This is a genomic window from Acetobacter sp. UBA5411 (assembly GCF_002409645.1).
Lineage (GTDB): Bacteria > Pseudomonadota > Alphaproteobacteria > Acetobacterales > Acetobacteraceae > Acetobacter.
The window spans coordinates 149,569-196,335 of sequence record NZ_DHNR01000019.1; the positions used below are offsets into that span (position 1 = coordinate 149,569).

Genomic DNA, 46,767 nt, shown 5'->3' on the forward strand with positions numbered 1-46,767 from the left:
GCATCTGCCGGATCAAGCCAGGCAACATGCTTGGGTGAGGCTGCACGCAGGGCTTCATACAGAAATGTGTAATGTGTGCAGCCCAATGCGACGGCATCAATGCGGTCTCCATCCGGTTGCCCGAACAAGCCGGCGACTTCTCGCTCGATCAAATGCGGGGCGGGAGGTTTTCCTCTGAAGGCTTCCTCGGCGTAATCAGCCAGGTGACGCGCACCGTGAGCAATGAGTGTGCAATCGGGAGCAAATTGCTGACGAAGTGCATCTACATACGGACGGCGCACGGTTGCCCGGGTAGCGAGTAACCCGATGACGCGGCTTCGGCTGATGCGGGCAGCCCAGCGAATGGCTGGAACACACCCGACAAACGGAGTCTCTGGGCAAGCTTCTCGTAGCGCACCGAGCGCCAGCGTGCTGGCTGTATTGCAGGCAACGACAACGACATCGGGTTTGCAGATGTCGATCGCGTCTTTCAGGAGAGCCACGATATGCGCGCAGAGCGCTGCATCTTCCTGCTCTCCATAAGGAAACAGGGCGGTGTCTGCGATGTAGCTTATGTGGACGTCAGGTAGACGGCGACGTAACGCCGCGACAATGCCAAGTCCGCCAATACCGGAATCAAACGCCAGAATACGGCCTCTGGCCGGAGAGGGGGTAAAACCCTCTCCGGTTACTGGCTGATCTGACGTGGAAACCGGCACGTTCATTACATTCGCGCGTTACTGTCAGGAATCGCGGGCCGTTTTCAGGGCCAGAGCTTCCTCAAGACTGCCGACGCCGCCATGTTTGGCGGACCATGCGCAGGGGTCTTCAAGGAAACGACGCACCTCAGCAGCAGCGCCTTCCGAGAAATATGGACGCTCGGCGCAGGCTTCCAGCACATCCCACCATGTGCAGAGGGAGTGCAGGGTGATGCCCATTTCCGAGAGCGTCTTATGCGCGCCGGGGAACACGCCGTAGAAGAACACCACGAACGTATGATCGACAATCGCGCCCGCATTGCGCAGAGCCTTGGCGAAACCGATTTTTGACGCGCCGTCGGTCGTCAGGTCTTCAACAAGAAGAGTACGCATGCCTTCCGGCACATCGCCTTCGATCTGGGCGTTGCGGCCAAATCCTTTGGGCTTTTTGCGGATATAGGCCATCGGCGTCATCATGCGGTCGGCGAACCATGCCGCGAAAGGAATGCCTGCCGTTTCACCGCCGACTACGGCGTCGATGCTTTCATATCCCACGTGACGGCCGATTTTCTCGACACCGAGCTCCATGATTTTCGCCCGGGCACGGGGAAAGAAGATGATGCGGCGGCAGTCGATATAGACGGGCGACTTCCAGCCGGATGTCAGTGTATAGGGATCTTCAGGGCGAAAGTTGACCGCCTTGATCTCCAGAAGAAGCCGGGCGGTTGTAAGGGCTGCATCCCGGTCCCACGCAGAGGCATCATTGCCGAGAACCGATTCCTGTCCGATCATGTGCTTCATGTCCCTTTCCCATCGCGCGCATTCGCCTGCGTCGACGTGGCATAGCTGCACACAGGCGGAAAATCCATCACTCACGGTTGAAAACCCACTGACTGGCACGGTGGACTGGTCTCGGCTGGTTCCATGACGGACGTTCTGGAGCCGTCGCCCGTGCCTGTATGGGTGATTGAATCGGCTCAGCCGGGAGGGTGTGGACCGGCGCATGCTCTTGCCGGTCGCCTTGGATGCTCTTTCAGACGTCTGAGAGATGCGTCTTTTGTAGAGAATGATTCCGCTCCGCCGGGCCTTATCCTGACAGCAGGGTTTTCTGCCGGGATGGCAGGTCTTTCCTTACGCAAGAAACTGAAGGTGCCTGTTGTCCATTGTTGTAGCAGCCGATCGATGGCTCTGGCAGGAAGTCGCGTTTTTGATGAGGTGATTCTCTCGTCCTGGCATGTGCCGGAAGGGAAGAACGGCCGCGTCTTTCCTGTTCTGGGACCGTTGAGCGTTGTGTCTCCGGCTCTTTATGAGCGCGCCGAACGGCTCTGGCGGGAAAGACTGGAGCATTTGCCGCGACCAAGAGTTGCTGTGCGACTTGAGGCCGGATGGAGTGATTCTGTTTCCGACGCCATGCTGGCAGCTCGGCAGATCGAGCTGAGTATGAGGCTGTTCGGAGGCTCCGTAATGGTCACAATCGGCGAAGGGGTTTCTCCAGCCTTTGCGAATGCTTTTGCGGAAGGGCTAGGCTCATGCATCAAGCTGATCTGGCGTCATGGTGAACCTGACGATAATCCCGGATTGGGATTTACCGCCTGTGCGGATGCCGTGCTCATCTACGGAACCCGTGTATCCGCGCTGATTGAGGCTACTGCGAGCGTTCTTCCAGTGTTTCTGGGGCACATTCCCGGTCGCTTTGGCGCATACAACAGTCTGGCTCGTGCGCTTCTGGAACGAGAGAATGTCCGGATATTTGACAGCGACTTTTCTCCGTGGCCCCGGGAGCCGCTTGATGAGTCCGGGCGTGCTGCAAAATATATCAGAGACAAATTTGAAATATAATTATTGAAGGTATTTCTTTTTTGAGTGTGCCGGAAAGTATTGATGTAATTAGCAGCGCTTGGTGAGGGGATTTTAGTAGTCTGTTCGCAGCTGTATTCGACACTCCTCACCCAGATGTCGGTCCATAAACTTGCCGGTCTGGGGGAACGGCCGATGCGGTCAGCGCAGTGATTAGTGGCGCAGGAGAGCGCACACCTCATTATGCGGATAATGCGACTGCTGGATGTTATGGGATCAGCAGATGGACGGGGCAGGCCACTGGCTTGTCCCGTTTTTTGTGTCCCGAGTTTTGTTAAATTTTGATGTATTTGCGCCTGACAATTGCCAATTGGCGGGTTTGGCTCTGGTCTAAAATTGCAAAATGGATATCAACGGCAAATATGGCGAAACCATTAAGGGATAAGGCGGCTGCTGCAATCTGTTTGATATCGAGTGACCCTCTGAATGAAGCGGTATTCAGAGGTGGCATGCCTTGCGTGCATTCAGTGCTGTATGCCGGATGTTTTCATATTTCTTTGATATGAAAGGGATTTTCTGTTTGGGAATGTTGGGCTGCATATGCTGTTCCGAACGTAGGTCTGTCCCGATATTATCAAGGATTTTCTCAGGAAGCAGAAAGAAAAGTGTCCCGATCTTTATTTCTGTTCCTTCGTGAAATGGAGTTTGCCTTTTTTATGGTTTCTGATTTTGTGCGTTATGATCAGGTGATTTTTGAAATGGCGAGAGTGACGCCTTTTTTGTCTAAACCCGCGACAAAAGACCGGATGACAACTGCGGAAATTTCCCTGAATTGGCCACGCATCTCCAGAAAGAACGGTGTCCTTCATTGAATGTCTTGAGAAACAGGGAGTGCAGGTCAGGGCACATGGGATATCTGTATTTTTTCAATCGCTGTCTGGTTCAGACGACCCGGGAATATTCATGAAAAATCAGCAGGGCTTGTCACTGGCAGTTGGAATGCTTTCGTTGCTGTCGCTGGCAGGGTGTCAGGAAAATGAGCCGGTCGTTACGCCTTTGCCGGGCGCTGTCGTATCGATGAATGCGCCGGAACGGACAAACGGTCAGATCAGCGTCGCGACAGGCTCAAAAGCGCTGGCATCTTATGGCCGTCATTCTTCGAGCGGGCTGGTGTCAACCGGGCAGGGTGAGGGGGGTGACATTACCCTTAACTTCGCGGGAACGGATGTCAGGGCTGCGGTTGATCAGATCCTTGGTGACCTGATGGGTGTCAATTATACGATTGATCCCGGTGTGCAGGGCACCGTCACATTACGGGTGACGCATCCGATCAGACGCGATCAACTGCTTCCTGTGCTGAAAGATATCCTTGCCGGTTCTGGCGCGACAGTCGTGCAGGATAATGGTCTGTATCGTGTCGTTCCTCTTGCTGGAGGCCGGTCTGGCGGCGGGCCGGGCGGAGGCGCTGAACAGGGGCAGATCGCGATTGCGCTGAAATACACATCTGCGGAAAATCTGGCCAAGGTACTGAAACCATTCGAACAGAATGGAGGGCATATTGCCGCCTCCACCGGTTCGAACGTGATCATCGTCAGCGGCGATCCAGCCAGTCGTCAGGCCCTTGCTGATCTCGTCAGAAGTTTTGATACAGACATTCTGTCTGGCATGTCCTATGCGCTTCTCCCATCAATATCGGGAAACGCACAGGAACTGTCACACGCTTTGCAGACAGCGCTCGACGCCGGAAAGAATGGCGCACTGTCAGGGCAGCTCCAGATCGTGCCAATGTCGCGTATCGACAGTGTCCTCGTCGTAGCACACACAGAGCGACAGATTGCTGACATACAGAGACTCTATCGTCTGGTTGAGGCGCGACGGTACAAAACGGCACGCGTCTGGAATGTTTATTATCTCCAGAATGAGCGTGCGAATGACGTGGCCTACGTCCTGCAGCAGGCATTTACTCCAAGCCATGTGACGGCTCGACCGACAACGCAGAATGCGTCGGTTGGTCAGATGGGCAACGCGATGAGCCAGAATGGCATGTCTGGTGGTAGTAGCTCGGGCGTCGGCTCTTCCATGGGGGATAGTAGTCAGCAGCAGGGACTGGGAGGACTGTCATCCGGGAGCAGCAATGGCTCCAGCGGGCAGGGTGACGGCATGTCAGGAAGCGGCGGTAGCCAGTCCTCCCAGCAGCAGGATGACGGCATTTCCAACAATCCTCTGCTTGGCGGTCTTGGTAATCAGGGGAGTGGCGAAAGCTCCCGTGAGACTGTGAAAATCATTCCTGATTTGCAGAATAATTCGATACTTGTTTACGGCACACCGGAAGAAACCGGCGATGTGATCGCCATGCTGCACAAGATCGACATCATTCCTTTGCAGGTCCGGATCGACGCCACGGTGGCGGAAGTCACGCTGAATGATAATTTGAAATACGGAACGCAGTTCTTTTTCAAATCCGGCGGTGTGAACGGTATTCTGAGTAGCGCCACCCAGAGTCTTGGCACGTCAACACTGACCTCCTCCCAGTTGAGCAGTTCATTCCCCGGCTTTGTGTTGGGTGGTAGCAGTCAGGGAGGTGCGCCTTTCGTCATCAATCTTCTTCAGGGAATCACCAAGGTTCAGGTTCTGTCCTCACCGGAGCTGATGGTTATGGACAACCAGTCCGCTTCATTGATGGTGGGTGATCTGGTGCCGTATCTGACCGGCTCCACCACAGGCGTGCTGACCTCCAATTCAACAATCACGAACTCCATCAATTATCAGCCGACCGGCGTTATTCTCCAGATCACACCTCACGTCAGTAATGGTGATCTGGTGACATTGGATGTGTCGCAGCAGGTCAGTCAGGTCTCGTCTTCGACGACAACCACCGGTAGCGGCTCCATCAACAGTCCGACCTTTTCGGAACGTCAGGTGAAATCCCGCGTCGAGATCGCTGACGGACAGACGGTTGGTCTTGCCGGCATGATCACGGATAACCGTCAGACAGGAAATCAGGGTATGCCGTGGGTCAAGGACATCCCACTTCTGGGCGCTCTGGCGGGAGACCAGACCAATTCACGTTCCCGGACGGAGCTGCTGGTGCTGATTACGCCGCATGTTATTCACAGTCAGACTGACGCCGCAAAGCTGACAGAAGATATGCGCGAACTGCTGCCTCACGCGGCAATGCTGCAACCTGAACTGGCCAAGCTGCCCATGTCGGGATCGTCGAATCCCAACCATCGTGTTCTCAAGGCTCTTGGATTGAATGACTGACGACGTAGAATAAAGACTTCATCCGGCGCTTACACCTGTCCTGATGAAGTCTTTATTCTTATTTATTGCATTGGAATGATAAATAAAAAGAATGAAAGAGAGTAAGGCGATATTGTTTATTATGGATAGGTATCTGTAGGCTTCACGTCTTTGTTCCTTGCATAAAAGATTGAGGAATCTGGTCCGGCTTGTGCAAGGATAATGAACACCTCTTTTACGTGTGCGGGTTTTAGGCAAAGAGCATCAGCGCCTGCGATATCGGTAAGGAAATCCATATTGATTTTATTTTCGTCATTTGAAATCGGAAACAGGTCTGGTCTTTCTTTTTGTAATTTCCTTATTTTTCGTCTGTTTGCGTGCTTTAAGACATTAACAATATTATTCACCAGAGAGACTTTTTCATCAATCGGTCTGTATTTTTCTATGCGCTTCTTAATTCCTTTGAATGTTTCGAAATCCTTATAGTTGAAGTCCTTTATCTCTTTATCAGTGGCATCGTGCTTTAGTTCGGCACCTTTAATCACATTGAACCAATGTTTCTCCCAGAAATGGAAGAAATTAATTACGGTTGTATTGTTGGTGGTGGTTCTCGTATCAATGCACAGATTAATGTTTTCTGTGTATTCCGCTTCTTGCGAACTAAGTCTTCCGTAGGCTTCGTATTCATCTCCCGCTAATTCAATCCTTTGGGATATATCCTTTAATGCTTCTTCTAATTCCCTTTCTTCTTTTTCCAAGGCCGTATTCATCTTCTCATAAATCATAAATAGCCATTCTATTTTCCATGAATACTCATGATCAGGCAGGTCTGGATGGTCAAAAGGTTCTAAAAGTTTCATAATCGAGTTCTTAATCACCAATAAGCAGGCATCATATTACGTTTTCTATGATAGCGAAAACATCGCACGCCACCACTCTACCAGAAAATCAGAAATATTACTCAGCATGGTCGTATCCCATCACACAGCCGTTTCCATAATTCTTGAACGAAAACCAATGACTAAAATCAGGGAGATGATAGTAAATAATTATCAAACAGGAAATATGTTCTGCCTTAAATCAGGTCATTGCACATTGGTCTGAGAGGTCAGGGCAGGAGCGGGTATCTTTGAATCCGCACATTTAGGTGTAAGATACTGCCAAGACGATAGTCGTACACTGGCGCTACGCTGTCAGTAACAGAATGAGAGTATGGAGAGTTTTAGATGGCCATGACCCCTGAGCGTATTCGCAAGCGGCTCGTTCGCGTGTTCAATACCATTCTGCCGGGAAAAAGTGCTGAAGAAATCCCCGAAGCAACAATGGACAATACGGAAGCCTGGGACTCTCTGGCGACACTGTCACTCTTCACGCTCGCGGAAGAAGAATTCGGCATCAAGCTTGGGCTGGACCTCATCGGTCAGACCAAAAGTTTTGCAGCACTTGAAAAGCTGGTGACCGAAAAAGTCGGCTGATCAGCATCTGAGCCTGTCCAGCATTAGGAGTTGTTTGTGTCTGATTTGCCTCTTTCTGCAAAAATCATCCCCGGTCTCGGTGACATTCTGTCCACCGGCACGCGCATTGTCGCAGGGGCATGGCCGTTTGGGGAGGCAGACAGCTTCCGTGAGCTCAAGGTCCATATCATGGGCACGACAACCACGGACATGCTGGCGCGGGCCATCGCCATCGGCTGTGTTCAGGAGAACATCCGCCCGCATATCAGTCAGTCACTGTATGGCTCGTTCATGCAGGATGTGTTGAATCCGGCCTCCGAATTCTACAGCATCAAGCCGGATATTGCGGTCATTGTCTCGGACTGGCGCAGTCTGGTGGCGGATATTCCGGCCAGCACCAGCGAGGAAGACGTCTCTGCAATCATCGACAAGAAGGCGAATGAAATCCTGTCGATGTGGCGGCGTATCAGCCAGAATTGTGGCGCGAAGATCATCCACCACTTTCCGCCACCGCCGCAGTTCCGTCTGACCGGTGTTGCCGAACAGTATCTGCCGGCATCCTATACCAATCAGCTTCAGCTCCTTCTCAGAAGACTATGGTCTGCCGAGACTTTCGGTGTGCAGATCATCGATTTCGGTCAGTTTGCGCTGGAATATGGAAATGCTGCCGCGTTTGCGCCCAGAAGCTGGTACAGCGCCAAGCTTCCGATCGAAAACAGCGCTCTGCCTGCCTATGTGCCGTTATTCCGCTCGGCGCTGCGTGGAGCCCTGAACACAGCGAAAAAGGCTCTTGTCCTCGATCTCGACAACACCCTCTGGGGTGGTGTGATCGGTGATGACGGCGTGGACGGCATCAAGATCGGCAGCGGCGACGCTGTATCCGAGGCTTACGCAGCCTTCCAGAGCTATGTGAAACTGCTGGCCGATCGAGGCATCATTCTGGCCGTGTGCAGCAAGAACAATCCTGACATTGCCAAGACCGGTTTTGACAAGCCGGGAAGTATTCTCAAGGTCAGTGATTTCGCCGCTTTTGAAGCCTCATGGGGCGATAAGGCTAGCGGTTTGCGCAAGATCGCCAAGCAACTGAATATCGGTCTTGATGCACTTGTGTTCGTCGATGACAATCCGGCGGAATGCACACTTGTCCAGCAGGAACTGCCTCAGATCGGAACCGTGCATCTCGATGGTGATCCAGCCGATTTCATCGCGCAGGTCGAACAGGGCTACTGGTTCCAGTTCCAGAAATACAGCCGTGATGATTTCGCCCGGACGCAGGCCTATGCCATGCGGGCAGCGGCGCTTGCCGAGCAGGGTGATGCGTCTGATCTGCCGTCCTATCTCCGTAGCCTGGAGATGCTCGGACAGGCCGTTCGTCCTTCGGAAGGACAGATTGAGCGTGTGGTCCAGCTGGGGCAGAAAACCAATCAGTTCAATCTGCTGACACAGCGGTTCGATGAGCAGACAGTCCGTGGTTTCATGGCGGATGACGGCAATGTTGTTCTGGCCTGCTCCCTGAAGGACAAGTTCGGCGATCATGGTCTGGTGTCCGTTCTGATTGCCCAGAAGCAGAATGATGATCTCGATATCGTCGAATGGACGATGAGCTGCCGCGTGTTCTCTCGTACCTTCGAGCAGTTCATCATGAATGAACTGATCCGGATTGCTCAGGAGAGAAACATCCGGCGGATCGTGGGGCGCTTCAAGGCGACGGCCAAAAACAGCGTTGTGGCTGATCTCTATGAGCGTCTCGGCTTCGTGCGTGAGGGTGATGATGTGTGGGTGCTGAATCTCGCAGACGTCACAGCGCCGCTGGAAACCTATGTGACAGCAGTTTCCGAATAAAGGTTTTTGAAACGAACAGGGGCTTCAGAGTGAACTGCTCTGAAGCCTTTTTTTATGCTGTTGGTCAGAGAGTAGTTTCTGCGCTTTCAAGGCAATAGGACCTGATAATCCGGCTATGATGTCAGATTAGGATGCCTTGTTCTCTGTCCATCCTGTCGATTTCATTTTTGATGGCCGCGGTTATGCGGGTGTCGAAGGCAAGTCCGATATCTTTTGTAAAATTGTTGATCTCGTTCCAGCTGTAATCGAATGGAAACGGGATATGGAAATAGGTGACGTGGTCGGATTCAGGACATTCCTGAACGGGACGATTGCAGTTCAGAATAAGGAGCCGTGAGGCGTTCTGTGCAAGGATCTGTTCCATGCTGGGGACAAATTCAGCAAGATCACACTCGCCCGTTATGGCATAGACAAGCAGGCTGTGGCCTTTGCTCCACATACTTTGAAAAGCATCGATTTTCTTGTTGATCAGAGAAAAGAATGCCTTGTGGTCAGCGCCAATGAGCGTGCGACCGCGTTCGTGACCAAAATGAACACCGCTTGGTCTGTGCATCATCCGGGGAGCACCTGCAGGGTCCTGACTTTCATAATAGTTGTCCAGATTTCGAAAACTCTCAAAGTCACTGAGCAGAGCTTCTGCGGCTGAGTTTTTTCCGAAAGCACCCAGATCAAAAATCGTTATAGCGTCGGGATTGCCGATATATTTGAGGAGCCCCCACCGATTTGCCATCGAATAGGGAAGGCAGTTCTGACCGAAAGACAGGATCTGCGTCTTGCTCCCCGGACGGGAAACTATTTTTCGGTTCCAGAGAGCTGACTCAACGATGACACGAAGATTGGCGTAATTGATGCCATCAAGAACCGGATCGTTCGGATCGCAGCGTTCAAGAAAGATATCACACAGCTCAAGTTGACGTTCAAAATCGCCAATTGTCTCAAGCGCGAAATAGAGTGCTGCGCCACATTGGTTAAATCGTGTCAGCACATCCCAGTATCTGGCGAGGAACGCCCTGATGGCGCCGAAATCCTTCTTCTCAACGAGAGGAAGGAAAATTTCAATTATAACGGGGAGATAGCATAGATCTCCCCGTGGATCATGCTGCTTTAATACGACGTTTCGTCGTCGGATACATTCATCCCAGTCAGCACGAGCGTCGAAGGTGCGCGTCCAGGACAGTGTAAAGCCCAAATCATCCGGGAATGTTTTGTAACACCACTCTATACATTCATCAGCTTTTTCCGTCTGACGGGCATGCTGTAACGCGGAAAGATATTGCCACCAGATCCCGCGATCATCAGGAAAGCTTTTCGCCAGATTTTCAAATATATCACATGCTTCTTCGTAATCGCCGTCTTCCATAAGTTCCTGCGCTGCATGAAATCTTGACGATTTTTCCTCTTCAGAAACAGGAATATAGTCTGACACTGCTTTTTCTCCGGCGTGACCTGCGCGTTGCATAATATAGCGGCAAAGAGAAACAAGGCGAGACGGGGCAGACGGCTGGAATTCAAACACCGTCACCTTCAGATCTGGGATTTTTATTGTCAGAATTTATTTTGACTCAGTCATCAAAGTGAATGACGAGGGAGAGTGGGGTCGCGGCTCTGAAGCGACTGATACATAACGTGAGTTAAACGTGATGCCGGAAGAGAAGCCATTTCCTTGCGGAGGCAAGGTGCATAAGATATAATCACGTAGTTGCAAATGATTATCAATTCTAAGGATAAACAAAGTGGTCGATAGCAGTCGGATAGCGAGAAACTGCGAAAGGGCTGTGATCACGGCTTATCAGGAACTGAAACAGGTGGGGACAAACGATGTCTCTGCGTTTAATGCCTGCACGACTCTCTATCGCATCCATCATCCGGAATCTTCCCTGAATGAGGCGAGGCGTCTGGTGTCTGAGTGGATTGATCATCACGTCGTCAAGAAGAGCAATGAGCCGACCAAAGGCTGTGACTGCGCCGTAAAGTAAGCGCTTTTTTTTGAGCGCTCTATGATTGCAACCCGGCATTTTTGACGGGCCAGAGTGGCGATATTCCATTCTGGCTGGCGCGTAAGTTTTATCACGCCACTATGATTCAGGGGCTGTGTCCTGAATCCTGCAAAGGGCAAAACCCCTTTGATTCCATCCTGTTGAAATCAATGTGAAAAAGGGACTGACCATCTCAAGGCAGAGGAGGGGCGTTTTTCACTTCTGACGTCGTCGTTCATAAAAGAAGGGAGAACCACCTTTTACGGTTGTCTCCCTTCTTTGACAGGCGGAAATTTAGCCGCGCTTATCGCTTATCAAGATCGACGAAATTACGTTCTGCATAACCCGTATAGAGCTGACGCGGACGGCTGATACGCTGTCCCGGCTCTTCGATCATTTCTTTCCACTGACTGATCCAGCCTGTAGTGCGGGCGACCGCGAACAGCACGGTGAACATGCTAGTAGGAATGCCCATCGCCTTCAGGATGATGCCGGAATAGAAATCGACATTCGGGTAAAGCTTGCGCTGCACGAAATAGTCGTCGCTGAGAGCGATCTTTTCCAGCTCGACAGCCAGATCGAGTTCCGGATCGTCCTTGATGCCGAGTTCCGACAGCACCTCGTGACAGGTTGCCTGCATGATCTTCGCACGGGGGTCGAAATTCTTGTAGACGCGATGTCCGAAGCCCATGAGCTTTACGCCGCTGTTCTTGTCTTTCACCTTGGAGATGAAGTCGGGGATATTGTCCTTGGAACCAATGCTGGCCAGCATTTTCAGCACGGCTTCATTGGCGCCACCGTGAGCAGGTCCCCACAGAGCCGCGATGCCAGCTGCGATACAGGCGAACGGATTGGCGCCTGTCGAACCGGCCAGACGCACTGTAGAGGTCGAAGCGTTCTGCTCGTGATCGGCATGCAGGATGAGGATACGGTTCATGGCGCGCGCCAGAACCGGATTCACCTTGTAAGGCTCGGACGGACGAGCGAACATCATCGAGAGGAAGTTCTCGGCGTAGTTCAGGTCGTTACGCGGGTAAACGAACGGCTCGCCAACCGTGTATTTGTAGGCCCAGGCGGCAATCGTCGGGATCTTGGCGATCAGACGCATGGCCGAAAGGTCACGGCTTTCCTTTTTGGAAATGTCGTTGGCGTCCGGATAGAAAGCGGACAGCGCGCCGACGGTGCCGCACAGGATCGCCATTGGATGGGCGTCACGGCGGTAACCGTTGAAGAAGTTGCGAATCTGCTCATGCAGCAGCGTATGATTCGTGAGCGTGTTCACGAAGGAAGCATACTGCTCCTTGTTGGGCAGCTCCCCGTTGAGAAGCAGATAAACCACTTCCGGGTAGGATGCGTGCTCGGCGAGCTGCTCGATCGGATAGCCCCGATGCAGCAGGATGCCCTTGTCACCGTCAATGAAGGTAACCTTGCTTTCGCAAGAGGCTGTCTCGCCATAACCAGGGTCGAACGTGAAAACGCCCGTATCATGGGTCAGACGACGAATATCGACGACATCCGGTCCCAGAGTGCCCTTGAGAACCGGCAGTTCAGCCGATTTGTCTCCGATTTTGATGCTGGCAGTTGTACCCGTCACAGCTTCCTCCGACGCGCTCTATGGCGCTACTTCTGAAACGATCTGGCCACGCGCCTCAAGGCGGTGGCAACCCGGTGAATGTCCCTGATCGCGAGAGAAATCGGAACCCTGCGGAGGGGTCACCTTGTTGCGAGGCAGGGGGTTCAGAGCCTGTTTCCGCTCAATTTTGCGAGAACGATTCAAGCCACGCTGTCTTTGGCCCCAAAGATTTCCATGCAAGGGCAATGGTTTCACGCTCTTCGACCTCGACATTGAAGGTCGCAAGCGTTCCGAGTTCAAAATCAGACTCGAGTGCAACTTCCACGCCATTCAGATAACGGGCGAGGGCAGGGAGCCCCGGATTGTGCCCGACCAACAGAATCGTGTGCACCGAATCCGGAGTGGCCCGAAGGCGTGCGAGCAGTTCATCGGGCGCTGCCAGATACAGAGTCGGCTCGATACGGATTTCGGGTCGGGCATTATTTCCGAACGGGAGAAGTCCGGCATAGGTCTGGCGTGTCCGCATGGCCGGGCTACACAGCACCAGATCCGGGACAAGACCGGCCCGGCGCATGCTTTCACCGCGCCGTCTAGCCATGCGGTGACCCGTATCCGTCAGCGGACGCGCAAGATCGGCCTTCGTGCTCATGTCGCCACCTTCGGGAGGAGCGGCTTCGCAATGCCTGAGCAACAGGAGTCGATGGGCGACCGGCTTAATCATTGCTGACGGATCCCGTGCCTGCGTCCTTCTGCTTCGCAATGGCCTCATGATGCCGGATGACTTCACTGATGATGAAATTCAGGAATTTCTCGGCGAAGTCGGGGTCCAGCTTGGCGTCCTTGGCCAGTTGTCTCAGCCGCGTGATCTGTCGTTTCTCGCGCGCCGGATCGGCTGGTGGCATCCGATAGCGGGCTTTCAGTTCGCCCACAGCCTGTGTGCAACGGAAGCGCTCGGCCAGAATCGCCACAAGCGCCATATCGATATTGTCGATGCTCTGACGGAGCGCCGCCAGTTCGGCGTTTTGCCGGCTCATACTGTCGGTGGAAGGAGTCGTGTCAGAGGAGGCAGAAGTCACGCCATTTGGTCCTGTTGTATTATGTGTCCGCGCCCTGTCTGACGCCGGAAGCGGCTGCGGGCGGGAACGATTGAGAATCCGCATGGCTCATCATGCCGTGAGCAGAGAGAGCAGGGCAACGGCCCGACGACAGGTTTGTGATAAATCACGACTCAGAAAAACGGTGACGGCGGCGGATAGTCCGGGATGTCGCGGACTTCATCCGGCAGATCAATCCACGCCAGATGACCGCCTTTGCCTGCTCCGGTATCAACAAAAACGGCTGTGCCCCCAGACCGTCCGTGCTTGACCCAAGGACGTCCATCCGTGGAACGACGGTCATGCCCGCAATAAACAGTGTGTCCCATAGGGATATGGTCCACCCAGTTCAGTCGCCGCTCCGGATAACCGTCGGGCTGGGTTTTGCCCGTCACCTCACCGAAAAGCGCGCGTGACAGAAGCGAGGTGACATTATCCAGACCGGACGGCGCGGGTTCTTCCAGCATGCCTGTATGGAAAGCGGCATGGACAAAGATCCTACGCCCGAGCCGCAGCCAGGTCGGTGCCTCTCTGAGAAGGGGTAGCAGGATTTCCTTGATATCGGCGTTACGAGCGTCATTCACCTGTTCAAGCGTGGCTTCCAGAGGCGGATCGCGCCGCAGTTTTCGTCCCATGAGGGCGCGCCCGAGCTTGCGGTCGTGGTTTCCCAGAAGAAAAAGGCCTCTCCGGTCGTGAATGATGTCAGCCATCAACCGAAGGGTGCCGGCGCTCTCAGGGCCGTAATCGACCAGATCGCCCAACTGGATGATGAAACGGTCCGTTGCGGCGGCATGGCGAAACGCTTCCAGATCACCATGCACGTCTCCCACGACGCGAATGCGTCGTCCGGCGATAAGGTGCTGTAAGTCTCTCTCGTCATACATGGCGTGCTCGCTTGCGACATCACTCTGTCATATTTGGCCAATTTTTCTCGTCAGCGAAGGGGGCCATTTCATTATTTATGTCTTTTATAACGCGGTTCTGGCTTTTATGGCGAACTGACCTCACGAAAATTCGATCAGATAAGAGGGGTAAACAGGGGCTGCGCACACTCATGTGAGACGCGCTTTCCCACGAATTGAGCGTAGATGGGGAACCGAATGATCCCGGTGAGGCCTGAGATGGTTTTCTGCACAGAAAACAAGAAACAGTCAGAAGACCGCTTCTGTCCCCGGATCAGGTGGCTCGATGCAGACGATTCCCTGAGGGGAAGTGGCTGCGGGGCCGATCCATTGAATCGAAGCTGGAACTGGAACGCTTTATGACTGATCGTATCCGTAGCCAGGCGTTGCGCGCCAAGGAAATGCCGGCGGAAGCCGCTGCCGCCATGATTGGCAATGGCGCCACTCTGGGAACCAGCGGTTTTACCGGCGCTGCCTATCCAAAAGCCGTCCCGATGGCGCTGGCTGACCGGATTACCGCAGCCAAAGAGAAGGGCGAGGAGCTCAAGGTTCGTCTGGTGACGGGTGCGTCAACGGGACCCCAGCTGGATGGGGCGCTCGCAAAGGTGCATGGCGTGTCTTACCGCTCGCCGTTCAACACAGACGCTGCGATGCGCAACAACATCAATTCCGGCGAGACCGAGTATTTCGATACGCATCTCGGACTGGTCGCTCCCCGTGCGGTGCAGGGTAATTACGGCAAGTTCGACTTCGCCATTATCGAGGCGACTGCGATTCGTGAGGATGGCGGGATTGTTCCGACCTCATCTGTAGGCAACTCGCAGACCTTCATGGATCTGGCCGAGAAGGTCATCATTGAGGTTAATGACTGGCAGCCTGAAGGTCTTGAGGGCATGCATGACGTGTTCCGGGGCAATATCAGCGGCATGGCGCCCCGTGACATCATTCCTCTCACCAGTGCGGACGAGCGGATTGGCGAGACGTTCCTGCGGGTTGATCCGGCCAAGATCGCCGGGATCGTGCGCAGCAGCGAGCCGGACCGGAACGCACCGTTCGCCAAGCCGGATGCTTCGGCCAAGGCCATTGCCGGACATCTGCTTGAGTTCTTCGAGCATGAAGTAAAGGTCGGTCGTCTGCCCGCGAATCTGCTTCCCCTGCAGTCCGGTGTCGGCAATGTGGCTAATGCGGTTCTGGATGGTCTCAATGAAGGACCGTTCGAGAATCTGATGGGCTATTCCGAGGTCATTCAGGACGGCATGCTGCGTATGCTGGACAATGGCCGGATGAAGATCGCGTCTGCGACGTCGTTCTCTCTGAGTCCCGACGCCGTTGAGGAAATCAACGCACGTATTTCGTTCTTCCGCGAGAAGATCATCCTTCGTCAGCAGGATGTCAGCAATAACGCCGAAGTCATCCGTCGTCTGGGCTGCATCGCCATGAATGGCATGCTGGAGGCTGACATCTACGGCAACGTCAATTCAACCCGTGTCATGGGTTCGAAAATGATGAACGGCATTGGGGGATCAGGCGACTTTGCCCGTAACTCCTATCTGTCGATCTTCCTGACGCCTTCCACGGCGAAAGATGGCCACATCTCGGCAATCGTGCCGATGGCGGCGCATGTGGACCACATCATGCAGGATAGCCAGATCATCGTGACCGAGCAGGGGCTCGCGGATATGCGTGGTCTAGGACCGGTGCAGCGTGCGGAAGTTGTGATCCGCAACTGCTCGCACCCGACCTACCGCCCGATGCTGGAAGATTATCTGGCGCGGGCCAAGAAGGATTCCTTCGGCAAGCATACGCCTCATCTGCTTAAGGAAGCCCTTTCCTGGCATGAGCGTTTTGTGGAAACCGGTTCCATGCTTCCGGGCTGAAGCGCATTTTTTACCGTTGCGAATGAAAAGGGCGTTCCGCAAGGGCGTCCTTTTTTAATGTCTGATGCAGAAAAGCTCAGTTTTGTGAGATCATTTCCTGACCGTTTTTGCAAAATGTGGGAACATTTTTGCAGAATGCGCATTTCAGCTACTGACTGGTCTGAATAGATCGGACTTGAGGAGACAAAGAGTGAAAATCGCCATCGTCTGCGACTCCTTCAAGGAAAGTCTCACCGCCATTGCTGTGGCGGAGGCCATTCAGGCCGGTTTTCAGGAAATATTTCCAGATGTCGAGTTCATTGCCTGTCCTGCTGCTGACGGAGGCGAAGGCACAGTCGCTGCCCTGATCGCTGCAACCAAGGGCAAGCGCGTGGAAGTGTCGGTTACCGGTCCGCTCGGCACTCCGGTAGAGGCCTTTTACGGTGTCACGGGGGATAGACGCACTGCTGTAATCGAAATGGCCGCTGCTGCAGGGCTGGAAATACTGGCACCCGAACAGCGTGACCCCGGTCGCACCACCACCCGTGGCGTGGGAGAGCTGATCCGTCACGCTCTGGATGAAGGATGCCGTCATTTCATCATTGGTCTTGGTGGAAGCGCCACAAATGATGGAGCCGCCGGTCTGGCGCAGGCGCTCGGTGCGCAGTTATTGGACGAGCAGGGACGGGAGCTTGAGGCTGGCGGTCTGGCGCTGCGTCGGCTTGCGCGTATTGACGTCTCGAATATGGAGCCGCGATTGGCGGAATGCACGGTAGAGGTCGCGTGTGACGTGGATAATCCTCTGCTCGGTTTGGAGGGGGCGTCCGCTGTATTCGGTCCGCAGAAAGGGGCTTCTGCCGAACTTGTTGCGTCTCTGGATAATGCTCTGACCGTCTATGCGCAAAGACTGGAAGAAGATCTGGGCAAGACGGTCGCGGATATTCCCGGAGCTGGCGCTGCCGGAGGCGCGGGAGCTGGGACGCTTGCTTTTCTGAACGCTCGTTTGAGACCCGGTTTCGATATCGTCAGCGAGATGCTGGGGTTGGAAGAGCTTCTGCGGCCTGTGGACCTTGTTATTACGGGAGAAGGACGCATTGACGGTCAGACTATTCGAGGAAAAACACCGGCAGGTGTAGCTGAGGTGGCGCGACGTTTGGGAAAACCGGTTATCGCTTTTGGTGGATCGTTGGGGCCGGAAGTCGAGAAAGTGCATACTGTCGGGATCGAGGCTGTTTTCGCATCGGTTTCACGGCCGTGTACACTGGCTGAGGCTCTTGCCGAGGCCCGCCCCAATCTGATTCATGTTGCACGCAATGTGGCGGCCACACTCAGGCTTGGCATGGCTTTGAGCGGAAAAAGTGACGGGGTGTAGAACCAATTTCATCCGATTGGCTATTGTTATAATAGTGCTATTTCATGCATGCATTTTTTAATCGTAATGAAAAAACGCAGGTTCTATGATGTTTAGAGCCTTTAAGTGTTTCAGATTACAGTCATGTTACGTTCACCGATACACAGTCTGTGTCGGTTTTTGAGTAGCCACACATTGCAGAGTCTTTCTGATATAAAGCCAAAAATTCTCTGCTGGTATTCATCGTAATGTTTGTAGAATTTCATATCCTTCATGGAGAAAAGAATATTAAAAAGCCAATCACTGTATTCTGAAATTATTTCTCTTTTTGCGATCATCATATTGCAGTTGTACATATATGTTACGTTCTGCATGATGTAATCAAAGGCATCAATATAATCAGGATGGATTTTTTTAATAACTTCACGTACTACATACATGTCTTCTATATGATGGCTGGATCCATAATTCTGCAGAAGGTTCCCAATGAGAGGACGGACAGGCAAAATCAGATCGGTGTCACCTTCAAGTAAACCAAAGTCATTCGAGGCGGCAATTGGCGGCCCATCCTCAAGAACTGGATCTGTTTCGCCCCAGTTTGTTACGTATTTATCAATGCTATACTGGGATTTGGCGAAATATCGTCTGTAGTGAACGAGACCGATAAAATCTGATGATAAATCATTCTTCCAGGCCCAGTATAATACGGTCAGTTCACTGAAATGCTTATTAAGATCTGAAATATTGTCACCAGTATTATCGCCCTGAAAGGAAGTCGCCGTTTCTGCAACGGCTTTACCGGCTTGGATGGGGACATAGTTTCGGTCGAATGGTGAATTGAATTCTTTATGTGTTGCAATGTAAATTTTAATATTCACACTCTAATCTTTCTAAAAGGATCGATTTTCACCAGCAATGGTGCCTTGATCTATAAAGAAGGCGGATGAACAAATCATAATAAGAGAATCCTTAAAAACGGGAACCAAACATTAAGGCTCAAGCGAATTTTTATGCCGAAATTATTTTTTATTCTGTTAGTCCGTAATCGTATCAAATCCAGCTTCTGGCGGCAGGCGACGGGGTTTGCGATTTTCATCCAGCGCAACGAAGGTGAACTTGCCCTGTGTCACTCTGCGGCGCTCGTTGGTATTGCGTGCTCTCCGCCAGGTTTCGACATGGACAATAATTGAACTTGATCCTGTCTGCGTGATCTTGGTGTAGATGCTGACTTCGTCGCCGACAGCGACCGGTTCATGGAAAATGAAACTGTCGATGGCCACGGTGACACAGCGACCTTTGGCGCGAAAAGCGGCTGCTGTTCCGGCGGCAAGATCCATCTGGGAGACCAGCCAGCCGCCAAAAACATCTCCTGCGGGATTGGTGTCGGTCGGCATGGCGACGACACGGATCGTCGGGATCACTTCGGGAGGATAAGGAGAGCTTGTCGGCACGAGAATGATCCTTGATCGAGTCAGAATATCGCGCAGCGCCCTGAAGCCGCAAAAGAGAGCGTCACTGCTACAACATAAATCATAAGCCTGTTGAGAGGGAACTGTGCAACAGGCGATCGCATGAAGAAAAAGGCATTTTCCTGTTCACGATGGTATTCAAGGGGGCCCGAACAGATTGCTGCTCTGCTACATGACAGATCACTTTTGGTTCTCAAATTATGACAGTTATGCAATCAGGAATGGTATAGGGCATTCCTTGCCTGTAATGTTGCGCGATCTGAATTTTAAAGGCGTCTTGACACCATGAATCCCTCGACATTCTTTCGTCCGGGCAGGTCCTGCCGTGCCGTAGCCCTTGCGGCTATGATGTCTGGATGTGCAGTAACCGCTCTTGTGGCAGAGCCTGCTGCAGCACAGAGTGTGATCACGGCCACAAACAGTACGATTGCTACGGTTGAAACTGTCGATAGTTCCACGGGAGAAATCCTGCTGCGCGCTGAAGACGGTGATCTGTTCACTCTTGATGTGCCGCTTAAGCGGCATGCCCTGCCGCATCTCAGTGAGGGAGATCGGCTGAACATTCGTGTGATCAAGACACTGGATGCGACGCTTGCCACACCTGATAGTCCGGCCCCGGAATCCACAACGTCTGCTGCCCGTGGTTATGCGAATCGTCATCCGCACGGCACATTGGTGACTTTCAGGCGGAGACGCGTCAGCGTCGTTTCAGCCGATGTGAAAACACATACACTGACGGTCATCGACACGGCGGGAACACAACGTGATGTTGTGGTGAAACAGAAGATATTTCAGCCGATGCTTGCTCAGCTGAAAAAGGACGACAAGATCGATGTCACCACCATGGAGGCGGTGTCTTTCACTGTGCTCAATCGTGTAGTGGCGCCGAATGTGTCAGTTCAGCAGCAGGCTGGTGGTACAGCGGGTTCTACTGTTGTTGCGCCTGCGATGCCTGCTCCAGCTTCTGCCGGACAGTGATCTAACATGAGAAGAAAGACTGTTTTTCTTTTCAGAAGAACAGAAGGCTTCCTTAGTCCGTCTGTACGAAACAGGATGGCAAAACTGACAACAGTTTTCGTCATCCTGTCTGCGTTGACAGGATGTCACTCCGCTGGAGAGAGCGGAAATCGTCACTCTGTTCACGGATTGTATGGAGCTGGAAGTATCGGCGCGATGCCCTAAGAAAAGCAGTTTGCGCAATAAAAACACCAGCCTCTAGGAAGTGGCTGGTTTCTTGCGTGGCAGCCTTGTCTGACCCTTGGGAGAAGTTTTCTTTGTTGGCTTCGGCTTCTTCGGAGTCAGGATTGGGGTATCTGCATTGTTCGGAAGTGCGGTCTTCAGGAGCGTGTCTTCGGAAGTGGCTTCTGTAAAGGGGCGCCCTTCTTCTCGGCCATGTGAAATATAATGGCGTAAAGACATGATTCTGGCTGCTCTCACATCAGCATTGAGACGGAGATAAGCTGCGGGATTAAAGCAGATCGTCTTTGTGACCTTGCCTTTGCTCACATCGATAAAATCAATGCCATCTGTCGTATCTGATGTTTGGGATGGCCCTTCGGTCAAATAGTGGTCAGCGATGCCTAGGGCGATCAAGAGATCGGCCAACCCCTGAAACCTTAGAAATACGCCATTATCGAACTGCTGTAGGTAGTCTTCTTCTTTCATGCCCAGATACCGGATCAGTCGGGCTTCCGGTCCGTGATAACCCGCCAGAATCTTGGGATTGTCGAGGGGAACGGCTTTTTCCAGCTTGTAGCGCGTGTGCTGCAGCAGCGTGCCAAATGGCTTGTTGTGCATATGGATAAAAGTGAAATCCGTAATCCGCCGATCTGGTGAAATTCTGGAAGAGCAGCCCTGTAAACCAAAATCCATATTGTCGAGCGTACCGGCCGCCAGAAAAGTGCGGACGTGCTGTTCGGGACGAAAATACCCAGGTCTTGTGGGCACATTGAGCAGCATGGACTTGATCTCGAATGCACGCTTATCCCCAATGAGCGCATCGAAAGCCGAGTGGATGGATTTTCTGGAACAACTCAGTCCGTCTTCCGTGAAAACGGAAAGAAACTCGTCACAGTCGACAGGCAGGACAAAATCGTAATTCCCGCCTGAATCCCAGTGACGAATGATGTTTTTGAAATGCTCATTGCGGCCGAGGAAATCCTCCGGGCGGTTATGCCCCCAGTGAATGTCCGCACCGGCGCGCTCATAGGTCTTCAGGGTTTCAATAACAGCCGGATCAGTGGAATTATTGTCAAAAACACACAGATTCTCAAAGCCGAAAAGATATCCGTAATATCGGAACCAGGCCTCAAGAAGGAGTGTCTCATCTCTTTGCATCATGAGACATCTTACTCGTGCCATCGTCATGTATTCCTTTGCCGGTCCCGAAGAGTCGCTCCGGCTTATCACGGAAATTATTAAAGCTATCTTTCCAGGAAGAGGGAGTGAAGCTGCGAGTAACAAATACTCAGTATGACAGGGGATCGTTTACTCGGCTCAAGGGGAGATGCTCTGGCGTGCGCAGAACAAGAACGCTAAGAGAACAAACATGACTTCACGAGCCCGCCTTATAGGCATTGACCCCGGACTGCGCTTCACTGGTTGGGGTGTGATCGACGTTGACGGCAATCGTCTCATTCACGTCGCGGATGGGGTGATTGCAACCGATAGCAGTGAACCTGTGCCCGCTCGTCTGTGCGCTCTTTATGATGCGCTGACGGCTTTAATCCAGACGCACAAACCCAATGAGGCGGCCGTGGAGGAAACCTACGTCAACCGGAACGGCTCTTCGACCCTGAAGCTTGGATATGCACGCGGGGTTGCGCTGCTGGCTCCCGCGTTGGAAGGTCTGACTGTCGCTGAATACGGTGCGATGTCCGTCAAACGCTCCGTGGTTGGAACAGGGGCCGCTACCAAGGAACAGGTTGAAATGATGGTGCGTCGTCTGTTGCCCACTGCTTCCATCTCCCGCAATGACGCGTCCGATGCGTTGGCTGTCGCCATCTGCCACGCCCATCATCGCGCCAGTACGTTGCGTGTGGAAGCCGGAAGCCGGAGCGCTGTGGCCCGTGGCGCAGGTGCCCGCCGATGATCGCTTCGCTGGCTGGCCTGCTGTCACATGTGGAAGCCGATCGTTGTGTGATTGATGTGAACGGGGTGGGGTATCTTGTATTCGCCTCCACACGAACGATTTCAGCGCTTCCGAACCCGCCCGAGCTTGCAAAGGTGCTGGTGGAAACCATTGTTCGGGAAGACGCCATTCTTCTCTATGGTTTCGCAACCACAGCCGAGCGCGAATGGTTTCGCACACTCACTGCCATTCAGGGGGTCGGAGCCAAGGTCGCGCTTGGGCTTCTCTCCACGCTGTCTCCATCAGAGCTGATTTCCGCCATCGCCAGCGCTGACAAAGCCAGCCTGACTCGTGCGCCGGGTGTGGGTGGACGCCTTGCGGATCGTCTGCTGACCGAGTTACGCGACAAGGCCGGGAAAATGCCGGGCGGTGGGGGCGGAACAGCAACAGCGGCTATCATCGCGCAGGGAAATGTCGGTGGAACCATTGAAGCAGACGCCCTGCTGGCGCTCGCCGGGTTGGGTTTCCGTCGTGCTGAGGCCTGGCCTATCGTGTCGCGTCTGATTGCGGAAAAAGAGGCGGAAGCGACGCTTGATGGCGTTATCCGTGATGCTCTGAAAGAACTGGCGAAATGAACGACCGCACAGTCGATCCTGAGCGCACCGAAGAGGATCTTGGTGAAGGAGGTCTTCGTCCGCAGACCCTTGCCGATTTCACAGGACAGAAATCCAGCCGGGAAAATCTTGCAATTTTTATCGAGGCTGCACGCAATCGCGGAGAAGCGCTCGACCATGTCCTGCTGCATGGGCCGCCGGGACTGGGAAAGACGACTCTCGCGCAGATTGTCTCGCGTGAACTCGGCGTCGGATTCCGCGCTACGTCCGGGCCGGTGATCCAGAGGGCAGGGGATCTGGCTGCGATCCTGACCAATCTTCAGCCGCATGATGTGCTGTTCATTGACGAGATCCATCGCCTGCAACCCGCCATTGAGGAAATCCTCTATCCGGCGATGGAAGATTTCCAGCTTGATCTGATCATCGGAGAGGGGCCCGCAGCTCGGTCGGTAAGAATTGATCTCGCGCCATTCACGCTGGTAGCGGCAACAACTCGAGCAGGACTGCTGGCCACACCTCTGCGGGATCGTTTCGGTATCCCGTTGCGGCTGGTGTTCTATACTCCGGACGAGTTGCAACTGATCGTGTCGAGAGGTGCGCGTAAGCTCGGCTTTGCGCTGACGGAAGCCGGAGCGATGGAGATTGCCCGTAGGTCCCGTGGCACACCGCGTATCGCCGGACGCCTCCTGCGTCGGGTTAGGGATTTTGCCTCAGTCGGTAATACCAGTGATGAGCCGGTCGGGGCGGAGCTGGCCGATGCGGCGCTGACCCGGCTTGAGGTGGACGGCCTTGGCCTTGATGGGATGGATCGGCGGTATTTGCGGCGGATCGCCGAATACCATAATGGCGGTCCTGTGGGCGTGGAGACGCTGGCCGCTGCTTTGGCGGAAGCCCGTGACACACTTGAGGATGTGATTGAGCCTTACCTCATTCAGGAAGGTCTTGTGCTCCGTACAAGCCGGGGGCGCGTGCTGGGCGAGCGGGGATGGCGACATCTTGGACTGACGCCACCGGCATCGGCGCAGATGGCGCAATTCGATCTTCTTGCCGAAGATGACATGACCGAAGAAGGCGAAGCATGACCATTCATAACATCGACTTCCGAATCTATTACGAAGATACTGATGCGGGCGGCGTCGTCTATCATGCGCGCTATCTGGCGTTCGCAGAGAGAGCACGCACGGAGGCCATTCGTTCGGAAGGCATGTCGGCGATGGATCTGCTGAACGACTATGGGCTGCTGTTCGTCGTTCGCAATGCGACTCTGGATTACCGTCGGCCACTGCGTCTTGACGATGTTTTTACCGTTCGGACCAGACTGAGGGCGCAGGCGGCGGCAACCTGCCATCTGGTGCAGGATTTCCTTAAGGATGGTGAACTCTGCGTCCACACGGACGTACGTCTGGCCTGTATTCGTGCGGAAGATGGACGACCTGCCCGATTTCCGCCTTCGTGGCGTGCTCTCCTTGCCAGACTTGAAGAATGAAACACGAATAATAGGAAGGTCTCTTCTGCTTTCCGCAGGAAGCCAGTAAGGATCGCCTGACGATTCGAATGTTTTACGAGTCGGATATGCACTGTCTTCTTCGGCTTTTGCCGGAAGCCGGTTGCGCGGCAGGAAAAAGCAGGTCCGTATCAGGACAGGAGGCGTTTTTTGGATCAAGCAGCGGTAGACGCAACAAATCTCGCCGCAGCTGCGGGCGGGAATTTGTCGCTGTGGGGCCTGTTTGTGCAGGCGTCGTTGGTCGTCAAACTGGTCATGCTCGGCCTTGTTGGTTGCAGCATTTGGGTCTGGGCCATCATTTTCGACAAAATTGTGACCATGCGCCGTGTCGAACGGCAGGCCACGGCATTCGAGGACAAGTTCTGGTCCGGCGGCAGTCTGGACGATCTGTATGAAAATGAAGGCGCCAAGCCTTCTCACCCGATGGCCGCCATTTTTGGCGCGGCAATGGGCGAGTGGCGTCGGTCTTCCCGCATTCCGGGCGTGGACCTTGTTCATGGCGGCGTGCAGGAACGCGTCGACAGGGCGATGAACATCACCATCACGCGTGAGATGGATCGTCTTGAGCGCTGGATGATTTTCCTCGCAACCATCGGTCCGATCGCACCGTTTATCGGTCTGTTTGGCACGGTCTGGGGTATCATGCATTCGTTCAGCTCGATTGCCGCCATGCACAACACCAACCTGAGTGTCGTCGCTCCCGGTATTTCCGAAGCTCTGTTTGCAACAGCGATTGGTCTTATCACCGCCATTCCGGCCGTGATTGGCTACAACGTGATCAACAATTCCCTGATGCAGTTTCAGGACCGTCTGGAAGGCTTCGGTACGGAATTCGCAGCCATCCTGTCCCGTCAGTCCGAGGAAAGGGCGTAAGTCATGGGCGTGTCGGTCGGAGGAGGAGGCGGTCGTCGCGGCTCACGCCGTCGGGGTCGTCCGATGTCGGACATCAACGTCACGCCGCTTGTCGACGTCATGCTGGTGCTGCTGATCATCTTCATGGTCACGTCTCCGATGATGACCAGCGGCGTCAACGTAGATCTGCCGAAAACCGATGCGAAACCGGTCAATACGGACACCAAGCCGATTACCGTCTCCATCAAGGCTGACGGTTCGATCTACCTTGGTGACAATCCTGTTTCTGCGGACGAACTGGTGAACCAGCTCAAGGCCGCGGCGCAGAATGATCAGGAGCACCGTATTTTCGTGCGTGGCGATGCGCATATCGACTACGGCAAGGTCATGCAGGTGATGGGCCAGATTACAACTGGCGGCTTCACGCATGTTGCCCTGCTGGCTCAGCAGCCTGCTGCTGCGGCTGGTCAGTGAGATCTGTCACTCATGATTCAGAACTTTCCCTTTTTCCTTCATGCGCCCCGGTGCGGTGGTCGTGGACCTCAGTGGTTCTCCACGATCTGCTGCACTGCGGCATGACGTCAGGAGTCTGACTCTCCATGGTTCGGCCCCGCCGTTCCGAAACCATTTTGATGCGGCGCTCGACGATTGTCTCGGGCTCGCTGCATTTCCTGATCCTCGCTGCTCTGCTGCTGGCTCTTCCAGAGCAGAAGCCGCCTGAGGAACCCAAGGAACCCCCACCGGTAGAAGTGCAGTTTGAAGGCGCCAGCAGCGATTCCGGCCCTCCGGCAAAATCCGCCACGCCTTCTTCCAAGCCTGCACCCGCTCCGGCTCCCGAAAAGGTAGACGCGCCGCAGACGCCGACTCCTCCAAAGCCATTGCCGCCGGAAGAGACACCGCCTCCGCCGCCACCTCCGCCGCCTGTGCCGCCCCCGCCGCCGATCGAAGCGCCGCCGTTGCCGGATACGCCAATTCCACCAAAGGTGGAGGAGCCGTCGCCGGACGCTGAAAAGACGCCGCCGACACCTCCGGCAAAACCGACGCCTTCCAAGGTCGCGGCTCCGCCGTCCCTGCAGGCGCCGGCAGTGACATCATCTGCCGTCGCGCCGCCGTCGCCGATGTCGCAGCCCACGGACAAGCTGCCGGATATGGTGCTGCCTTCGCACATCACGCAGCCCAACCCGGCCAAGAAAACCGAGGCTGACACGCATTCCCTGCTGGAGACGCTGGATTCCTTCCGTGCTGACTCCAAGCAGACGCATGCCCCCAAAGGACAGGCCAATCCACGTCAGGGTGGTTCACCCGATGGTGGTGGTTCACCCAACGGGGATATCACGGGCAAGATGAGCGCAGGCGATCAGCGTGCGATCGGTGGAGAAGTCCGTCGTTGCTACACGGAAGATACCGCCGCCAAGGACTATGCGAGTTTCGTTGCGCATCTCGTTGTGACGGTCGATGCGAGTGGCGAGGCGCGTATTGTCACTTTTGCGCCCGAAACGCAGGCGAAGATGAACAGTGATTCGTCATACCGCGCCCTTGCTGAACGGGCGCGGGCGGCAGTGCTCAGTCCGACCTGTTCAAAACTGCCTATTCCCAAGAACCTGCTGGGCAAGACTCAGACTCTGAAATTCGTCTTCCGGCCGTAAGCCGCAGGATTAGAGAGGACACATGACCATGGTTTCGATTTCCAACCGCTATCTCCCGGATCATGAGGCCGAAGCTCTTGCGGAGGCGTTTGGTCCGAACGGCATGCGCCGTCGCTCCCTTCTGGGTGGTGGTCTGGCGGCGGGAGCCGGACTGGTCGGAGGACTGACGGCGACACCTCTGTCAGCTTGGGCTGCTGCTGATGCTCCGGCGGCTGAAATCACGGTGGATCAGGCGCGCACGGCTCCTATTCCCATCGTGATTCCTTCTTTTGGTCCGGGTGTTGGTGAGCAGATCACGCAGGTTGTGACCAATGACCTTTCCAACACGGGTCTGTTCAAGGTTCTTCCGGGCTCCGCCATGTCCGGAACGCCCGATTTCGCGCCTTACAAGGCGATGGGTGCTCACGCGGCTGTCACAGGTGGTTTTTCGGGAAGCGGCAGCATCCGCGTTGAGTTCCGGCTGTGGGACGTTCTCGCAGGTCAGCAGATTCAGGGAACGGCTTACACCACCAACGCCGCCAACTGGCGTCGGATCGCTCACATCATGGGCGATGTGATCTATCAGCGAATGCTTGGTGAGAAGGGGTATTTCGACACCCGGATTGGCTTTATCTCCCGTTCAGGGTCCGTGCATCAGCCCCGTATGCGGCTGGCTGTCATGGATCAGGATGGCGCGAACTGCCGCATCCTGAGCAGCACGCAGACCAAGCTGCCGGCATTCAGCCCGGTCCGCGACCAGATTGCTTTTCTTTCCTATGCCTCGGCCGTGCCGCGGATTTATGTGTTTGATCTCGCCAGCGGCCATCAGCGCATCATCGGTGACTTCAACGGCGTTCCGCTTGGCCCGCACTATTCGCCCGATGGTAACTCCCTGATTGTTCCTGTGGCGAAAGGAAGTGGTTCTGACCTGTATTCGGTCAATATTGCGTCCGGTGCGAAGCGGCAGATTACCTCCTCGGGTGGTGCAATTAACGTGAGCCCGAGCTTCAGTCCTGACGGTTCTCAGATTGTATTCAACTCTGACAAGGGTGGCTCACCTGCGCTCTACATCATGAGTGCAAGTGGTGGTGCCGCGCGCCGACTCTCGTTTGGTAGTGGCAATTATGGAGATTCCGTCTGGTCTCCTCGTGGCGATCTGATCGGCTTTACCCGTATTTCAGGCGGTCAGTTCTCGCTGGGCGTCATGAATCCCGATGGAACCGGCGAACGTATCATGACGCAGGGCTATACGGTGGAATCGCCCAGCTTCTGCCCGAATGGTCGTGTTCTGGCCTTCTCGCGCAGCGGAGCCAGCGGTGGGGCTGCTATCCATACTATTGATATTACTGGTTTCCATGAGCGTGCCATCCCGACGCCGGAAGGTGGTTCCGGCCCGACCTGGTCGCCGCTGAACGTCTGACACTGCAAGTATTCACGCTTTTGAGAGTGTTTTTCATGCAGGGTGGATATGCAAAATAGTAAGGCATATGCTGAAGATGCTTGACGCGTCTTCAGTAATGTGGCTTACGAGACGGTAATCTCTGGTAGAAGGTTGCATCTGCATATGGAGCAGATTTTCTGTTGCCGGGGGCGATAAAACTGTTCCTTTTCTACCATTCCCATCCCCTTATGTTCCGTTTAGGGAACTGATCCCAGGATCAAACAAATGAGACTGAAACTTCTTGGTGCGCTCGGTGTAGCGGCTCTTCTTGCTGGCTGCTCTAATGATCACACCAACACCGGTGCCAACACCGGTTCAGGCGCTGCTGTACAGCCGAGCGGCCCGGTGCCGGGAAGCGAAGCTGATCTCGTCGCAAATGTGGGCGACCGCGTTTTCTTCGAGCTGAACCAGAGCGGCCTTTCCGGCGACGCCAAGGCTACCCTCGACAAGCAGGCTGACTGGCTTGCGAAGTACCCGCAGGTTTCCGTGCAGATCGCTGGTAACTGCGATGACCGCGGCACAGAGGAATATAACCTTGCACTGGGTCAGCGTCGTGCGAACGCCGCTCGCGACTATCTCGTTGCGAAGGGCTCCGCCAGCTCGCGTATGACGACGATTTCCTACGGTAAGGATCGTCCGACAGCGACAGGCGAAGGTGAAGACGTCTGGGCTCAGAACCGTAACGCGATCACGTCCGTTCAGTAATTTCTGTCTGGAACAGTTTTATTGTGACGTTTGAAAGGCCGGGCAGGTGCTTACGCATCTGTCCGGTCTTTTTTTATGTGCTTTGAAACTCCTCTTCTGACGAGAGTGTTTTTCTTTAAGGGAATATGCAGTCGTCCATGACGGGGCATTTCTTGTGGTTCCTCGCCGCTTGCTAGTCGCATGAGGAATCATGTTAAAATAGACAGATAGATGGATCGTCAGTCGTTCGGATCGACAGATGCTTCACTGGCCTCTGGTCACCTGTATTTCGGTAACGAACATGCAGAAGCCGGAAGGGCAGGGACAACGCCAGAGGGAGACGGCTCTTCAGCCGCACAAGATTTCTCATGACAGGATTTTCTTACCCGTTCCGGAATTCCTTCCGGATGACGTGCCTGATGGTATCCACCGTGTTCCTGTCTTTTGGACCGGTCGTGGCGCACGCGCAGGTTTCCAGTCGGGAAGGCATCGCGCTTCAGGACCAGATCATGGAGTTGCGTCAGCAACTCTCGCAGGTTCAGAGTGGTGGAGCGTCGTCATCGGGCTCTTTGCCTGCTCCTGTAGCCGTGGGCAGTCAGTCGAGCGGAGCAAGCGGTGATCTTGTTGCCCAGCTTCTCGATCGGGTGAATACGCTTGAGTCTCAGCAGCGCGACATGCGTGGGCAGCTTGAAGAACTGACCAACCAGCTCAAGGAACAGAGCGCTTCTCTCTCCAAGCAGATGAGCGACATGCAGTTTGCTGCCCAGAATGGTGGCGGCGCTGCGGCTGCGACTACAGCCGCCGCATCCTCGACCAGCAAGAAGGAAGAGACAGGCGGTTCGCATGCAGCAACGGCTTCGACGGAAGCAGCCCAGACACCGGAGTCTGCTCTCAAGGCTGGAAATGCAGCCCTCCTGAAGCATGATTACAGCGCGGCGCAGCAGAGCGCCCAATCGGTGATCGCGCATGGAAAAGGCGCTGTAAAAATCGACGGCCAGTATCTGCTTGGGCAATCTCTGGCCGGTCAGAAGCAGTATCGTGACTCCACTGTCGCCTATTATGACGCCTACAAACTTTCCCCAAAGGGAGCGAAAGCACCCTATGCGTTGCTTGGCGTCAGCTCGGCTCTGATCAGCCTCGGGAATAAAAAGGCCGCCTGTCAGGCTCTGGCGAAACTGAAATCCGAATTCCCCAATCCTTCGGAACGTGTCGCGAAATCGACAGCTTATTTCTCAAAGCAGGGTGAGTGTTCCTGAGAGTAAACCTGTGACGACCGGTCTATCAGAAGAGCTAGAACCCTCCCTGTTTACCGGTCAGACGACTGTTTCGCGAGACGATTTCCAGACCATCATGAGCAGACTGGGGCCGTGGCTTCCCGACGATCCTGCTGCGCCTCCGGTTGCTCTGGCTGTTTCCGGTGGTGGTGATTCCATCGCGCTGGCGTGGCTTGCGGCATTCTGGAGAAAACGGCTGATCGCCTTTGTGGTCGATCACGGGTTGCGTCCCGAATTTGCGCAGGAAGCCGCAAGCGCGCTGAAAACCCTTGCCAAACTGGGTATTCCCGCTGAACTGCTCAGGGTCAGGGATCTTCCTTATGGGCCGGCTCTGGCTCAACGTGCGCGTGATGCCCGCTATGAAGTGCTTATTGAAGCCTGTCGCCGGGTTGGAGCAGTTGATCTGCTTGTCGCTCATCAGGCTGACGATCAGGTAGAAACCGTTGCAATGCGACAGAGACGAGGCAGCGGTACAGGTCTGTCGGGAATGGCATGGGTGTCCGAGCGTGCGGATATCCGGATTATTCGCCCTCTGCTTGGTTATTCCCGCGAGACCCTCCGCAATACGCTTCGTCAGGCAGGGCTTGGCTGGTGTGATGACCCTTCGAACGAAAATGAACGTGCCGAACGAGTGAGGGTAAGGAAACAGCTCTCGCCGACGGAGAAACAGGCATTGTTACGGCAGGCTGAAATGGCTGCCAATGAACGTATCCGTCAGGAGAGGGCGATCATCCATGAACTGGTTGAGACGCAGTGCCTGATGTCAGCGGGGTGGGTTGCGCTTGGAGAAACACTGCCATCCGTGCACGCTCTGGCTGCGTTGATGCGCTGCATTGGCGGGAGTGATTATCTTCCTTCTCTGGAGGCGGTGGAAAAACTGCGTGAAAAAAAAATACCGGGCACTCTTGGCGGTGTAAGGCTGTTACGAGGAAAGACTGGCGAGGACCGCCGGGAGCAGTGGTTGCTCATACGGGAAATGGCAGCCATGCAATCTCTTGTTCCAGCTGGTAAAAATCAGTGCTGGGACAGGCGGTTCGTCCTCAGATATTCAGGGGAGAGCATGCCTTCCGATCTCATGATGGGGGCCGCAGGATCGGGATTGTCTCGCAAAGACCGGGCAGGTTTACCAGCCGTGCTGACTGCGACGCTACCTGCACTCTGGAAGGAGGGGCAACGTCTGTGCGTGCCGCATATGGGGGTGGGTGATCAGAAACTGCTTGCCGAAGTGTCGTTTGATTTTGCCCCGCAGTCGCCTGTGACGGCAACTTTCCGCTGGATGAACGCATATTTAACCTGAGCGCCACTTTCATGCAGGGTGCGAAGACCCAATGTCAGCATGAACAGGATTGCATTCGTCGCGTGAAACCGGTCTCATGAGACCAGCGCCACAGGAACGGACGCGTATAGGAACAGTATGGAACGGATGTCGTGATCAATAATTTTGGACGTAACCTAGCCCTCTGGGTCTGCATCATTGTTCTGCTGTTGTTCCTGTTCAACATGTTCCAGCCCACCGGGGCGCAGCATGCTGCTCAGCAGATCGCCTATTCCGACTTCATCGGTGATGTCGACAAGGGCGAGGTGCGCTCGGTCATTATTCAGGAACACAATATTTCCGGCACGCTGACAAACGGCACTTCCTTCGAGACCTACGCGCCTCAGGATACCGGTCTTGTCTCCCGTCTGACGGGCAAGGGCGTGGAAGTGGTCGCCAAGCCGCTTGAGGCAGAAGGTAATCCGTTCCTGCGGATCGTGCTGAACTGGTTCCCGTTCCTTCTGGTGGGTGCGGTCTGGCTGTTCATGATGCGTCAGATGCAGTCGGGCAGTGGCAGGGCGATGGGTTTTGGCAAGTCCCGTGCCCGTATGCTGACGGAAAAGCAGGGTCGCGTGACCTTTGCTGATGTCGCCGGCATTGAGGAAGCCAAGGGTGAGCTGGAAGAAATCGTCGAATTTCTGAAAGACCCCCAGAAGTTTACCCGTCTCGGTGGCAAGATCCCGAAGGGCGTGCTGCTTGTCGGTCCTCCGGGCACAGGTAAAACGCTGCTGGCGCGTGCGATTGCAGGCGAGGCCAACGTTCCGTTCTTCACCATTTCCGGTTCCGACTTTGTGGAAATGTTCGTGGGTGTGGGTGCATCCCGTGTCCGCGACATGTTCGAACAGGGCAAGAAGGCTGCTCCCTGCATCATCTTCATCGACGAAATCGACGCCGTGGGTCGTCACCGTGGTGCCGGTCTTGGCGGCGGTAACGATGAGCGCGAGCAGACCCTCAACCAGATGCTGGTGGAGATGGATGGGTTTGAGAGCAATGAGGGCGTGATCCTTATCGCCGCGACCAACCGTCCTGACGTGCTTGATCCTGCGCTGCTGCGTCCGGGCCGCTTCGACCGTCAGGTCGTGGTGCCGAACCCGGATGTGAACGGTCGTGAGCAGATCCTGCGCGTGCATATGCGCAAGGTGCCGCTGGCTTCTGACGTTGATCCGAAAGTCATCGCACGTGGAACACCGGGCTTCTCCGGTGCCGATCTGGCCAATCTGGTCAACGAAGCCGCACTTCTGGCCGCACGTCAGGGCAAGCGGACCGTTGCGATGCTGGAGTTCGAGAACGCCAAGGACAAGGTGCTCATGGGCACCGAGCGTCGCTCACTGGTAATGAGCGACGACGAGAAGAAGATGACGGCCTATCATGAAGGTGGTCATGCTCTCGTCTCCATCCTGACGCATGGCACGGACCCGGTCCACAAGGCCACCATCATTCCGCGTGGACGCGCTCTGGGTATGGTGATGAGCCTCCCGGAAGGGGATCGTTATTCCAAGAGCCGTGCGAAATGTGTGGCCGAGCTTGATCTCGCCATGGGTGGTCGTGCTGCTGAGGAAATCATCTTTGGCCCGGACAATGTGACGAGTGGCGCATCCGGTGACATCAAGATGGCGACCGATCAGGCACGCCGGATGGTCACCGAATGGGGCATGAGCGAGAAGATGGGCATGATCGCTTACGGCGATAATGGTCAGGAAGTGTTCCTTGGTCACTCCGTGACGCAGAACAAGAACATCTCGGAAGAGACGGCGCGTGACATTGATGGCGAGGTCAAGAGGCTGATCGATTCCGCTTATGACCGTGCCCGGACGCTGCTGATCGAGCATATCGACGAACTGCATCGTCTGGCGGAAGCACTGCTCGAATATGAAACGTTGAGTGGTGAGGAAATCCGTCAGATCCTGCGCGGCGAGCCAATCGAGCGTGTTGTGGTCGATGATGCCATGCCGGAAAACCGGCGCTCTTCGGTGCCGCCGGTGATCGGTAAACCGACAGCACCGCCTTCCTTGGGGGATGCGTCTCCGCAACCCGGCTAACTCCGGTTGCTTCCATCAAAGGCGAGGGCTTCGGTCCTCGCCTTTTTTTATGTCTGATTTATACAGAGGTCTGCTTCAATCAGGCGGAGTGACCGATGGATACCGTGCGTCTTATCGAGCCGATCGGTCTTGTGCATGGACCGACTGCGGATGCTGTGGTCAAAGCCGGTGTCGCTCTTCCTTTGGCTGGCAGTAGAACAGGCTTCACGCTTATAAGGCTCATTGAGGGCGACAGAATCTCAGATCCAATGCCAGTCGAGCGTATTCCTGACGGATGGCAGCTGGAACTGGAGCGCATTACGATGCGACCTCCCGACGCAGGGCTCCCGCCGGGGCCGGTTGTGATGGGTGTCCTCAATGTCACACCGGATAGTTTCAGCGATGGTGGCCGCTATGTGGATCCTGCCACTGCCGTAGCTCATGCTGAACAACTGATCCATGACGGCGCACGTATTCTGGATATCGGTGCAGAAAGTACGCGTCCCGGCTCAGCGCCCGTATCGGTCGAAGAGGAGTGGACAAGGCTTGAACCGCTACTGCGGGAAATGTCCGCTCGGGGCACCTGTATTTCCGTGGATACCCGCAACGCACGAACCATGGAGGCTGCTCTGGACACGGGTGCCAGCCTGATCAATGACGTGACGGCTCTTGCACATGATCCAGACGCTCTGCCTCTTCTGGCAAGTCGCTCGTGTCCCGTTGCGCTGATGCATATGCGTGGGACTCCCGAGACGATGGGAAGCCTCACGACCTATAGAGATGTGGCGATTGATGTGGTGAGGGAGCTTGGCGACAGAATAAACGCTGCGGAAAAAGCGGGCATTTCCCGTGATCGTATGATCGTGGATCCGGGAATTGGTTTTGCAAAAACCACTGAACAGAATGCCGAACTGATCCGCAGGCTACCTCTGTTCGCCAATCTTGGTTGCCGCGTGTTGCTCGGCACCTCCCGCAAACGGATGATCGGCGCACTTGCGGGGGTGAGCGAGGCTGTCTCCCGCGATCCGGGAACCATCGCCTCGTCATTGCCGGGGCTGGCGCTGGGAGACACAATCCTGCGGGTGCATGACTGTGCCGGAATGACTCAGGCCATGCGGGTGTGGGAGGGAATTTTCTCCCCAGCCTGATCTCTGAGGATCAGATGATGTAATCAATTGGCGGCAATGTCTGGTCCATGGTCAGGGACGGCATTTCCTTGAGACGCGTTCCCACTTTCCGTGCAGGGTTGCCGACGACCGTGGTGTAAGGCGGCACGGCTTCCAGAACGATGGAGCCGGCTCCCACCTTGGCGCCTTCTCCAACTTCAATCGCTCCCAGAACCTTCGCCCCGGCTCCAATCAGCACACCACGGCGGATTCTCGGATGCCGGTCGCCAGCGTGCTTACCGGTTCCCCCCAGAGTCACGCCCTGAAGCAGAGACACATCGTTTTCGATGATCGAGGTTTCGCCGACCACAATTCCGGTACCATGGTCGAACAGGATGCGTCGGCCCAGCTTGGCGGCGGGGTGGATGTCGACAGCAAACAGTTCGGACGCCCGGCTCTGAAGGTGCTGTGCAAGGTGGCGTCGGTTACCGTGCCAGAGCCAGTTAGCTACCCGATAGCACTGGACAGCGTGGAAACCCTTGAAGAACAGAAAAGGCGTCACATAGTCGGGGCAGGCGGGGTCACGATCCCGGATGGCCTGCAAGTCGGCGGCTCCGGCGGCGATCGTGTCAGGCGTGTCCGCGTAGCATTCCAGCACCAGACTGGTCAGTTGCTCAATGCTTACATAATGGTCGCCAAGCTTGCGACCGATGAGCGCCGCCAGAGCTGTCGCGAAGCTGGAATGGTTTTTGATGCCTGTGGAAAGCAGCCCCATGACAAGCGGATCGCAGCAGACCTGGGATTCCTGAACCATCTGCTTCCACAGGCTATTCAGGTTGATGGGAGCCTCTGCGGTGTCAGAATATGTCATTGATGGAGAGGTCCGTTGACTGGATGGTGAAAGGTAACCGTCTGAGAAATTTTGAATTTTATAGACTGCCCCCGAAGACCGCAACGAAGGGTCATTTCCGGCGGCTGACCATGCGTGAAGCGCTCAGCAGGGCCGCGAGGCCGGCGCAGAAGGCGGCTCCGTCAAGACACACAAGACTGCCGCTTATGGGAACGAGACGCAGGATGAGTGCTGTTCCAATGCCGCCGAAGGTCTGTCCGCTTTGACGGGAGACCTGCACCATACCGCTTGCTCCACCTTCACGTCCGGCTGCGGCAGTCAGCAGCATCGCCCGGTTGTTGGGAACCTGAAAGACGCCAAATCCGAAACCGGCCACGCCGATGCGCCAGGCGACATCGAAAGCGGTGGGTGAAGCTGGCAGAAAACGCAGGGCAAGAAAGCCGATCATGGCACAGATCAGGCCGATTGAGGAAAGGATTCCAGCGGGGATTTTATCGGCGATACGACGCGTGACGGAGGCGGAAACGATTAGTCCGAATGCCCACGGCGTCATCAGCAGCCCTGTGGAGGTGGCACTCCAGCCGTAATGATCGTGGAGCGTAAACGGCATGGAGATCATGAACAGGTTCGAGCCGATATAACTAATGATGCCGACGACAAAGGCGATTCTGAACCCGAGGCCCCGGAGGAGATCAACAGGCAGAATAGGCTGAAGACTTCCTGCTTCCTTGTGGATGAGACTGCCCATGGCCGCCACACCAACAACTAGCATGGCGAAGGCGAGCATCGCGCCGTCGGAGTGGGCGACCGAGTTCCCGCCGAGACCGAGGGCTGTGACGGCAATAATGCAGAGCACGGCGCCAATAGGGTCCGGCATTTCTTTCTGGCGAGGCGTTATGGGCAGGGAGGTCGCCGCAAGCACAAAGGTCAGCGCACCAATCGGCAGATTGATCCAGAAAAGCCACGGCCAGTGTGCGACAGCCAGAATCATGCCCGCAACGGTCGGGCCGAGAGCCATACCGACACCGACAATCAGTGTGTTAACGGCGACACCTTTTCCGAGTTCTTCAACGGGATAGATGAAACGGATCAGGGCGGAGACGACGCCAAGCATGGAGGCCGCACCAAATCCCTGTATGGCGCGGGCGATGGTCAGCACCGGCAGGCTGGGCGCAAGAGCGCATCCAATCGAGGAGACGATAAAAAGCGCGATCCCCATCATGCACATGCGTGCATAGCCGATCCAGGCTCCTGCGGCGGCCAGCGGCAGGAGTGATGACAGGCTGGCGAGCTGGTAGGCATTCACCACCCAGACCGTGTCGGAAGCGGAGCTGTGCAGGTCCGCCCCAATATCGGGAAGCGCGATATTGGCGATCGCATAATCGATCTGGGCCAGCAGAACGGCGAGGCAGACTGCTGTCATCGCCTTGAAACGCGCTGCACCGTAAAGCCCGGTTGCCGGAGAGTGTGTTGGCTCTGAAACTGTCATCCCGCTGACCTTATCCTCATGGGAAGGATTCTCAGAACAGGACAACGTCTGGAAAGCGCTTGGTACCTGTCACAGGCGGGTGAAGATCCCCTGTCTGGAATGAGAGGGGAGATTGCAGAGGTCAGTGCTTCACCGACTTGAGGCCGTCCTTGTAGCCGAGTGCTTCCCACTGCTGCTGCTGAGTGAGGTGATGATTGGAGGAGCCTCCGAACCAAGAACAGCCGGAAAGGATGAGGCTACAAAAGCCCAGAAGCAGAGCGCGGTGCATGATCCCTGACATGATTTGAGTTTACGATTCGTATGAAGGATGTACCAGAAACGCTTTGGAAGCGAGAGACAGCGCGTATTCGGAAGGCAGGGCGAGGCATTGAGCCGATGTCGTCGGTCTTCATCTTCTCCGAATGAGTGGGAATGACAGGCTTCTCTGGATCATTGACCGTCACTCAAACGGGGCTCGGTATAAGTGGCAGCGAGCATCTTCTGCTTTATTCCCCGCTTCTGACACGGGAATGAACAAGGGGGCGGAGGAGCAGGAAGGCTCCGACGCACGAGATCAGTCCCAGCGGGCCAACGAACACATAGCTTCCCAGCCATTGTGCGATCGCGCCTGTGACAAGCGAACCTGCCGCCATATTCACGATCCACGCTGATGAGCACAGAACGGCAAGACGTCCGCCTGCATCGATCTGGTAAGCGACGCTGAGTATGAGCGGATACGCGATCAGCCAGCTGACATTGAAAACAATGAGAGCGATGGCAAAGCCTGCTTCATTGGAGACGAGCGTGAGTGCAGCGCACGACAGCCCGCAGATGAGCAGGGCGACAGGCAGGCTCCGTCGGCGTGGAATGCGCGGCGCAAGAATGCCGAAGACGGTGTTGCTCACCGCGCAGGCAAGTGTCGCAATGCTCTGATATCGACCGTAAGTGACTGCCGATATTCCGATTTCATGGGCGGCGCGTTCGATGAAAGGCCATAGCGCCAGACTGCCGAAACTGAACAGGGAGATCGCTGTCAGCACAATCCGGCCATCGCTTTTTAACTCGTTCCACTGGACTGGTGCCTGAAGGTGTTGCGCGACTGGTCGATCAGGCAGCAGACTTCCGCCTGCAATGGTGAACAGCACGGCCAGAACAGCGAGCATGGTAAACATGCCCGGCGTACCATGATGCGTTCCAACAACGGGTAAGGCGAGATTGATCAGGGTGTAGACAATCGTCTGGACGGCCAGACCTATGGACAGCGCACGCGTGGGGCTGTCCGTGCGGGCTGCTGTCAGGTTCAGCGCCGTATTCGCCAGACCGAAACCCAGTCCGCATGCCACACGCGTGATCAGAAGCGGGATAAAGCTGTCCAGAAGAGACGAGGAAAACTGTCCAGCCCCGATCAGCGCTCCCGCCGCAAGCGCCAGCCGCCGGGGACTGAGGCGGACGACATGCGGCGCGATGAACAGCATTGTCGCGGCGTAGGCCAGAAGCTCCACCATGCTCCACACGCCCATCTGAAGCGGCGAGAAACCGAACAGGTCGATTAGTCCACCGATCAGATAGGGAGTGAAGTTGTTGCCGAGGTGGGCCGTTGCAGTAATGGCTCCGAGAGCCACGACCAGCGCGACTGAAAAAGGAATGGATACAGTCCCTTTCCGTATCGTGCCGGAAACAGGATGTGTGCTGCTGTTTACTGACACAATCTGATTCACTTGGCGGGAAGAAGCTGACGGCTATATCGGCCATCAGTGGAAAGACTGGGTTCGCCACGCAGGGTAAGGCGCTGCATCACGCGTGGATAATTGCCGTAATCGTCCAGCGCATAATGTTGTGTGCTCTGATTATCCCAGATGGCTACGTCTCCCTTTTTCCATTGCCAGCGAACGGTATTTTCCAGACGTGTGATGTGTGTCTGGAATATCTCGAACAGATGACGGGAGTCCGATAGGGAAAGGTTAGAAAATTTCTTGAAAAATCCGCCGAGGATTAGAGATTTTTCTCCGGATATCGGATGCAGACGTACCAGTGGCTGTTCCGCTTCAAAAACGGAGGAGGCGAACGTCGCATGATAGGCATCCATCGCCTGATCCGGACGTGTTTGATTAACGGCGTAGTCGTAATCGTTGGAATGGATGGACCATAGTCCGTCGGCCAGCTGTTTCAGATGATCTGGAAGATGTTCGTAGGCTGCGGCTGTGTTGGCCCAGACCGTATCGCCACCAAAGGGAGGCACGTTGACGGCACGCAGGATGGAGACGGCGGGATAGGATTCCAGAAAAGTCATGTCAGTATGCCAGACATTGGCTTTCCCTCCATGCTCTGCGCTCAGTTCCAGCAGATGATCGCCTGTCTGTCCCGGCGCGGTGGGATGACCGACAGGTTCGCCCCATGTCTTGCCGAATGCTGTCTGCGTGGCGGCATCGACGTGATGCTGGTCACGAAAAAAGAGAACCTTGTAGTGCGTCAACGCGTTGCGGAGGGCCTGAATGGTGTCGGGACTCAGGTCGGACGTGAGGGCAAGTTCCTGCACTTCCGCACCGATGCGCCCAGCGATAGGCCGTAGTTTCAGGTCGGTGGCTACGTTGACGGGACGACGGGAAGAAATCGTATTCTGATTCATGACTGTTTCCTGCGGAATAAGTGTTCTGAAGGGCGTTGAGATCAGAATTCTGCCTTGATGGAGCCGAAAAACTGTCGCGGAGCGCCAACCATGAAAGACTGGTAGTCGCCGGAAACCGGGTTGCCGTTTTCACCCATCGTCGCGATGTATTTCTGGTTAGCCAGATTATAGATATCGAAGGAAAGCGTTATATTTTTTACAAATTCAAGATTGCGGTTGTATTGCGCCATCTTGCCGAAATTATACCGCATGCCCAGATTTTCCAGCCAGTAACCGGGCGCTTTCATGTCGCCGACATAGCTGAAATTGCGTTGGCCGAGATATTGGGTGTCGATATGTGCTTCGAACCCGCCATGACTGTAGGACAGGCTGGCTTTGTACATAAAGCGCGGATAGTTGACGATCTGCTGACCATGGGTGGCGTAGGTCGCGCCAGCTTCGACAAGGTTTTCACCATAAGTCGCGTGATTATAACTTATACTGTTGTAAAGTGAGACATCACGCAGCAGGCGGATTGTCAGACCGGCATCAACACCGTTCATGGTCACGGACCCGACATTGGCGACCGTTGAGATCGGATTGACGATTGTTCCGGATGTTGTCTGTTGCAGGCGGTTATGAAAATCCGTGTGATAGGCATAGACCGATGCAGACAGGATCTTGTCGAGGTAGCGATAACCCACGGCATAATTCCAGTCGGTTTCCGGTTTCAGCCCGCCACGGATCTGATTGAACTGGCTCTGGGTGACAGCAAAAGGCGAGGCTCCCTGTTTGTAGGCGGCCACCGGGTAGGCTTTCATGTTTTCCGAGATATCGAAAAACAGTTCGTGATGACGGAGGAAATGCCAGTCTGCGCTGATATGCGGCAGAAAGGCGCGGGCCGTTGTCATGCTGCCAGCGGCAATGGCGTCTGTTCCTGTGTAGGATGCGTCATTGGCGTTCTGTCCTGCTCGCACGGTTTGCAGCAGGGATTTAAAGCCGAAATGCAGGGCGAGATTTTCGAGCGGGTGGTAAGTGTCCTGCACGAACGCCGTAAAGCTGTTGGAGTTGAAGGTCTGTGACCAGAAATCCTGATAGCCGGCGGGCAGGGTGCCGAGTGCATTTATGGGCGATCCCTCTCCGAGAAGAGGCTGCTCAATACCGTAACGCCCAATCTAGGTATGGAAATTTTCGTACCAGACGCCAGCGCTGATATCGTTGTGGGCTATCGTGTAGGTCAGCGCGGATGTGAAACCGTATCTCTGCGTGTTGCTGGCGTTGATCTGCTCCGCCAACGGCGCTCCGTTGGGCGAAGTGAGATAAGGCGTTGTCCACCCACCACGTCTGTACTGCCCATGTCCATAAATGGTCGTTTTCCAGCGCAGGGCGTGTGTCAGGGAGAAATCCGCAGTCAGGCCGCCGAGATAGTCCCGTTCCGCCGTGACGGCGTCATAATAGGACGCATCCCACGGGTCGGACATCCGTGAATAACCGGCAGGAATAGCGCCGCCGGGGAGATTGTTGAGAGACAGAGCCAGTCGGTAGGCCTTGGCATAACCGTCGGGCGTTCCGACGAAGTTATCAAGTTTGTAGCCGCCGTTCTTCAGCATGTCGAAGGACATGTCCTGATAATTATACAGATCCTTGTCGGACCAGTCGAAGAAGGTTGAGATCCGGCTATCCTGACCAATAGGCTGGAGGAACTTCGCATTGACCTGCTGGGCGAACTGATTACCGCCGCCTTTCCATTTGTCGGTATTGTTTCTCATGTAGGAGACATAGAAGCGCGATCCGATCTGGTTCAGGTCGCCGCTGTCGGCACGAATGAAGGTGTGATAGGCGGCGTTGCTTCCGAAAGTCTGTGCTGTCGTCAGATGATGTTCGTGCGTTGGGTCGGATGAAAAATACTCAAGTGAGCCGCCCAGATTTGACGTGCTGGCGACGGATTCCGCGCCTGCGCTCATCGACATGTTGACGCGACCGACATTTTCGGAAGCGATGGCGGCTGTCGTATTCAGCCCATTGAGAGAGCGGAATTCCTGATCACCAAGCGGTATACCGTCGAGCGTCATGCCAATCTGGTTCTGCAGGAACCCATGCATGTAGAACTGGGCTGACCATGTATCCAGACCTTGTGGATCGGCAGACTGGAACATCACGCCCGGACGGGTTGCGAGCACTTTCTGTGGATTTGTGCCCGGCACAGATCTCGCGAGCACTTCCGAGGAAATCGTTTCAGTGATGCCGCGGGCGTAAGAGCGTCGTGCGCTGACTGTCAGTTGTTCAGGGTCTTTCTGTTTGACTGATTTCGGACCACCAACCGGTTTGTGCGACGTTGCGTGCGGTATGCTTGCGCCGCGCTGATTGCCTGCTTTGTGGGAGGTATCGGTGGCTGCGACAGCCACGGAGTTGGCCGATATGAGAAAGGCCGTTGCGACCGTACCGTTCAGAAGAAAATGGAATTCCATAGCCACAGGCCTTTTTAGGAAAATGCACGAGCGATGATTGCTCGGGCATTGAATGGGAGAGAGGCGGGGCGTGGCTTTAACGACAGGGCATCGTGGTATGGATTATATGGATATTATCCGATTTATTTTCGTTGATTATTGTGTTGCCTGGATGGCTCTGGAATTGGATTCCATGGTGAGAAACGACACGGGACGATAGGTGGGGCATCGACTGGATTCCGTAAGGGACGAAAAGTATCGCACTCTGATGGTGTATTTCAATATTAACCACGAAATATGATTGTTTGTGATGTAGTGCGTTTATTATGTGTGATATAATCCTGAATTATGACACCTTACGTAGTGGAATATGTGCTTGCCCATCTCCGCCTGCTGGAAGCTGTGGGCAGGCTGGGCAGCTTCAGTGCCGCAGCCGCTGAACTGGGCGTGACGCAGCCGAATGTCAGTCGACAGATCGGGCAGATAGAGCGCGTGATCGGTCATCCACTGTTCACACGTGGACATCGCGGTGTGGTTCTGACGGAAGCTGGCCGTTTGCTGTTCGACGCCGCGACCGAAAGCACCGGGCGCATTCGCACCTGTCTGGGAGAGATCGCTGCTACGGCGGCAGGGCGACGACAGATCGCCGTGGTCACCGATTACGGGTTTGGCGCCACCTGGCTCATGGAGCGTCTGTCAGACTTCGAACGGATTTGTCCCGATGTGGAGGTTCAGATCGTCACAACGAGAAATCTGTCCGAGACGGCGTCTGGCGATATTCGACCGGATGTTTCGATCCTGTTCGAACAAGGGCCCGTTAAAGAAGAAGATCCGGTTTTCCAACGAAAAATGCTTTTTCAGGAAGAAGTCTATCCTGTGTGTGGACGGACTTATCGGGAGCAACATGGGCCATTCGATAGCGTGGAAGAGATACGGAAGGCTCAGCTCCTGCACCTGAAAGGCGATGGGAAATTGTGGCTGAACTGGGAGAGCTGGTTCCGGAAGGTGGGGAGCGATCGTCCGCAGATACTGAGTGGCCAGTTGAGCGTGTTTCGCTCATTCAGTCATTTCCCACTGCTCATGCAGTCAGCCTGTCAGAACGAAGGTATTGCTCTGGGCTGGCATCCCCTGATTGATACGGCGCTGGAGACGGGACAACTGGTCAAACTCTGGCCGACGCCGGTCAAAAGCGAGAACGGCTATGTCCTGACGCTGCATCGGCGAACGAGCCAGGAAGCATCGGCTTTTTATACATGGGTCATCTCGCAAGCAGAGAGCGATCATGTTGTTCGATAGGAGATGCCACTTCTGTTGATACGGACGTTTCTGCTTCTATCCATCAAGAGAGAAAAGGGCGGTTTTCAGGGGAAGCGAGCTACGTTCGCATGCAGTCAATTTAAAATAAAAATTTCCTAAATTTTCTTGGCGGTGATTTAAAAAGATCTTGTTAAATTCTTGTAATTGGCACTCACGAGAGAAAAGTGCCGAACCGCCTTGACACCCCCTGTAGGCACACCTATCTCCATATGTGGCACTCCCGGGGTGGGAGTGCTAACGCACCGCGGCGTAGAGCGCGTGGCACGCGGCGACGTTGCTTTAGAAACGAGGGCGTCGTCCCAAACAGAATGTGGAGCAATCCATAATGACGAAATTCCGTCCCCTGCACGATCGTGTAGTGGTTCGCCGTCTTACAGGCGAAGAAAAGACAGTTGGTGGCATCATCATCCCTGACACGGCCAAAGAAAAGCCGATGGAAGGCGAGGTTGTGTCCGTTGGTCCCGGCGCACGCAACGAACAGGGTCAGGTTGTGGCTCTCGATGTGAAGGCTGGTGATCGCGTGCTGTTCGGCAAGTGGTCCGGCACCGAAGTCAAGATCGGTGGTGAAGAGCTGCTGATCATGAAGGAAAGCGACATCATGGGCGTGATCGCCGGCTGATCACCGGCTTCTGATCCCCCTTAAAAGTTCGTTTTCATTTTCAAGGAGAATTCCCAATGGCTGCCAAGGACGTAAAGTTCGGCGGTGAAGCGCGTCAGCGCATGCTGCGTGGTGTCGACATTCTTGCCGACGCCGTAAAAGTGACACTCGGCCCGAAAGGCCGTAACGTCGTGCTCGACAAGAGCTTCGGCGCGCCCCGTATCACCAAGGACGGTGTGTCGGTCGCAAAAGAGATCGAGCTTGCCGACAAGTTCGAGAACATGGGCGCCCAGATGGTGCGCGAAGTTGCGTCCAAGACCAACGACGTGGCCGGTGACGGCACCACCACAGCGACCGTTCTGGCTCAGGCGATTGTCCGCGAAGGCCACAAAGCCGTTGCTGCTGGCATGAACCCGATGGACCTAAAGCGTGGCATCGACAAGGCTGTGGCCGCTGTCGTTGAAGAGTTGAAGAAGAACGCCAAGAAGGTGACGTCTCCGTCCGAGACGGCGCAGGTCGGCACGATCTCCGCCAATGGCGAGAAAGAGATCGGCGAGATGATCTCGCTGGCTATGCAGAAGGTCGGCTCCGAGGGCGTGATCACGGTTGAGGAAGCCAAGGGCATCCAGACCGAGCTCGACGTCGTTGAGGGCATGCAGTTCGATCGCGGCTACATCTCCCCGTACTTCGTGACCAACGCGGAGAAGATGACGGCTGATCTCGACAACCCGTACATCCTCATCCACGAGAAGAAGCTGTCTTCCCTGCAGCCAATCCTTCCGCTGCTTGAGTCTGTTGTGCAGTCCGGCCGTCCGCTGGTCATCATCGCAGAAGACGTCGACGGTGAGGCTCTGGCCACACTGGTCGTCAACAAGCTGCGTGGTGGTCTGAAGATCGCTGCTGTGAAGGCTCCGGGCTTCGGTGATCGCCGCAAGGCCATGCTGGAAGACATCGCCATCCTCACCGGCGGTCAGGTCATCAGCGAAGACCTCGGCATCAAGCTCGAGAGCGTGACGCTGCCGATGCTCGGCACGGCGAAGAAGGTGCACATCTCGAAAGAGAACACCACCATCGTTGAGGGTGCTGGCAACGCGGACGACATCAAGGGTCGTTGCAACCAGATCCGCGCTCAGGTCGAGGAAACAACCTCTGACTACGATCGTGAGAAGCTGCAGGAGCGTCTTGCGAAGCTCGCCGGTGGTGTTGCTGTCATCCGCGTCGGTGGTTCCACCGAGGTTGAGGTGAAAGAGCGCAAGGATCGCGTTGACGATGCCCTGCACGCAACCCGCGCTGCTGTTGAAGAAGGCATCGTTCCGGGCGGCGGCACGGCTCTGGCTCGTGCTTCCACGGCTCTTGGCCACCTGCACTACCACAACGAAGACCAGAAGGTCGGCGGCGAAATCATCCGCAAGGCTCTTCAGGCTCCGCTGCGTCAGATCGCGCACAATGCGGGTGAAGACGGCGCTGTCATCGCAGGCAAGGTTCTGGAAAACAGCACCTACACCTTCGGTTTCGACGCACAGGCCGGTGAATACAAGGACCTCGTCGAGGCTGGTATCATCGACCCGATGAAGGTTGTCCGTACGGCTCTGCAGGACGCAGCTTCGGTTGCTGGTCTGCTGATCACCACGGAAGCCATGGTCGCCGAGCGTCCGGAGAAAAAAGCTCCGCCGATGCCGGGCGGTGGCGGAATGGGTGGCATGGGCGACATGGATTTCTAATCCACTCGTTCAGACACTGTTTCCGGAAGAGGGAGAGCGGTTTCGCTCTCCCTTTTTCTTTGGAGTGAGAGGTAGAACTGAGCAGCGTTCTTTTTTTGGCCGACCGGGATCAGAAGGACTTGCCGTATGTGGGGCGAGGTCCTTAAGAGCCTGTGGTTTTTTGCGTGCTTCGTGATTATTAAACTACGGACAGAGCATGGCTCTGCCGTTTTCTCGTATGAGAGAAATATCAAGCATCAAAGCGACTGATTTTTTGGGAAGCAGAGGTGAAGCCAAATCCTGCCTGCGCCGTCCGTATTCAGGTTGGCGTGGAAAGGTGCCTTGCTGATGGAGTGCAGCCGATGGACGGTTTGATGCTTGTCGTCCCCCTATTTCGATGAAATGAGTAGAAAAGACGCGCCTATAGACTTTCACACTTAAGGATTACAGGTCACTCATCGTCAATGAGTTCTGCAAGAGCCGCAACTGTTTCATTCAAGGCGACAGGGCTGGATTGAGGTGCCGTATTTCAGAAACCTCATCCATCAGTGGCCAGTCTTGCGCACATGATCTGTGGTATACAGTGCAGCGATATCAAACTGGCTGCAGAGAACCCAATAAGACTGTCTCAGATGCCGTCCATCATGCTGGCCAGCCGATCAGGATGCTCGGTTATGACAATATCCACCGGCTCATCGAGAAGCTTCTGAGTTGCCAGAAGATTGGCGCTGGGATCAGGGCTGTAAACGATGACCGCGTCCGCATCACGATGTGCTGCTGCAAACAGTGAGGAAGAGGCGTTGGCTGGTAGATAGAGAGCGTAGGGATGGCGTCCCGCCAGCAGCTTTGCCTTGTGGGCATCGGACGCGGACTGCACCGGCATCGCCACGACGACAGCGCGGTCAGCTTCCAAGGCGTCATGGGCGGACATGAGATCATGAGCCATCAGAACGGCTCTTTTTCTCATGCCGGTCGCCCGGAGTTCCTTCACCACTTCGGTCGCAGGAATGCCGCGGAGAGACAGCATCACCAGTTCATGCCGCTT

At 55.1% G+C, this 46,767-nt stretch carries 43 protein-coding genes and 1 pseudogene; 25 read left to right on the forward strand and 19 right to left on the reverse strand.

From position 1 onward, the window contains the following. Together B3759_RS05845 and B3759_RS05850 are read right to left on the reverse strand one after the other, a co-directional pair. On the reverse strand, positions 1-704 hold a 704-nt coding region (locus B3759_RS05845; protein WP_291364581.1), incomplete at its 3' end, for a glutamate racemase. Between the two features lie 18 nt (positions 705-722). Beyond that, the gene (locus B3759_RS05850; protein WP_010667976.1) at positions 723-1,478 is read right to left on the reverse strand and encodes an orotate phosphoribosyltransferase; all 756 of its coding nucleotides are present in this window, start codon (positions 1,476-1,478) and stop codon (positions 723-725) included. Positions 1,479-1,601: 123 nt separating this feature from the next. Here B3759_RS05850 and B3759_RS05855 point away from each other — a divergent pair, with 123 nt between their 5' ends. From B3759_RS05855 to gspD, 3 genes are all read left to right on the forward strand, one after another. Continuing rightward, positions 1,602-2,516, forward strand: a complete 915-nt coding sequence (locus B3759_RS05855; RefSeq protein WP_291364584.1) for an ELM1/GtrOC1 family putative glycosyltransferase — start codon at positions 1,602-1,604, stop codon at positions 2,514-2,516. A gap of 623 nt (positions 2,517-3,139) precedes the next feature. Continuing rightward, complete coding sequence (locus B3759_RS05860; protein ID WP_291364586.1) at positions 3,140-3,346, forward strand: hypothetical protein; 207 nt, start codon at positions 3,140-3,142, stop codon at positions 3,344-3,346. A gap of 91 nt (positions 3,347-3,437) precedes the next feature. Continuing rightward, positions 3,438-5,738 carry a type II secretion system secretin GspD gene (gspD, locus tag B3759_RS05865; protein WP_291364588.1) on the forward strand — a complete coding sequence of 767 codons (2,301 nt, stop codon included), beginning with the start codon at positions 3,438-3,440 and terminating at the stop codon, positions 5,736-5,738. A gap of 119 nt (positions 5,739-5,857) precedes the next feature. Here gspD and B3759_RS05870 read toward each other — a convergent pair whose 3' ends face one another. After that, positions 5,858-6,577, reverse strand: a complete 720-nt coding sequence (locus B3759_RS05870; protein ID WP_291364590.1) for a hypothetical protein — start codon at positions 6,575-6,577, stop codon at positions 5,858-5,860. Positions 6,578-6,943: 366 nt separating this feature from the next. Between B3759_RS05870 and B3759_RS05875 the strand changes: the two genes are divergently transcribed. Beyond that, a complete protein-coding gene (locus B3759_RS05875) occupies positions 6,944-7,192 on the forward strand; it encodes an acyl carrier protein (protein ID WP_010668610.1) in 249 nt (82 codons plus the stop codon). Positions 7,193-7,228: 36 nt separating this feature from the next. Further along, positions 7,229-9,013 carry an HAD-IIIC family phosphatase gene (locus B3759_RS05880; RefSeq protein WP_291364593.1) on the forward strand — a complete coding sequence of 595 codons (1,785 nt, stop codon included), beginning with the start codon at positions 7,229-7,231 and terminating at the stop codon, positions 9,011-9,013. A 121-nt stretch (positions 9,014-9,134) separates the two neighbouring features. Here the strand turns inward: B3759_RS05880 and B3759_RS05885 are convergent, their stop codons facing one another. Beyond that, complete coding sequence (locus tag B3759_RS05885; protein ID WP_291364595.1) at positions 9,135-10,535, reverse strand: tetratricopeptide repeat protein; 1,401 nt, start codon at positions 10,533-10,535, stop codon at positions 9,135-9,137. A gap of 211 nt (positions 10,536-10,746) precedes the next feature. On the opposite strand from B3759_RS05885, the gene B3759_RS05890 reads away from it, so the two are divergent. Then, positions 10,747-10,989 (forward strand): hypothetical protein, encoded by a 243-nt coding sequence (locus tag B3759_RS05890; RefSeq protein ID WP_010669274.1) that lies wholly within the window; start codon positions 10,747-10,749, stop codon positions 10,987-10,989. A gap of 304 nt (positions 10,990-11,293) precedes the next feature. Here B3759_RS05890 and gltA read toward each other — a convergent pair whose 3' ends face one another. From gltA to B3759_RS05910, 4 genes are all read right to left on the reverse strand, one after another. Then, positions 11,294-12,583 carry a citrate synthase gene (gene gltA, locus B3759_RS05895; protein WP_291364597.1) on the reverse strand — a complete coding sequence of 430 codons (1,290 nt, stop codon included), beginning with the start codon at positions 12,581-12,583 and terminating at the stop codon, positions 11,294-11,296. A gap of 160 nt (positions 12,584-12,743) precedes the next feature. Next, positions 12,744-13,283, reverse strand: coding sequence for a SixA phosphatase family protein (locus B3759_RS05900; RefSeq protein WP_291364599.1), 540 nt, complete (start codon positions 13,281-13,283; stop codon positions 12,744-12,746). Then, entirely contained in the window at positions 13,276-13,596 is a 321-nt protein-coding gene (locus B3759_RS05905; RefSeq protein ID WP_291364986.1) for a chorismate mutase, read from the reverse strand. The genes B3759_RS05900 and B3759_RS05905 overlap by 8 nt, the downstream gene beginning before the upstream one ends. Positions 13,597-13,790: 194 nt before the next feature. Further along, positions 13,791-14,540 carry a metallophosphoesterase gene (locus tag B3759_RS05910; RefSeq protein WP_291364601.1) on the reverse strand — a complete coding sequence of 250 codons (750 nt, stop codon included), beginning with the start codon at positions 14,538-14,540 and terminating at the stop codon, positions 13,791-13,793. Positions 14,541-14,917: 377 nt separating this feature from the next. On the opposite strand from B3759_RS05910, the gene B3759_RS05915 reads away from it, so the two are divergent. Next, entirely contained in the window at positions 14,918-16,435 is a 1,518-nt protein-coding gene (locus B3759_RS05915; RefSeq protein ID WP_291364603.1) for a succinate CoA transferase, read from the forward strand. Positions 16,436-16,625: 190 nt separating this feature from the next. Continuing rightward, positions 16,626-17,786: a glycerate kinase gene (locus B3759_RS05920; RefSeq protein ID WP_291364605.1), complete on the forward strand. Its 1,161-nt coding sequence runs from the start codon at positions 16,626-16,628 to the stop codon at positions 17,784-17,786. Positions 17,787-17,896: 110 nt separating this feature from the next. On the opposite strand, the gene B3759_RS05925 is transcribed toward B3759_RS05920, so the two are convergent. Together B3759_RS05925 and B3759_RS05930 are read right to left on the reverse strand one after the other, a co-directional pair. Further along, on the reverse strand, positions 17,897-18,643 hold the full coding sequence (locus tag B3759_RS05925; RefSeq protein ID WP_291364607.1) for a DUF4422 domain-containing protein: 747 nt from the start codon (positions 18,641-18,643) through the stop codon (positions 17,897-17,899). Between the two features lie 156 nt (positions 18,644-18,799). After that, positions 18,800-19,159 carry an acyl-CoA thioesterase gene (locus tag B3759_RS05930; RefSeq protein WP_173572748.1) on the reverse strand — a complete coding sequence of 120 codons (360 nt, stop codon included), beginning with the start codon at positions 19,157-19,159 and terminating at the stop codon, positions 18,800-18,802. Between the two features lie 360 nt (positions 19,160-19,519). On the opposite strand from B3759_RS05930, the gene B3759_RS05935 reads away from it, so the two are divergent. Further along, positions 19,520-20,212, forward strand: coding sequence for a hypothetical protein (locus B3759_RS05935; protein ID WP_291364609.1), 693 nt, complete (start codon positions 19,520-19,522; stop codon positions 20,210-20,212). Positions 20,213-20,449: 237 nt separating this feature from the next. Here the strand turns inward: B3759_RS05935 and B3759_RS05940 are convergent, their stop codons facing one another. Then, positions 20,450-21,574 (reverse strand): glycosyltransferase family 2 protein, encoded by a 1,125-nt coding sequence (locus B3759_RS05940; protein WP_291364611.1) that lies wholly within the window; start codon positions 21,572-21,574, stop codon positions 20,450-20,452. A 208-nt stretch (positions 21,575-21,782) separates the two neighbouring features. Here B3759_RS05940 and ruvC point away from each other — a divergent pair, with 208 nt between their 5' ends. The 13 genes from ruvC (at position 21,783) to folP (ending at position 34,779) form a co-directional block, all read left to right on the forward strand. Further along, positions 21,783-22,325 (forward strand): crossover junction endodeoxyribonuclease RuvC, encoded by a 543-nt coding sequence (gene ruvC / locus B3759_RS05945; RefSeq protein ID WP_099347477.1) that lies wholly within the window; start codon positions 21,783-21,785, stop codon positions 22,323-22,325. Beyond that, positions 22,322-22,939 carry a Holliday junction branch migration protein RuvA gene (gene ruvA, locus B3759_RS05950; RefSeq protein ID WP_010666767.1) on the forward strand — a complete coding sequence of 206 codons (618 nt, stop codon included), beginning with the start codon at positions 22,322-22,324 and terminating at the stop codon, positions 22,937-22,939. The genes ruvC and ruvA overlap by 4 nt, the downstream gene beginning before the upstream one ends. Next, positions 22,936-24,000 carry a Holliday junction branch migration DNA helicase RuvB gene (gene ruvB, locus B3759_RS05955; RefSeq protein ID WP_291364614.1) on the forward strand — a complete coding sequence of 355 codons (1,065 nt, stop codon included), beginning with the start codon at positions 22,936-22,938 and terminating at the stop codon, positions 23,998-24,000. Before ruvA ends, ruvB begins: the two co-directional genes overlap by 4 nt. Continuing rightward, positions 23,997-24,404 carry a tol-pal system-associated acyl-CoA thioesterase gene (gene ybgC, locus B3759_RS05960; RefSeq protein ID WP_099347402.1) on the forward strand — a complete coding sequence of 136 codons (408 nt, stop codon included), beginning with the start codon at positions 23,997-23,999 and terminating at the stop codon, positions 24,402-24,404. Before ruvB ends, ybgC begins: the two co-directional genes overlap by 4 nt. 168 nt (positions 24,405-24,572) lie before the next feature. Further along, positions 24,573-25,295, forward strand: coding sequence for a protein TolQ (gene tolQ / locus B3759_RS05965; protein ID WP_010666764.1), 723 nt, complete (start codon positions 24,573-24,575; stop codon positions 25,293-25,295). A gap of 3 nt (positions 25,296-25,298) precedes the next feature. Beyond that, entirely contained in the window at positions 25,299-25,748 is a 450-nt protein-coding gene (tolR, locus tag B3759_RS05970; protein ID WP_291364618.1) for a protein TolR, read from the forward strand. 125 nt (positions 25,749-25,873) lie between these two features. Next, positions 25,874-26,920 carry an energy transducer TonB gene (locus B3759_RS05975; protein ID WP_291364620.1) on the forward strand — a complete coding sequence of 349 codons (1,047 nt, stop codon included), beginning with the start codon at positions 25,874-25,876 and terminating at the stop codon, positions 26,918-26,920. Positions 26,921-26,948: 28 nt separating this feature from the next. After that, positions 26,949-28,319 (forward strand): Tol-Pal system protein TolB, encoded by a 1,371-nt coding sequence (gene tolB, locus B3759_RS05980; protein ID WP_291364622.1) that lies wholly within the window; start codon positions 26,949-26,951, stop codon positions 28,317-28,319. 246 nt (positions 28,320-28,565) lie between these two features. Next, entirely contained in the window at positions 28,566-29,045 is a 480-nt protein-coding gene (gene pal, locus B3759_RS05985; RefSeq protein WP_010666760.1) for a peptidoglycan-associated lipoprotein Pal, read from the forward strand. Between the two features lie 386 nt (positions 29,046-29,431). Next, positions 29,432-30,280: a hypothetical protein gene (locus tag B3759_RS05990; RefSeq protein ID WP_408736452.1), complete on the forward strand. Its 849-nt coding sequence runs from the start codon at positions 29,432-29,434 to the stop codon at positions 30,278-30,280. A 10-nt stretch (positions 30,281-30,290) separates the two neighbouring features. Beyond that, the gene (gene tilS, locus B3759_RS05995) at positions 30,291-31,595 is read left to right on the forward strand and encodes a tRNA lysidine(34) synthetase TilS (protein WP_291364627.1); all 1,305 of its coding nucleotides are present in this window, start codon (positions 30,291-30,293) and stop codon (positions 31,593-31,595) included. Positions 31,596-31,729: 134 nt separating this feature from the next. Beyond that, positions 31,730-33,652, forward strand: coding sequence for an ATP-dependent zinc metalloprotease FtsH (gene ftsH / locus B3759_RS06000; RefSeq protein WP_291364990.1), 1,923 nt, complete (start codon positions 31,730-31,732; stop codon positions 33,650-33,652). A 95-nt stretch (positions 33,653-33,747) separates the two neighbouring features. After that, positions 33,748-34,779: a dihydropteroate synthase gene (gene folP, locus B3759_RS06005; protein ID WP_291364629.1), complete on the forward strand. Its 1,032-nt coding sequence runs from the start codon at positions 33,748-33,750 to the stop codon at positions 34,777-34,779. Positions 34,780-34,789: 10 nt separating this feature from the next. Here folP and cysE read toward each other — a convergent pair whose 3' ends face one another. From cysE to B3759_RS06040, 7 genes are all read right to left on the reverse strand, one after another. Beyond that, positions 34,790-35,608: a serine O-acetyltransferase gene (gene cysE, locus B3759_RS06010; RefSeq protein ID WP_291364631.1), complete on the reverse strand. Its 819-nt coding sequence runs from the start codon at positions 35,606-35,608 to the stop codon at positions 34,790-34,792. Between the two features lie 91 nt (positions 35,609-35,699). Continuing rightward, the gene (locus tag B3759_RS06015; protein WP_291364633.1) at positions 35,700-37,076 is read right to left on the reverse strand and encodes an MFS transporter; all 1,377 of its coding nucleotides are present in this window, start codon (positions 37,074-37,076) and stop codon (positions 35,700-35,702) included. 121 nt (positions 37,077-37,197) lie between these two features. After that, entirely contained in the window at positions 37,198-37,344 is a 147-nt protein-coding gene (locus B3759_RS06020; RefSeq protein ID WP_155877637.1) for a hypothetical protein, read from the reverse strand. Between the two features lie 217 nt (positions 37,345-37,561). Continuing rightward, entirely contained in the window at positions 37,562-38,761 is a 1,200-nt protein-coding gene (locus tag B3759_RS06025; RefSeq protein ID WP_291364636.1) for an MFS transporter, read from the reverse strand. 8 nt (positions 38,762-38,769) lie between these two features. Then, positions 38,770-39,681 (reverse strand): TauD/TfdA dioxygenase family protein, encoded by a 912-nt coding sequence (locus B3759_RS06030; protein WP_291364638.1) that lies wholly within the window; start codon positions 39,679-39,681, stop codon positions 38,770-38,772. Between the two features lie 41 nt (positions 39,682-39,722). Beyond that, positions 39,723-40,835, reverse strand: coding sequence for a TonB-dependent receptor domain-containing protein (locus B3759_RS06035; RefSeq protein WP_349679292.1), 1,113 nt, complete (start codon positions 40,833-40,835; stop codon positions 39,723-39,725). Continuing rightward, positions 40,836-42,128 carry a TonB-dependent receptor plug domain-containing protein gene (locus tag B3759_RS06040; RefSeq protein ID WP_291364640.1) on the reverse strand — a complete coding sequence of 431 codons (1,293 nt, stop codon included), beginning with the start codon at positions 42,126-42,128 and terminating at the stop codon, positions 40,836-40,838. 327 nt (positions 42,129-42,455) lie between these two features. On the opposite strand from B3759_RS06040, the gene B3759_RS06045 reads away from it, so the two are divergent. From B3759_RS06045 to groL, 3 genes are all read left to right on the forward strand, one after another. Beyond that, a complete protein-coding gene (locus B3759_RS06045) occupies positions 42,456-43,403 on the forward strand; it encodes a LysR family transcriptional regulator (RefSeq protein ID WP_291364642.1) in 948 nt (315 codons plus the stop codon). Between the two features lie 346 nt (positions 43,404-43,749). Then, positions 43,750-44,043, forward strand: coding sequence for a co-chaperone GroES (locus B3759_RS06050; protein ID WP_099347412.1), 294 nt, complete (start codon positions 43,750-43,752; stop codon positions 44,041-44,043). A gap of 56 nt (positions 44,044-44,099) precedes the next feature. Beyond that, on the forward strand, positions 44,100-45,743 hold the full coding sequence (gene groL / locus B3759_RS06055; RefSeq protein WP_018308472.1) for a chaperonin GroEL: 1,644 nt from the start codon (positions 44,100-44,102) through the stop codon (positions 45,741-45,743). Positions 45,744-46,350: 607 nt separating this feature from the next. Here groL and B3759_RS06060 read toward each other — a convergent pair. Then, a pseudogene (locus tag B3759_RS06060) lies at positions 46,351-46,767 on the reverse strand (hypothetical protein); the annotation flags it as partial.

Coding starts and splice junctions, on each gene's coding strand:
- B3759_RS05850 (WP_010667976.1), bottom strand. CDS start 1,478: ATGAAGCACATGATCGGACAGGAATCGGTTCTCGGCAATGATGCCTCT.
- B3759_RS05855 (WP_291364584.1), top strand. CDS start 1,602: ATGACGGACGTTCTGGAGCCGTCGCCCGTGCCTGTATGGGTGATTGAA.
- gspD (WP_291364588.1), top strand. CDS start 3,438: ATGAAAAATCAGCAGGGCTTGTCACTGGCAGTTGGAATGCTTTCGTTG.
- B3759_RS05870 (WP_291364590.1), bottom strand. CDS start 6,577: ATGAAACTTTTAGAACCTTTTGACCATCCAGACCTGCCTGATCATGAG.
- B3759_RS05875 (WP_010668610.1), top strand. CDS start 6,944: ATGGCCATGACCCCTGAGCGTATTCGCAAGCGGCTCGTTCGCGTGTTC.
- B3759_RS05900 (WP_291364599.1), bottom strand. CDS start 13,283: ATGATTAAGCCGGTCGCCCATCGACTCCTGTTGCTCAGGCATTGCGAA.
- B3759_RS05905 (WP_291364986.1), bottom strand. CDS start 13,596: ATGAGCCGGCAAAACGCCGAACTGGCGGCGCTCCGTCAGAGCATCGAC.
- B3759_RS05910 (WP_291364601.1), bottom strand. CDS start 14,540: ATGTATGACGAGAGAGACTTACAGCACCTTATCGCCGGACGACGCATT.
- B3759_RS05915 (WP_291364603.1), top strand. CDS start 14,918: ATGACTGATCGTATCCGTAGCCAGGCGTTGCGCGCCAAGGAAATGCCG.
- B3759_RS05930 (WP_173572748.1), bottom strand. CDS start 19,159: ATGCCGACCGACACCAATCCCGCAGGAGATGTTTTTGGCGGCTGGCTG.
- B3759_RS05935 (WP_291364609.1), top strand. CDS start 19,520: ATGAATCCCTCGACATTCTTTCGTCCGGGCAGGTCCTGCCGTGCCGTA.
- B3759_RS05940 (WP_291364611.1), bottom strand. CDS start 21,574: ATGATGCAAAGAGATGAGACACTCCTTCTTGAGGCCTGGTTCCGATAT.
- ruvC (WP_099347477.1), top strand. CDS start 21,783: ATGACTTCACGAGCCCGCCTTATAGGCATTGACCCCGGACTGCGCTTC.
- ruvA (WP_010666767.1), top strand. CDS start 22,322: ATGATCGCTTCGCTGGCTGGCCTGCTGTCACATGTGGAAGCCGATCGT.
- ruvB (WP_291364614.1), top strand. CDS start 22,936: ATGAACGACCGCACAGTCGATCCTGAGCGCACCGAAGAGGATCTTGGT.
- ybgC (WP_099347402.1), top strand. CDS start 23,997: ATGACCATTCATAACATCGACTTCCGAATCTATTACGAAGATACTGAT.
- tolR (WP_291364618.1), top strand. CDS start 25,299: ATGGGCGTGTCGGTCGGAGGAGGAGGCGGTCGTCGCGGCTCACGCCGT.
- B3759_RS05975 (WP_291364620.1), top strand. CDS start 25,874: ATGGTTCGGCCCCGCCGTTCCGAAACCATTTTGATGCGGCGCTCGACG.
- tolB (WP_291364622.1), top strand. CDS start 26,949: ATGGTTTCGATTTCCAACCGCTATCTCCCGGATCATGAGGCCGAAGCT.
- pal (WP_010666760.1), top strand. CDS start 28,566: ATGAGACTGAAACTTCTTGGTGCGCTCGGTGTAGCGGCTCTTCTTGCT.
- B3759_RS05990 (WP_408736452.1), top strand. CDS start 29,432: ATGACGTGCCTGATGGTATCCACCGTGTTCCTGTCTTTTGGACCGGTC.
- folP (WP_291364629.1), top strand. CDS start 33,748: ATGGATACCGTGCGTCTTATCGAGCCGATCGGTCTTGTGCATGGACCG.
- cysE (WP_291364631.1), bottom strand. CDS start 35,608: ATGACATATTCTGACACCGCAGAGGCTCCCATCAACCTGAATAGCCTG.
- B3759_RS06015 (WP_291364633.1), bottom strand. CDS start 37,076: ATGACAGTTTCAGAGCCAACACACTCTCCGGCAACCGGGCTTTACGGT.
- B3759_RS06020 (WP_155877637.1), bottom strand. CDS start 37,344: ATGCACCGCGCTCTGCTTCTGGGCTTTTGTAGCCTCATCCTTTCCGGC.
- B3759_RS06030 (WP_291364638.1), bottom strand. CDS start 39,681: ATGAATCAGAATACGATTTCTTCCCGTCGTCCCGTCAACGTAGCCACC.
- B3759_RS06040 (WP_291364640.1), bottom strand. CDS start 42,128: ATGGAATTCCATTTTCTTCTGAACGGTACGGTCGCAACGGCCTTTCTC.
- B3759_RS06045 (WP_291364642.1), top strand. CDS start 42,456: ATGACACCTTACGTAGTGGAATATGTGCTTGCCCATCTCCGCCTGCTG.
- B3759_RS06050 (WP_099347412.1), top strand. CDS start 43,750: ATGACGAAATTCCGTCCCCTGCACGATCGTGTAGTGGTTCGCCGTCTT.
- groL (WP_018308472.1), top strand. CDS start 44,100: ATGGCTGCCAAGGACGTAAAGTTCGGCGGTGAAGCGCGTCAGCGCATG.